General features: G+C 42.2%; 47 protein-coding genes (1 of these 47 running past the window's edge). 23 read left to right on the plus strand and 24 right to left on the minus strand.

What is annotated here, in order from left to right:
• Window positions 1-56: 56 nt before the first annotated feature.
• Both BM176_RS06765 and BM176_RS06770 read left to right on the plus strand, forming a co-directional pair.
• Window positions 57-1,010 (plus strand): helix-turn-helix transcriptional regulator, encoded by a 954-nt coding sequence (locus BM176_RS06765; protein ID WP_090100879.1) that lies wholly within the window; start codon window positions 57-59, stop codon window positions 1,008-1,010.
• Window positions 1,011-1,143: 133 nt separating this feature from the next.
• A complete protein-coding gene (locus tag BM176_RS06770; RefSeq protein ID WP_090101718.1) occupies window positions 1,144-1,515 on the plus strand; it encodes a VOC family protein in 372 nt (123 codons plus the stop codon).
• A 174-nt stretch (window positions 1,516-1,689) separates the two neighbouring features.
• On the opposite strand, the gene rnc is transcribed toward BM176_RS06770, so the two are convergent.
• From rnc to BM176_RS06785, 3 genes are read right to left on the minus strand one after another with little or no spacing between them, the layout of a single operon-like run.
• The gene (gene rnc, locus BM176_RS06775) at window positions 1,690-2,412 is read right to left on the minus strand and encodes a ribonuclease III (RefSeq protein WP_255373453.1); all 723 of its coding nucleotides are present in this window, start codon (window positions 2,410-2,412) and stop codon (window positions 1,690-1,692) included.
• A 4-nt stretch (window positions 2,413-2,416) separates the two neighbouring features.
• Window positions 2,417-3,670, minus strand: a complete 1,254-nt coding sequence (gene fabF, locus BM176_RS06780) for a beta-ketoacyl-ACP synthase II (protein ID WP_090101722.1) — start codon at window positions 3,668-3,670, stop codon at window positions 2,417-2,419.
• Window positions 3,671-3,697: 27 nt separating this feature from the next.
• Window positions 3,698-3,934, minus strand: a complete 237-nt coding sequence (locus tag BM176_RS06785) for an acyl carrier protein (RefSeq protein ID WP_012788038.1) — start codon at window positions 3,932-3,934, stop codon at window positions 3,698-3,700.
• Window positions 3,935-4,281: 347 nt separating this feature from the next.
• On the opposite strand from BM176_RS06785, the gene BM176_RS06790 reads away from it, so the two are divergent.
• From BM176_RS06790 to BM176_RS06800, 3 genes are read left to right on the plus strand one after another with little or no spacing between them, the layout of a single operon-like run.
• A complete protein-coding gene (locus BM176_RS06790; RefSeq protein ID WP_090100883.1) occupies window positions 4,282-5,361 on the plus strand; it encodes an efflux RND transporter periplasmic adaptor subunit in 1,080 nt (359 codons plus the stop codon).
• Window positions 5,361-8,456: an efflux RND transporter permease subunit gene (locus tag BM176_RS06795; protein ID WP_090100885.1), complete on the plus strand. Its 3,096-nt coding sequence runs from the start codon at window positions 5,361-5,363 to the stop codon at window positions 8,454-8,456. Before BM176_RS06790 ends, BM176_RS06795 begins: the two co-directional genes overlap by 1 nt.
• 13 nt (window positions 8,457-8,469) lie before the next feature.
• Window positions 8,470-9,783: a TolC family protein gene (locus tag BM176_RS06800; RefSeq protein WP_177230317.1), complete on the plus strand. Its 1,314-nt coding sequence runs from the start codon at window positions 8,470-8,472 to the stop codon at window positions 9,781-9,783.
• Window positions 9,784-9,925: 142 nt separating this feature from the next.
• Here the strand turns inward: BM176_RS06800 and BM176_RS06805 are convergent, their stop codons facing one another.
• On the minus strand, window positions 9,926-10,681 hold the full coding sequence (locus BM176_RS06805; protein WP_090100889.1) for a carboxypeptidase-like regulatory domain-containing protein: 756 nt from the start codon (window positions 10,679-10,681) through the stop codon (window positions 9,926-9,928).
• 148 nt (window positions 10,682-10,829) lie between these two features.
• On the opposite strand from BM176_RS06805, the gene prs reads away from it, so the two are divergent.
• From prs to BM176_RS06830, 5 genes are all read left to right on the plus strand, one after another.
• On the plus strand, window positions 10,830-11,747 hold the full coding sequence (prs, locus tag BM176_RS06810) for a ribose-phosphate diphosphokinase (protein ID WP_090100891.1): 918 nt from the start codon (window positions 10,830-10,832) through the stop codon (window positions 11,745-11,747).
• Between the two features lie 113 nt (window positions 11,748-11,860).
• Complete coding sequence (locus BM176_RS06815) at window positions 11,861-12,292, plus strand: GNAT family N-acetyltransferase (protein WP_090100895.1); 432 nt, start codon at window positions 11,861-11,863, stop codon at window positions 12,290-12,292.
• A gap of 141 nt (window positions 12,293-12,433) precedes the next feature.
• Window positions 12,434-16,036, plus strand: a complete 3,603-nt coding sequence (locus BM176_RS06820; protein ID WP_090100896.1) for a SusC/RagA family TonB-linked outer membrane protein — start codon at window positions 12,434-12,436, stop codon at window positions 16,034-16,036.
• An 11-nt stretch (window positions 16,037-16,047) separates the two neighbouring features.
• A complete protein-coding gene (locus tag BM176_RS06825) occupies window positions 16,048-17,514 on the plus strand; it encodes a SusD/RagB family nutrient-binding outer membrane lipoprotein (protein ID WP_090100898.1) in 1,467 nt (488 codons plus the stop codon).
• A gap of 122 nt (window positions 17,515-17,636) precedes the next feature.
• A complete protein-coding gene (locus BM176_RS06830; RefSeq protein WP_090100900.1) occupies window positions 17,637-18,359 on the plus strand; it encodes a DUF2490 domain-containing protein in 723 nt (240 codons plus the stop codon).
• Window positions 18,360-18,375: 16 nt separating this feature from the next.
• Here BM176_RS06830 and BM176_RS06835 read toward each other — a convergent pair whose 3' ends face one another.
• Both BM176_RS06835 and BM176_RS06840 read right to left on the minus strand, forming a co-directional pair.
• Entirely contained in the window at window positions 18,376-18,858 is a 483-nt protein-coding gene (locus tag BM176_RS06835; protein ID WP_090100902.1) for a YcxB family protein, read from the minus strand.
• A 19-nt stretch (window positions 18,859-18,877) separates the two neighbouring features.
• Window positions 18,878-19,444: a hypothetical protein gene (locus BM176_RS06840; RefSeq protein WP_090100904.1), complete on the minus strand. Its 567-nt coding sequence runs from the start codon at window positions 19,442-19,444 to the stop codon at window positions 18,878-18,880.
• 1,052 nt (window positions 19,445-20,496) lie between these two features.
• On the opposite strand from BM176_RS06840, the gene BM176_RS06845 reads away from it, so the two are divergent.
• Window positions 20,497-21,252, plus strand: coding sequence for a phosphoglycerol geranylgeranyltransferase (locus BM176_RS06845; RefSeq protein WP_090100906.1), 756 nt, complete (start codon window positions 20,497-20,499; stop codon window positions 21,250-21,252).
• 174 nt (window positions 21,253-21,426) lie between these two features.
• Here the strand turns inward: BM176_RS06845 and BM176_RS06850 are convergent, their stop codons facing one another.
• Entirely contained in the window at window positions 21,427-22,155 is a 729-nt protein-coding gene (locus tag BM176_RS06850) for a LytR/AlgR family response regulator transcription factor (RefSeq protein WP_090100908.1), read from the minus strand.
• Window positions 22,156-22,183: 28 nt separating this feature from the next.
• Window positions 22,184-23,221 (minus strand): sensor histidine kinase, encoded by a 1,038-nt coding sequence (locus tag BM176_RS06855; RefSeq protein WP_090100910.1) that lies wholly within the window; start codon window positions 23,219-23,221, stop codon window positions 22,184-22,186.
• Window positions 23,222-23,405: 184 nt separating this feature from the next.
• On the opposite strand from BM176_RS06855, the gene dxs reads away from it, so the two are divergent.
• Complete coding sequence (gene dxs, locus BM176_RS06860; protein WP_090100912.1) at window positions 23,406-25,337, plus strand: 1-deoxy-D-xylulose-5-phosphate synthase; 1,932 nt, start codon at window positions 23,406-23,408, stop codon at window positions 25,335-25,337.
• Between the two features lie 139 nt (window positions 25,338-25,476).
• Window positions 25,477-26,526, plus strand: coding sequence for a ferredoxin--NADP reductase (locus BM176_RS06865; RefSeq protein WP_090100915.1), 1,050 nt, complete (start codon window positions 25,477-25,479; stop codon window positions 26,524-26,526).
• 8 nt (window positions 26,527-26,534) lie between these two features.
• Here BM176_RS06865 and BM176_RS06870 read toward each other — a convergent pair whose 3' ends face one another.
• The 9 genes from BM176_RS06870 to BM176_RS06910 all read right to left on the minus strand — a co-directional run bounded on the left by BM176_RS06870 (window position 26,535) and on the right by BM176_RS06910 (window position 33,146).
• Window positions 26,535-26,906: a hypothetical protein gene (locus BM176_RS06870; protein ID WP_090100917.1), complete on the minus strand. Its 372-nt coding sequence runs from the start codon at window positions 26,904-26,906 to the stop codon at window positions 26,535-26,537.
• 230 nt (window positions 26,907-27,136) lie between these two features.
• The gene (locus BM176_RS06875) at window positions 27,137-27,397 is read right to left on the minus strand and encodes a Dps family protein (RefSeq protein WP_218162156.1); all 261 of its coding nucleotides are present in this window, start codon (window positions 27,395-27,397) and stop codon (window positions 27,137-27,139) included.
• A gap of 280 nt (window positions 27,398-27,677) precedes the next feature.
• Window positions 27,678-28,088, minus strand: coding sequence for an OsmC family protein (locus BM176_RS06880; protein ID WP_090100919.1), 411 nt, complete (start codon window positions 28,086-28,088; stop codon window positions 27,678-27,680).
• 302 nt (window positions 28,089-28,390) lie between these two features.
• The gene (locus tag BM176_RS06885) at window positions 28,391-28,918 is read right to left on the minus strand and encodes a YceI family protein (RefSeq protein ID WP_090100920.1); all 528 of its coding nucleotides are present in this window, start codon (window positions 28,916-28,918) and stop codon (window positions 28,391-28,393) included.
• Window positions 28,919-29,141: 223 nt separating this feature from the next.
• On the minus strand, window positions 29,142-30,041 hold the full coding sequence (locus BM176_RS06890) for a helix-turn-helix domain-containing protein (protein WP_090100921.1): 900 nt from the start codon (window positions 30,039-30,041) through the stop codon (window positions 29,142-29,144).
• Window positions 30,038-30,820 carry a segregation and condensation protein A gene (locus BM176_RS06895; protein WP_090100923.1) on the minus strand — a complete coding sequence of 261 codons (783 nt, stop codon included), beginning with the start codon at window positions 30,818-30,820 and terminating at the stop codon, window positions 30,038-30,040. The genes BM176_RS06890 and BM176_RS06895 overlap by 4 nt, the downstream gene beginning before the upstream one ends.
• A gap of 43 nt (window positions 30,821-30,863) precedes the next feature.
• Window positions 30,864-31,814, minus strand: coding sequence for a DUF3078 domain-containing protein (locus BM176_RS06900; RefSeq protein WP_090100925.1), 951 nt, complete (start codon window positions 31,812-31,814; stop codon window positions 30,864-30,866).
• 87 nt (window positions 31,815-31,901) lie between these two features.
• The gene (gene mscL, locus BM176_RS06905; RefSeq protein ID WP_090100927.1) at window positions 31,902-32,336 is read right to left on the minus strand and encodes a large conductance mechanosensitive channel protein MscL; all 435 of its coding nucleotides are present in this window, start codon (window positions 32,334-32,336) and stop codon (window positions 31,902-31,904) included.
• A 54-nt stretch (window positions 32,337-32,390) separates the two neighbouring features.
• Entirely contained in the window at window positions 32,391-33,146 is a 756-nt protein-coding gene (locus BM176_RS06910; RefSeq protein ID WP_090100929.1) for a PPK2 family polyphosphate kinase, read from the minus strand.
• Between the two features lie 170 nt (window positions 33,147-33,316).
• Between BM176_RS06910 and BM176_RS06915 the strand changes: the two genes are divergently transcribed.
• Window positions 33,317-34,186, plus strand: coding sequence for a DMT family transporter (locus BM176_RS06915; protein ID WP_090100931.1), 870 nt, complete (start codon window positions 33,317-33,319; stop codon window positions 34,184-34,186).
• A 106-nt stretch (window positions 34,187-34,292) separates the two neighbouring features.
• Here BM176_RS06915 and frr read toward each other — a convergent pair whose 3' ends face one another.
• The gene (gene frr / locus BM176_RS06920) at window positions 34,293-34,856 is read right to left on the minus strand and encodes a ribosome recycling factor (RefSeq protein ID WP_090100933.1); all 564 of its coding nucleotides are present in this window, start codon (window positions 34,854-34,856) and stop codon (window positions 34,293-34,295) included.
• 103 nt (window positions 34,857-34,959) lie between these two features.
• Window positions 34,960-36,108, minus strand: a complete 1,149-nt coding sequence (locus BM176_RS06925) for a glycosyltransferase family 4 protein (protein ID WP_090100935.1) — start codon at window positions 36,106-36,108, stop codon at window positions 34,960-34,962.
• 177 nt (window positions 36,109-36,285) lie between these two features.
• Between BM176_RS06925 and BM176_RS06930 the strand changes: the two genes are divergently transcribed.
• Window positions 36,286-37,122, plus strand: coding sequence for a transketolase (locus tag BM176_RS06930; RefSeq protein WP_090100937.1), 837 nt, complete (start codon window positions 36,286-36,288; stop codon window positions 37,120-37,122).
• Between the two features lie 106 nt (window positions 37,123-37,228).
• Here the strand turns inward: BM176_RS06930 and BM176_RS06935 are convergent, their stop codons facing one another.
• Together BM176_RS06935 and rbfA are read right to left on the minus strand one after the other, a co-directional pair.
• A complete protein-coding gene (locus tag BM176_RS06935; protein WP_090100939.1) occupies window positions 37,229-38,455 on the minus strand; it encodes an ABC transporter permease in 1,227 nt (408 codons plus the stop codon).
• Window positions 38,456-38,491: 36 nt separating this feature from the next.
• On the minus strand, window positions 38,492-38,866 hold the full coding sequence (gene rbfA, locus BM176_RS06940; RefSeq protein WP_090101724.1) for a 30S ribosome-binding factor RbfA: 375 nt from the start codon (window positions 38,864-38,866) through the stop codon (window positions 38,492-38,494).
• Between the two features lie 151 nt (window positions 38,867-39,017).
• Here rbfA and BM176_RS06945 point away from each other — a divergent pair, with 151 nt between their 5' ends.
• The gene (locus BM176_RS06945) at window positions 39,018-40,844 is read left to right on the plus strand and encodes an ABC transporter ATP-binding protein (RefSeq protein ID WP_090100941.1); all 1,827 of its coding nucleotides are present in this window, start codon (window positions 39,018-39,020) and stop codon (window positions 40,842-40,844) included.
• A gap of 129 nt (window positions 40,845-40,973) precedes the next feature.
• Complete coding sequence (locus BM176_RS06950) at window positions 40,974-42,515, plus strand: glycosyltransferase (protein WP_090100943.1); 1,542 nt, start codon at window positions 40,974-40,976, stop codon at window positions 42,513-42,515.
• A 214-nt stretch (window positions 42,516-42,729) separates the two neighbouring features.
• Here BM176_RS06950 and BM176_RS32120 read toward each other — a convergent pair whose 3' ends face one another.
• Window positions 42,730-43,737, minus strand: coding sequence for a TraR/DksA family transcriptional regulator (locus tag BM176_RS32120; RefSeq protein ID WP_143097741.1), 1,008 nt, complete (start codon window positions 43,735-43,737; stop codon window positions 42,730-42,732).
• Window positions 43,738-43,742: 5 nt separating this feature from the next.
• Window positions 43,743-47,102: an isoleucine--tRNA ligase gene (ileS, locus tag BM176_RS06960; RefSeq protein WP_090100945.1), complete on the minus strand. Its 3,360-nt coding sequence runs from the start codon at window positions 47,100-47,102 to the stop codon at window positions 43,743-43,745.
• A gap of 252 nt (window positions 47,103-47,354) precedes the next feature.
• Between ileS and BM176_RS06965 the strand changes: the two genes are divergently transcribed.
• Window positions 47,355-47,819 carry a PepSY-like domain-containing protein gene (locus BM176_RS06965; protein ID WP_090100947.1) on the plus strand — a complete coding sequence of 155 codons (465 nt, stop codon included), beginning with the start codon at window positions 47,355-47,357 and terminating at the stop codon, window positions 47,817-47,819.
• Between the two features lie 465 nt (window positions 47,820-48,284).
• Here BM176_RS06965 and BM176_RS06970 read toward each other — a convergent pair whose 3' ends face one another.
• On the minus strand, window positions 48,285-49,211 hold the full coding sequence (locus tag BM176_RS06970; protein ID WP_177230318.1) for a helix-turn-helix domain-containing protein: 927 nt from the start codon (window positions 49,209-49,211) through the stop codon (window positions 48,285-48,287).
• A 341-nt stretch (window positions 49,212-49,552) separates the two neighbouring features.
• Between BM176_RS06970 and BM176_RS06975 the strand changes: the two genes are divergently transcribed.
• The 5 genes from BM176_RS06975 to BM176_RS06995 all read left to right on the plus strand — a co-directional run.
• Entirely contained in the window at window positions 49,553-51,232 is a 1,680-nt protein-coding gene (locus BM176_RS06975; RefSeq protein ID WP_090100958.1) for a hypothetical protein, read from the plus strand.
• A gap of 114 nt (window positions 51,233-51,346) precedes the next feature.
• Window positions 51,347-53,326: a DNA topoisomerase (ATP-hydrolyzing) subunit B gene (gene gyrB / locus BM176_RS06980; RefSeq protein WP_090100960.1), complete on the plus strand. Its 1,980-nt coding sequence runs from the start codon at window positions 51,347-51,349 to the stop codon at window positions 53,324-53,326.
• A 190-nt stretch (window positions 53,327-53,516) separates the two neighbouring features.
• A complete protein-coding gene (locus BM176_RS06985; protein WP_090100961.1) occupies window positions 53,517-53,999 on the plus strand; it encodes a hypothetical protein in 483 nt (160 codons plus the stop codon).
• A gap of 290 nt (window positions 54,000-54,289) precedes the next feature.
• Window positions 54,290-57,325, plus strand: a complete 3,036-nt coding sequence (locus BM176_RS06990; protein ID WP_090100963.1) for a SusC/RagA family TonB-linked outer membrane protein — start codon at window positions 54,290-54,292, stop codon at window positions 57,323-57,325.
• An 18-nt stretch (window positions 57,326-57,343) separates the two neighbouring features.
• On the plus strand, window positions 57,344-57,671 hold the beginning of the coding sequence (locus BM176_RS06995) for a SusD/RagB family nutrient-binding outer membrane lipoprotein (protein ID WP_090100965.1). Its footprint extends 1,064 nt past the window's final position; only the first 328 of its 1,392 coding nucleotides appear in the window; the start codon lies at window positions 57,344-57,346; its stop codon lies off the right edge, out of view.

The raw sequence follows: 57,671 nt of genomic DNA on the forward strand, positions 1-57,671 counted from the left end.
ACAGAAGTTTAATCCACATCAGAAATATTTTCATTTTTATTCTAACTTGCTGTGGTATGAACAGGATTGACCGTCTTTCAGCCATTCTCATTCAGCTTCAGGGGAAAAAGGTGGTAAGGGCTTCCGAAATAGCCGACCGCTTTAATATCAGCCTCCGCACCGTATACAGGGATGTGAAAGCCCTGCAGGAAGCTGGTGTGCCTGTGGGCGCAGAAGCCGGAACCGGTTACTACCTGGTGGAAGGATACCATTTGCCTCCTGTGATGTTTAGCAGGGAAGAAGCCGCAGCTCTTCTAACCGGAGAAAAACTGATGACGCATTTAAGTGATCATTCCAACCGTAAACAGTTCAGTAATGCCATGCAGAAAATCAAAGCAGTGCTTCGTGGCAGTGAAAAAGATTTTCTCGAATCATTGGAAGATAATATTGCCGTTGTGAGCAGGAGAGTGCCTGTTCCCGATGAATTTCCCAATCGTTTTATGAGTGATATCCAGCACAGCCTGGGTAAACAACTGGTGTTAGAACTGGACTATTTTGCCTATCATAATGATACGCTTACTCACCGTGAAGCAGAACCTATCGGCATAATTTATATGAGCGGTAACTGGCACCTGATTGCATGGTGTAAGCTGCGTAATGGATATCGTGATTTCCGGATGGATCGCATCAAAAATCTTTCCCTTACCAATACCGCATTCGATAAATCCAAACATCTTTCGCTGAAAGAATATATGGATAAGTATTCCGAACCAGATACCCCATCCCATCTGATTAAATTAAGAGTTCCACTTGCTATCGGACGCAGAATAGGGGAGAATAAGTTTTATTATGGGTTTGTGGAAGAACTGGTAAATGGAGAACATATGGAGTTCACATTCCTCTCTCCCTGCCTAAATTGGTTTGGACGCTGGTTGTTAATGTGGGGACGGCATGTAGAAATCATCTGTCCCAAGGAATTGACCGCAGAAATGAAACTCCTTACTACAGAGTTAAAAGAACACTATATGTAAATTCCTTTTTACTGCTGACATACTGTTGTCACTACCCCGGTTTTTCTTTGTACCTATGAATAAGTATACCCGGTTATTTTATTTATTATTACTTCTGATAATCATCCATCAACTATCAATAAAACCCAGGGCTATGCAAAAGATCACCGCCATAGACAACTACTTCCTACCTGCTGCTGATCTTAATGAAAGCAGGAATTTTTACAGGGAAATACTGGGACTGGAAGTGAAATTTGATTTTACAGACAAGGGCATGCTGGCATTTAAAGTAGGTAATGATGAACCAGCTATTATCCTGAAAGACACAAAACATTTTCCGGATACAAAGCCTTCTCTGCTGCTGAAAGTAGAAAATGTAAAAGAAACTTATAAGCAATTGCGGGAACAGGGTGTGATATTCACCAAAGTACCCTATCAGATTAAAACCGGCTGGGCAGCAGAGTTAAAGGATCCTGCAGGAAACATTATTGGTATTACTGATTATAACACGGGCCAACATGAATAATACTGCATACTGATCCGTACACCACGGAGCCTGCCATGTTGCAATTAATCGACAATCTGATGAAATCTGAGGGGCTACAAAGAAATGGGAGGTATTGTGAGATTTACCTGTCCGATCCGGGGAAAACAGTGCCTGAAAAGGTGAGAACAATTCTAAGGCAACCGGTGAGGTGAGTTATTTTTCTCCCAGGCCAAGTAATTCTATAGCCTGTTGGGCTGCTATCTGGCTGGCATCTTTCTTATTGAAAGCTTTACCACTGCAGATCAGTTCCCCATCTACCACAGCACCTACAGTAAAGATGCGGCGGCCATTATCCATTTGCTCTTCCAGCAGGTCAAACTCGAGGTTTTTACCATTTTTATTTGCCCACCCATACAGCTTGTTCTTGTGGTTCATTTCCACACTTTCAAGCAGTTCCAGATCTATGTAGGGAACGAGCAAACGCTGATGAACAAACTGTTTTGTGCGATTGTATCCTTTATCCAGGTATACGGCTCCCACCAGTGCTTCAAGCGTATTGCCGAAGATCTGGCTAATTTTCAGGAAGCTGTTGTATTTATCATAAATGGTCAGCTTGCGCAGACCCATTTTGATAGCAATGTCATTCAGTTGCTGGCGGTTCACTATTTTGGAACGCATCTCTGTCAGGTATCCTTCTGTTTTGTAAGGATACTTTTTAAAGAGGTAGTCGCCAATAATGGCCCCCAGGATGGCATCACCCAAATATTCCAGGCGTTCGTTGCTTTCCAGGAATTTTTCTTTGCTTGAACGATGGCTTAGCGCCACTTCATACAATGAGAAATTGCCCGGAGCAAAGCCCAGTAAATTGTAAAGATCCTTGTAAAGGGTCTTTTTCTTGTAAACGAATCGATATAAGAATCCTGGAAGTAATTTCACACAATCAAGCAACAAATTTTTTGAAAATAACAGAGGCATTATGGCCACCAAATCCGAAGGTGTTACTTAATGCAGCGTTGATTTCTCTATGTTGTGCGACGTTAAAGGTAAAATTTAATTTGGGATCCAGCTGAGGATCGTCTGTAAAATGATTTATGGTAGGAGGAACGATACCATGGATAATAGACATAATAGCCGCAATGGATTCAATTGCTCCAGCTGCGCCTAAGAGGTGTCCGGTCATTGATTTGGTGGAACTGATGTTCATTTTATAGGCATCTTCTCCAAAAACCTGCTGTATAGCTTTTACTTCCGCAATATCTCCGAGGGGAGTGGAAGTACCGTGCACATTAATATAGTCTATTTCATGGGGTTGCAATCCGGCATCTGACAGGGCCAGCCGCATTACATTCATAGCGCCTAATCCTTCCGGATGAGGGGCTGTAATGTGATGGGCATCTGCAGTTGCACCGCCTCCGGCCAATTCAGCATAAATTTTCGCACCTCTTGCCATCGCATGTTCATAGGATTCCAATACCAGCCCACCTGCTCCTTCTCCCATTACAAAGCCATCTCTGTTAAGGTCAAAAGGACGGGAGGCTGTACGCGGGTCATCATTTCTTTCGGAGAGGGCTTTCATAGCGTTAAAACCACCTACGCAGGCATCGTTGATAACATTCTCCGAGCCGCCGGTGATCATTACATCTGCCCTGCCGTACCTGATGTAGTGCATGGCTTCTATAATGGCATTTGTAGCAGAAGCACAGGCAGACACCACTGAAAAGTTGGGTCCCCTGAAGCCATGGCGTATAGAAATATGCCCTGCAGCAATGTCCAGTATTAGCCTGGTGATCAGAAATGGACTGAAACGGGGTGTTCCGTCACTCTGACCAAATTCTTTAATCTCCTGACAAAAGTTGATCATCCCACCAATGCCGGAACCCCAGATCACCCCCACTCTGTCTACATCGACAGAATTACGGTTAATTCCAGCGTCCTGCACTGCCTGGTCAGCGGCAATAATTGCCGTCTGCGTAAAAGGGTCCATTTTACGGGCCTCTTTTTTGTCCAGAAAGTGAGTTGCATCAAAGTTCTTCAGTTCGCAAGCAAAACGTGTCTTGAACTTGGCAGCATCAAACTGTGTAATAGGTCCGGCGCCAGATACACCGCCAGCCAAACCCTTCCAGAAATCTGAAACGGAATTGCCAAGCGGTGTAAGTGCGCCTAAACCTGTAACGACTACGCGTCTCGGTTGCAGCATTAAAACAAATCTGATTAAGTAAGATTATTTTACATGTTCTTCCAGGTAGGCAACTGCCTGGCCAACAGTAGTAATAGTTTCAGCTTGTTCGTCAGGAATGGAGATGTTGAATTCTTTTTCGAATTCCATGATCAGTTCTACCGTATCCAAAGAGTCAGCGCCCAGGTCGTTGGTAAAGCTGGCTTCAGGAGTTACCTCTGCTTCGTCAACGCCCAATTTGTCAATAATGATCTTTTTAACTCTTGATGCAATGTCTGACATAATTTTAAGTGTTTTTGGTTTAAAACTTGAGTGCAAAAATATAATTTTTATTGAATTGACAAGAACGCACATGAATTTTACATCATATACTTTAGTTGTATATCACGTAAACCCATAACCACAAAGGGTTTCCATTATTATTAATAAAAGATATAGAATGTAAAAAGCGCTCGAAAACCCCATTTACAGACAATTCTTAGGCGATATTGCCATTCAACATTCAATGGAACCATCTATATACCATAAAAACACGATTAACTTTAATTAACACTTGGGCCTCCCTTCCAGCACTCTCATTTATTAAATTTGCCCGGGTTTATCTCTACAATTTAAACAAAAGCAATCATATGGCGGGCAATAAGAAGATCTTAAAAACCATTATATATCTGGCAGTAGCAGCAGCCGTCGGAATTTTTATCTATACAAGAGCTACAAAATCAAATGACACGCCTATTGCCGGGAAGTCCCAAAGCCGTAATGGTAACGGAAAAAACCTGCTGGTAGATGCCTATATTGTAAAACCCAGTTCCCTTAACGAGACTATTGAAGCCAGTGGTACCCTCCAAAGCAATGAAGAAGTACAGGTACAGCCAGAAATCACCGGCAGGGTGGTAGGCCTCTACTTTAAAGAAGGAACCAACGTTTCCAAAGGAACACTCCTTGTAAAACTATATGATGAAGACCTGAAAGCCCAGTTACAAAAACTGGAATTGCAGCAGCAATTGTCTAAAACAACCCTGGAACGCCAGGAGAACCTACTGAAGATCAACGGTATAAGCCGGCAGGATGTAGATGTAACCCGCAATCAGGTAAGCGCATACGGGGCAGATATGGACTATACACGCACTCAGCTACAGAAAACAGAACTTCGTGCCCCCTTCAGCGGCAGATTAGGATTACGTAACATAAGTCTGGGTGCCATCGTATCTTCTATAACTATTATTACTACACTACAGCAGATTGATCCGCTTAAGATAGACTTCTCCGTTCCTGAAAAATACCGTACTGCCATCAAACAGGGCGATGTGGTGGATTTTAAAGTGGCTGGAGACCTGCATACCTATAAAGGGAATATATATGCACTTGATCCTAAGATAGACCTGACGACCCGCACAATCAAGATAAGGGCTATTGTTCCAAATGCCGGACAACTTCTTCCCGGTGCTTTCGCTAAAGTGCTCATCTCTCTGAAAAATATGCCCGATGCTATTATGGTCCCAACACAGGCCGTCATACCAGGCACCCGCGATAAAAGAGTAGCCATTGCTGACAGCGGTAAAGCAAAGTTCATAGTAGTGGAAACAGGTATCCGGAATGCAGACAATGTACAAATCACCAGCGGGCTTCGTGTAGGTGATACTGTAATTACAAGTGGCATAATGCAACTGAAACCGGGCGTAACATTAAAATATAATAAGGTACAATAATGAGCTTACCCTCTCTATCACTCAAACGCCCCGTATTCGCCATCGTTATGAATATCATCATCGTGATATTCGGCGTAGTGGGATTCAACTTCCTGGGGGTAAGGGATTTTCCCGCCATAGACCCACCTATAATAAATGTACGTACCTCCTATGCCGGTGCTAACTCCGATATCATCGAAACACAGATCACGGAACCACTGGAAAAATCTATTAACGGTATTGCAGGTATTAAAAATATTTCTTCCAGCAGCAGCCAGGGATCCAGCAATATTACTGTTGAGTTTGAACTGGGCATCGACCTGGAAGCGGCTGCAAATGATGTTCGCGATAAAGTTTCCCAGGCACTGCGCAGCTTGCCGCCAGACATAGATGCCGCTCCTGTGGTCTCTAAAGAAGATGCTAATTCTGATTACATTCTCTCTATGACCGTACAGAGCAACGTACGCAACCAGCTGGAAATAACAGAATATGCTAATAATGTGCTGCTGGAAAGACTGCAAACCATCCCCGGCGTTAGTTCCATCCGCATCCTGGGAGAGAAAAAATATGCTATGCGACTCTGGATGGACCCGGCAAGGCTCTCTGCCTATAGCCTCACTCCTACAGATGTACAAACGGCACTGAGCAAGGAAAACGTGGAATTACCCTCAGGTAAAATTGCAGGAAATGCAACTGAACTGACAGTACGTACTTTTGGTCGCTTAAATACAGAAGAGGATTTTGATAACCTTATTATTAAGAATGTAAATGGTAATATAATCCACTTCCGGGATGTGGGTCAAGCCATACTGGGACCAGAAAATGAAGAAACCATCCTGAAAGAATCCGGGGTTCCCATGGTGGCACTTGCCCTCTCACCTCAGCCAGGCTCTAACTATGTGGCTATTGCGGATGAGTTCTATAAACGCTATGAACTACTCAAAAAAGATCTGCCTAAAGATCTGACCACAAATATCGCAATCGATAATACCAGGTTCATACGGAAATCAATTGAAGAAGTAGAAGAGACTCTTGTAGTAGCACTGGTACTGGTAATTCTGATTATCTATCTGTTCTTCCGCGACTGGCTCATGGCCTTCCGTCCACTGGTAGATATTCCCGTATCCCTGATCGCAGCCTTCTTTATTATGTATGTTTGCGGATTTACCATTAATATCCTGACCCTATTGGCTATAGTATTGGCCACGGGACTGGTAGTTGATGATGGTATTGTGGTAACTGAGAATATCTATAAAAAAATTGAGGCTGGAATGCCAAGGATGCAGGCTGCCAAAGAAGGCTCCGAAGAGATCTTCTTTGCTGTGATCGCGACTTCCATTACACTGGCTTTCGTATTTCTTCCCATTGTATTCCTCCAGGGATTTGTGGGGCGGCTGTTCCGGGAATTCGGGATCGTAGTGGCTGGTGCCGTACTCATCTCTGCTTTTGTGTCCTTAACCTTAACGCCTGTCCTGAATGTGAAGCTGGGTCGTAAAACACACAAGCATTCCTGGTTCTACGAAAAAACAGAACCCTTCTTTACCGGTATGGAATCCGGATATCAGCGGGCTCTGGAATCATTTATGAAGATTCGCTGGATGGCAAAGCTTATTATAGCCAGCTGTCTTGCTCTCATATACCTCGTATTCAATACTCTGCAGTCAGAACTGGCTCCGATAGAAGACCGCAGCCAGTTCCGCCTCTCTATCAGCGCGCCGGAAGGAACGTCCTATGATTATATGGAACGTTATATGGATGGGCTGACACAGTTCATGATAGATTCCATTCCTGAAAAGAAGATCCTGATCACCGTAACTGCTCCCGGCTTCGGCAGCACGGCAGTAAACAGCGGATTTGCCAATGTGGTACTTACAGAACCACATGACCGTGCCCGATCCCAGAAAGAAATAGTGAACCTGGTGAACCGGAATATGTTCCGCTTTCCGGAAGGTAAAGTATTTGCTATAGAGCAACAGACTGTGCAGGTAGGCCGCCGTAGCGGACTGCCAGTATCATTTGTACTACAACATATCAATTTCGATAGCCTTTCAGCGGTACTTCCTCAATTCCTTGATGAAGCCAACAGTGATCCTACTTTTGCAGGAGTCGATGTAGATCTGAAATTCAATAAACCTGAATTACGCCTCCAGATCAATCGCGCCAAGGCCAGTGAACTTGGAGTATCCGTTGATGATATTTCGCAAACCCTCCAGCTGGCACTCAGTAATCTCCGGTATGGTTACTTTATAAGAAATGGTAAACAGTACCAGGTAATGGGACAAGTATTCCGGGGTAACCGTGATGCTCCAGCAGACCTGCAGAATATTTATGTACGTAACAGTCGTGGTGAAGCCATCCAACTGGATAACGTGGTAACGATAGAAGAAGAAACCAGTCCTCCTATCATTTACCACTTTAACCGGTATAAATCGGCGACGATCTCTGCCAGCCTTGCTCCGGGAAAAACAATTGGAGACGGTATCAGCGCGATGTATCGCATTTATGATAAACTTCAGAAGAAAGGCGTACTCAATGATTCATATGTTGCAGCACTATCCGGCTCTTCCCGCGATTATGCGGAGAGCGGCTCCAATACAATGTTTGCACTGGTGCTCGCACTTGTACTCATTTATCTTGTACTGGCGGCTCAGTTTGAAAGCTGGGTGGATCCATTCATCATTATGCTCACAGTACCACTGGCCTTCGCAGGTGCATTGTTCTCCCTCTGGCTATTTAACCAGACCTGGAACATTTTTTCACAGATAGGAGTAATCATGTTGATAGGACTGGTAACAAAGAATGGGATCCTGATTGTAGAATTCGCCAATCATAAACGTGATGAGGGTGCAAACAAAGCTACTGCCGCGATACAGGCATCAGCCATGCGTTTGCGTCCTATCCTGATGACCAGTCTGGCTATGGCCCTGGGTGCATTGCCCATTGCCTTATCGCTTGGAGCAGCAGCAACGAGCCGTATTCCATTAGGGATTGTAATTGTGGGAGGAATTGTATTCTCTCTTATCCTTACCTTATTTGTAATACCGGCTATGTATACTTACCTGTCGAGAAGAAAACAGGGTGGACAACAGAAATCTGAAGAAGAAGTACATGCATAATTTCAGTAACTACATGAAACGTACACTCATATATTTCTTTTTACTGTGTTGCTGTACAACACAGGCACAAAAAATACTCACGCTGGAACAGGCGATAGATCTGGCGTTGAAGAATAATTATGATATCCGCCTGGCACAGAATGATGCTGCTATTACGGCTAACGACTACGCTTACGCGAACTTTGCGTTTGTGCCGCGCGTGAATGGTACAGCCTCTAACACCTGGAACCGCACACAAACAAAACAGGAATTTCTCAACGGTTCCCAACGAGATACCAGCGGTATCAAAAGCCGTAACTTCACCGCTAACGTGAACCTTGCCTGGACACTGTTTGATGGGCTTAAAATGTTTGCTACCAAACAAAAACTGGAAGCGATGCGCAACCTGGGTGAGCTGGCAGTAAAAGATCAACTGGTAAATACCGTAGCTAATATCATAGCTGGCTATTATAACATTGTACAGCAAAAGCAACAGCTACGCAATGTTTCAGAGCAGATGTCCATTTCGGAAGAAAGAGTGAAACTCTCTGATGCCAAATTCCAAACAGGGCTGGGGCCTAAAACAGACTGGCTGCAATCCAAAGTAGATCTAAATGCACAAAAGGCAACCTACCTGCGCCAACAAACATTAATAGAGCAAAGCAAATCTATACTAAATCAATTAATGTCTGTGGAAGCGGGTAACACCGGCTATGATGTACAGGATACGATTCCGCTGAATATGGAGCTGGCTTATGGTAAGCTGCGGCAGGAAATTATGCAGAAAAATACCGGCCTCCTGGTAGCACAGCAGAACCTGACCGTATCGCAGTTACAACTGAAAGAAAGCAAGGGCGATTATTTCCCGGTTATCAATTTTAATTCTGCTTACAATTACTCCCGTGTTAATTCCAACGCAGCAACGAATTCCTTTAGTCCCGTTTATAACCAGAATGGAGTGCTTAGTTATGGTTTCTCTGCTACCGTTCCCATTTTTAACGGACTAAATGTAAGGCGGCAGGTAAAAGATGCACGGCTGAACGTAGATTATCAACAGCTGATGCTGGATAATACGCGAACTAAAGTAGACTTATCATTGAGCACCGCCTTTAAAGATTATGAGTATTATAAAACGGCTGTAACACTGGAAGAAGAAAATATGGTGCTGGCCCGTGAAAATGTGATGGTGGCATTGGAGCGGTTCAAACAGGGTGTATCTACTTCTATTGAACTGAGAGAGGCACAGCAAAGTCTGGAAGATGGGTTTAACCGGCTGATCAATGCCAGGTATAATATCAAACTGGCCGAAACACAGTTGTTACGATTAAATGGAATGCTCATCAATTAAAAAGAAATAGAATAAATGAAGGGTCTGAGAGTTGTTTAAACGACTGCATATCTTCATCAGTAGTAGCCAAATAAAAAAGCCTGTATTGTACTTACAGGCTTTTTTATTATCCAATTAAATAGTCTTTCGGACTATCCATATGTTAGTTTTCTTCTTCTTTCTTCGCAGGCATTGTCTTTTCCAGTTTGTATTGTTCAAAGCTTTGTTTGATATATAACATGAGGTCGTATTCCGTCGCATCCATTATAAACTGGTATCCGGGACGATAACGATGCATAAATGTATCAAGGTCGTTCCCGTTTAATTTGGTCATACGTTCCACCAGTTCAGGATTATAGCGATGATCGATGAATTTTTCCTTTTCCCAATATACCAGTTGCTCCTGGAAATGCTCTTTGCGCTTACGTGCCTTGCTGGGTACGAGATAAGTCAATGCTGTAATAGGATTGGATGGAAGCGTTTTCAGCACATCCAATGCCCCCGGTTTGTGATAATTAAAATACTTCCTGTATTCATCACGTACGGACATGGAATCCTGATGATAATCTTTTGCCCGTATATTCACCTGCTGTAAACCAAATACTCTTCTGGACAAGTATACGTTAATGAACATGGAAGTTGCAGGCACTGGTAAAATCTTCCCGTAATAGCTAAGCATGGAAAATTCAAGGGAATCTCCAGGCATCGCATCTATAGAAAAACGACCACTTTCATTTGTTATCGTACCGCTTCGCGTACTTTTATTGATAATTGTTACTCCCGGAAGGCCTGTTCTATTATCCCCATCTGCCACCATACCAGATACTTTCACCTGCGCATGTACATGCTGCAGACAGAAAAACAGGTAAAAACATAATGCTCCGATGCTTCCGGAAAGTCTTTTGATTCGTCTAGGCATCGCCCAAATTTAGTTTTCCCAGCGCAAATAAAACGTTAAAAATTGTCCACAATCAATATCCCGTATACTATACAGCTCCTATATACACTTTGAAAAAGGCTATAGGCGTTGGACTATATTCCTATCTTTAACACTTATTTCAAACACTATGCCTCATAAGATCATTTTTGCAACCCAGCGTTATCAGTACCTGAAAAACAAGGTATTAGCTCTGGCTCCACAATGGGAAAAAGGAATAATAGATATACGGGACTTCCCGGATGGAGAGCATTATCATTGCATACAAAGTAATGTTGCCGATAAAGAAGTAATATTAATAGGAGGCACCATCGACGATAAAGAAACCCTGGAACTCTTTGATATAGCACATGGTTGTATCCAGCAGGGAGCCATATCCCTTAGCATCGTAATTCCTTTTTTCGGGTATTCCACTATGGAGCGGGCTGTAAAAGAAGGAGAGATCGTTAAGGCCAAAACAAGGGCATTGCTGTTCTCTGCACTTCCCAAAACGGATTCAGGCAATAGAATCATGTTGATAGACCTGCATGTGGATGGTATCACTTATTATTTTGAAGGCGGAATCCGGCCGGTACACCTTTATGCTAAGGATCTGGTAAAGGAAGCTGCACTTGAGCTGGCCAATGGCCGTTCTTTTGTTCTGGCCAGTACAGATGCCGGCCGTGCTAAATGGGTAGAATCGCTGGCTAATGATCTGCATGTACCCGCTGCATTTGTATTCAAAAGACGAATTTCCGGAGATGAAACCCATATTACAGCCATCAGCGCCGATGTCAAAGACAAACCCGTAATTATTTACGACGATATGATTCGTACAGGTGGTTCACTTATTCATGCTGCCCAAGCCTACATTGATGCCGGGGCAAGTGAGATCTCTGTTATCACTACTCATGGCATTTTTGCAGGTAACGGTTTCAACAAAATAAAGAACTGCGGCATCATTAAGAAAGTGATTTGTACAGATACTCATCCTAATGCACTTGCCATTAATGATAGTTTGTTGGAGGTAAAGTCAGTAGATAAGATTATCGTTAACTGTTTCTCCTAATTACTTAATAGACATTGTATTATTAATATTACCTGAGGTTCCCTTGGCAAGATGTTTGATATACAGCGCCAAAGGAACATTAGAGTGTCAGGTACTACGTCAACTGAAAATTAATGTTAAAATTTCGTGTCATTGAACATGGAAGCAATGCTTACCATGAAATGGTATCCCTGCGGGATATTGTATTAAGAAAGCCACTGGGACTAAGTTTCACGGCGGACTATCTGCAAAAGGAGATCAATGATCAGCTCATTGGATGTTATAAAGAAGAATCATTAGTGGCCTGTTGTATCCTTACGCGACTGGATGATAGTACTGTACAATTACGGCAAATGGCTGTGGATAATACTCAACAGGGACAAGGTATTGGCCGCCAACTTATACTCTTTGCTGAGCAACAGTCAAAAAATAAGGGATATACACGATTAATGATGCATGCCAGAAAAGTAGCAAAAGGCTTTTATGAGAAATTGGGATACAGCGCACAAGGACCTGAATTTGAAGAAGTTGGAATCCCCCATAATGAAATGAGTAAAGAATTATAAGGAAGGATAAATAAAAAATTGCCCTCCTTTCTCATTGTACAGGCCATTTCGATTGTATTATAAATAGACCTAGATATCATACGATAAGACGGACACGGAAACCCGTCTAAAAAAATTTGTAACCAAATCTTCCAACAAAAAATGAGAAGCCATGTACTTAACTGGTTGTGGCTGTGCTGTGCCTTTTTCTATAGTATTAGCCCATTAAAGGCCAGCGCAAGCGTTAACCAGCCCCTGTTCAATGTAATTGTTGATGGAACAGCATGTCACTTTACATACTTTCAGCAGAAAGATACTACTGTAAAGCCAACAGCATCTCCTGTTGTGATTACACCTTCATCAGGTAAGCAAACAAAAGATACTACTAAACCTGGTACAACAGCTCCCGTAGTGATCACTCCCTCTGGGAATAAGGACACTACAGGTAAAAACAAACCAGACTCTGCAACCCGCCAGGATAGTACAAAACCCGCTACAGCAGGGAAAGATACTACTACAAAACCGGCTAATGATACTGCACTCATTGTACCTGCCGATGCTAATACTATTAAGAAAGAGATCGGGCAGTTCACTGTAAAAGGAATCGTGAAAGAGGCTGCCGGAACACCCATTCCGGGAGCAAAAATAATGAACACCAGTACCAAAGAAGCAGTAGCAGCCAATGTGGATGGTACATTCATGTTGAAAGCATCCTCAAAAGATACGATCAAAATATCCGCTCCTTCTTTTGGAGAACAGTCAATTCCCATCACATCACGGGACTCTCTGAAAATTACACTCACTGCCGCATCTGCAGGTAAAAAACAACTGCAGGAAGTAGTAGTAACTGCATTGGGTATCCAGAAGAATCCGCGTTCCGTTGGATATGCAGTAGAAGAAGTGGGTGGCAATGCTGTGCAGGAAGCCAAAGAAGTAAACTTCGTCAATGCGCTTTCAGGTAAAGTACCAGGCCTGCAGATAAATACCAATACAGGTTCTATGGGTGGCTCTACCAAGATAAGTATCCGTGGACCCAAATCTATATTAGGCGATAACAATGCCTTTATAGTGGTAGATGGTACTCCTATTGTAAATAATAATACCAATGCTGCCGGTCAACAGAATGGTGGCGGTGGTTATGATTATGGTTCCTCTCTGCAGGATATTAACGCTGAAGATATTGAAAACATTTCCGTATTGAAAGGCGCTGCTGCTACTGCCTTATATGGTAGTCGCGGTGCAAATGGTGTACTGCTGATCACTACTAAAAAACGTCCGGATGCTCCTGGTGGTATAGGCGTTACTTATAGTATCAATGCGCAGGTAGACCAGGTGTCTGTATTACCTAAATATCAGAACGAATATGGCGGGGGTACCGGTGGAAAATTCGATACACTCTATTATAATCAGCACCCTGAAGGTTTCATCGACGAAGCACATGCTACTTACGACGACAACAACGGTAAGGGCCGCTACGATCTCCTGGTAAAATATTCAGATGATGCTTCCTGGGGACCAAAATTATCAGGACAACTGGTACGGCCCTACTGGTCATGGGATAAAGATAAAGGCAATCCTTACTTCGGACAAACAGATCCATGGGTGGCGCATCCCAATAATGTGAAAGATTTCTACAGATCGGGGTTCACACTCACCAACAATATTGCAATAGCAGGAAATGATGATAAAGGGTCCTTCCGTTTGTCTTACGGAAATATGAATCAGAAATTCATACTGCCAGGCGCTCACCTGACACGTAATAATATTGCCTTCAGTGGTAACTACGAAGTAGCAAAAGGATTAACAGGAACAGCATCCATAAATTATAGTATGCTGGACGCAAAAGGCAGGCCGGGAACCGGTTTCACAGGACCGAACCCAACGCTGCAGTTCACCATGTATGGTCAGCGGCAACTGGATAATGAAATGGAAAAACGTTATCAGTATGCAGACGGATCACAGATCTCATGGAACAGAAAATCATGGAGTGATCCCACACCAGCGTCCAGCAATGGGCCATATTGGAACCGCTACAAGGATTATGAATCAGATAGCCGTAACCGGTTGTACGGAAATGCAGGGCTGGACTATGAAGCAACCAAATGGTTAAGTTTCAGCGGCAGGGTATTTATGGATGATTATAATACACTGGAAGAAGAAAGAACAGCTAAAGATTACTTTGTAGGTTCTTATACCAAACGTGTTCGTACTTCCCGGGAAATGAACTACCAGTTAACGGCTAATATAAAAGCAGATATTTCCAGTGACCTGAAATTTAATGCAGTAGTGGGTGGTAATGTCATGCACCGTAAATGGACTACCACAGGAGGCAGTACTGTAGGAGGACTGATCATACCAGGTGTATATAATCTGAACAACTCTGTAACAACAGCATTACCAATAGATGAATTTTTCGAGAAGCAAATCAATTCAACTTTTGCTACTGCTTCATTCGGATATAAAAACCTATTGTTCCTGGATCTGACCGGGCGTGCTGATTGGAGTTCCAGCCTAATAAGTACAAACAATCCTTACATATACCCATCAGCATCTTCAGCCTTTGTATTTTCAGACTTGTTGAAAAACTGGAAATGGCTCAGCTTTGGTAAGGTACGTGCAAGTGTATCTATGGTGGGTAATGATACAGATCCTTACCAGATCTATGATACTTATGATTTTATACCTCCTTTTGGCAGTAATCCTGTAACACAATTATCTTCTACTAAATACAATAAAACACTCAAGCCTGAACGTAGCCGGGAATATGAAACCGGGATACAGGTTAAATTTCTTGACAATCGTATTGGTGTAGATTTTACATACTATGATCGTGTCACAAAAGATCAGATCATTCCTCTACCCGTTTCTTCAGCTACTGGTTTTATAAATACAATCGTAAATGGGGGTAGTGTACAAAACCATGGTATAGAAGTAGGTGTTGACCTGAATCCTATCCGCCTGAAAAATAGCTTCCGCTGGGATATCAGGGCTAACATTGCACGTAACAGGAACAAACTGCTGAACCTTGATATTGATCAGTATAATACATCTCTTCCTGTATTATTGATCGGAACAGACCGCCGTACACAAAAAGTATCTGTTGCAGCCTATGTAGGCAAGCCTTTAGGTACTTTGCTCGGAACGGATTATGTGTATAATGCTAAAGGAGAAAGAATTGTAGGGGATGATGGCATTTATAAGATCACGTCAACTCCAATACCTATCGGTAATGCCTATCCTGATTATACCGGAGGAGTAACGAACACCTTTACATTCAAAGGTATTTATCTGGCAGCATTAGTAGATTTTCAGCATGGTGGTGATTTCTTTTCATACACTAATATGTATGGTAAAGGTTCTGGCTTGCTGGATATTACCGCTGCCAATGGTGTACGTGAAACAGGAATTATTGCCAAGGGTGTTAAGGAAGATGGTACACCCAACCAAACAGTATTGGATGCAGCTACCTATTTTCAGAATAATGAAGGTAAACTGTTAAGCAGGGCTAACCTGTATGATGCCAGTTATGTATATCTGCGGGAAGTGAAACTCGGTTATAACTTGCCTGAAGCATGGTATAAAAAAGTACATGCACAGAATGCCCGTCTTTCTTTATACGGACGTAATCTGTGGCTCATCAAATCAAATGCACCCAATGTGGATCCATCCAATATTCTTAATTCTGCTTCGAATGTACAGGGTATAGAGGGTGGAGCATTACCATCAGTAAGGTCATATGGTGTTAACCTGAACATTTCATTTTAAAATTTACGAAGATGCTTAATCGAATGCTAAAATATAGTTGTCTCATTTTATTATCCGGTCTCATTTTAGCTGCCTGTAATAAACTGGATGATATCAATCACAACCCGACAAAACCAACAACATCAGATCCTACTTTCCTGCTTACTGGTGCAGAAAAAAGTGCGATGGATATTTTATACAGCACATTGCAGAATGGTTATATCGCGATGCATTATGCACAGTACTGGTCTGGTAATTCAAGAGTGGCCGACAGTCAGTATGCAATAGACGAAGGGAATAACAGTGCTTTCTGGACCGCCTTGTATAAATCATTATATAATCTGAATCAGATCATTCAGCTGAATAATGAAAAAGGGACCAACCCTGCTGCTGTTAATCAGAACGCCATTGCAACAATCCTTAAAGCATGGTTATTTCAGGTGCTGACAGATACTTATGTGAATGTGCCTTATACAGATGCATTTAAATTAAGTACGAATATTACCCCGAAATATGATGATGCAAAAAGCATTTACAGTTCACTGGCAGATACACTGCAGGCACAGATAAATGTACTGGATGAATCACAACCAACTTTTGATGAAGGAGATATTATTTATGGTGGAGATGTGGCTTCATGGAAAACACTGGCACATTCATTACTACTACGTTTAGCCATCCGTATGGCGGATGCTGATCCTGCAAAAGCAAAAAGCCTAATAGAGGCAAATTACCAGGCTGCAATGACCAGCAATACTAATAATGCGCAGTTTATATATCCAGGTGTTGCTCCTAACTTGTTCCCTATGGATGAAAGTGAAAGGTCTATCATTGACTTCTTTGTAAGCAGCACACTCGTAGATTATATGAAAAGCGTGAATGATCCCCGGTTACCGATATATGCACGCCCTACAAAGAATAATCCTGCAAATTTTGTGGGCTTGCGTTATGGAACTACCGCAAATGATCCATCCAGAACGTCATTAACAGCGGACGATCTTTCTTTTCCTGGTACTAAGATTTATTCTTCCGCAATGCCTGCTATCTTAATGACTTATCCTGAAGTAGAATTCATCCTGGCAGAAGCAGCTGCCCGTGGCTATGCTGTAGGTGATGCTGCTACTCATTATACAAATGGTATCAAAGCATCTATGGATTACTGGAAAATTACTACAGGTGTTGATGCGTACATTGCTACCGTTCCATACAACACTGCTGACTGGAAAAATGTAATCGGTACACAGAAATGGCTGGCATTATATCCTCAGGGATTCCAGGCATGGTTTGAACGTATCAGGCTCGATTTCAAAAAACCAGGTGGTGATTCATTATTCCTGGCTCCTTACAATGGCTCACTGGATGCAAATGTATCTTTTGTACCTTATCGCCTTACTTACCCTACAGGGGAACAAACGCAGAATAAGGCCAGCTATGATGCTGCGGCAGCGGCAATCGGCGGAGATACCAAAGGCACTAAAAACTGGTGGTTGAAATTCTGATTTTTCTCCATATCCATATACAATGGTCAACAATCAATCGTACATCCCGGATCAAGGTCCGGGATTTTTTTGTCCTGCAACTATCCAGACATTTTCTATTTTTACCGCTCAATTGGAATTACATGAGAAAGAAAATCAGCTTGTTGGCGATCTGCCTGCTTTGGAGTATAACACAATTATCTGCACAAAAATTAAATCAAGCCTATCAACATTGGTACACCTATTTCGGTACTGCGCAACTAAATAAACACTGGTCTGTCCCATTTGATTTCCAGGCAAGAATCCGGAATGGTATAAGTGATAAAGGACAGATTCTTAGCCGGGCAGGGCTGCAATATATGCCTGGTCAGAAAGCAGGATATCTGTTAGGTTATGCATACGTTACTACTTATAGCGATGGAGCTGCTGCATGGTTTCCCGAACACCGTATTTACGAACAGTTCATTTATAAACATACTGCACCAAAATTCTCTATGACTCATCGCATAAGATTTGAACAACGGTGGGTAGGACAAAAAACAGCGGTGCACACTGATGTTCAGAGCTGGAAATATGGTCATCGTCTGCGTTATTTTAATCGCACACAGTTTCCTATCTATAAGGAACAAAAGGCCACACCCTTTTACCTGGCATTACAGAACGAGTTGTTCATGAATATGTGGAACAATAAGATCAATGATAAATTTATAGACCAGAACCGTTTCCTGGTAACGCCGGGTTATGCAATACAACCCAATCTCAAAGTGGAAGCCGGTTATATGAATCAGTTTATACAACCTGCTACAGGTGATAAAACCATGAATCATATTTTACATCTGGCAGTGATCCAGAATTTCTCTTTGTAGGAGGATTTTAGCAGGGTTATGTCAAAATTTTATTCTTTGCTAACCTGCTGAATTCCTTTTGTGCAGCTTCTGATTCGAAGGCACTTGTGGGTATCAGGAAGAAATTCTTTTTGCCACGATAGAGGAAGAAGAAGTTTTTAGTTTCTATTATCTGGGTGAAGGTACTCCAGGATAGTTCACGTTGAAATTCGCTTGTACGGGTGGAGATAACAATCCCATCTTCAGAATAGCGAAGATGAATATTATCTTTAAAGGTAGCGGCTTTATTATAAATGGAAACGGGAAGCAGGTACCAGAAGACGAGAGAGATAAGTATGATCATGGCAGCTATGCCCACCAGTGCTCCAATAGTAACTATGCGGAAGGCATATCCCCCTAGTGTAACTGCCAGTAAAATGAACAAGGTATTGCGGAAAACTTTTATTTCTCCACGCTGCATGAAATGATAGCGCAATGCATTCAATACATCCTCCTTATTATAACTAAACTCCAAATGCATTATGGCAAGACAACTGATTTTATTTATTAACGGGAAGAGTCATCTGACTTTCCATATCATCCCTGGTGCTTACAGGGGCATATTTTTTACGGTTGGCAACAGGTTGTTTTTTAGGAGTACTACTGTTAATGCCATCAGTGAGATCATCCTCACTTAATCCTGGAAAATTATTCTTTACGAACTGGAAATACTGTTGTAAGGTTTTAGCATCCACTTTAAAAGGAAAAGCAAGTTCTTTTCCAGTTGTTTTCAATGTTTCGCTGTTATTAACGCGGGATTCATTCTGCAGGTACCATTTGTACAGATCTAAAACCCCTTTTTTTAATTCTTCTTCGTACATCTTGTCGCCGTCCTGATCTTTGGGCAACATCCACACATATTCCTCTACCCGACTGGGGCGTACACTTTTATTTGCAACCTTATCAGAACTATCGCAGTTTGCGGTTTTGCAGCTATTAGGTTTCTCTCCTTCTTTTTCCTTTAGCTTATCTTTTCCTTCCTCTTTATTCAACTTTCCGCTGGCGGCGCTTGCTGATGCGGCTGTGGCAATAACTACCAACAACAGAAACAACAGCTTTTTAATCATATGTTAAATTTGTAAGTCTAAAAATACAAAATCAAAATTATAATACCCAATCTAAATTGTTTTAAAGAATAGCCTCTAAATGGTATTAAAACAGCAGCGGGAAGCCTAAAAGAACAAAAGCAATGGTTTACCCATTGCTTTCGAGAGTCATTTTACATTGCATGATGATTCACGCCTGTAGGAAATATTTGGTTTTTCATAGGACAGTAACCATAATAAAATTAATACAATAACAAATATAATAAAAATTTATAGTAATATAGATGTTAACATATATGTCAGGAATACTTCAATTTATTAGATCAAATGATAAAAAGATACAATAAACTGATAGTATTTTGAATGTTGCAACATGTAATAAGAGAGGAATCATGGAATTTATCAGCCAACTAATGCCAGTAATAAATAACAATGCGTACATTATGCTAAAACAAATGAATTCTGAAATAAGAAGGGGGAAATATTAAAAATGATGTTGGGAAATGGATTGAGGGGAAAAAAGTAAGGGCACCTGGAAAGGCGCCCTCAATTTGTTACTATCCTATGAAAACCCTATTTGAATACAAATGTAAGGGCAGGTTATTTTTCTTTGAAATTTTAAGGGCTCAATAACAAATCATTAACAAAGAGCTCGTTAGAAGAACGGGTCAAACGCAGTACTGTAGCGGATCTACGAAGACGGCTCAATTTTGCTAAATTTGTTAATTTAGCGGAAATCCGTGCTGTTACGGCAGTTCACGCGTTATTTAACAAACTTGTAACAAGGTTTTAGATGGCAATAACTGCTATCGGCGGCCTCATCCCTTAATATTTTCTATTGTTTAGCTGAACAAAAAAATATATTTTTATTGCATATGAACCCGAGTAACCTTTCACCAACTTATCCGTTAAGCTATGGAGAATGGTCCAATGCTTGCAATTTATAACCATAAGATCCTTGCTGGGTGGGCTTTTTTTTCGAATAAAAAATGTATCACATACATATTTATCTAACAGTGTGACTTATTACCGAAAAATTTATACATTTGCGACAACCGGAACAATGCTATTTAATGCTCAATAAAATCTATAATTCCTTCATCGAAAAGAAAGCAAAAGGTGTTAAATCTTTCGCAGTTCTAATTGATCCGGACAAGGTAACACCTGCTGGAATAGCTGATCTTGCCGCAAAATGCACCGCAGCAAAGGTTGACTACATCTTCCTTGGCGGTAGTCTTGTGATCACCCACCATTTGGACGAATGTGTACAGCAACTTAAAAGTCACTGTAACATTCCCATAGTGTTGTTTCCCGGAAGTCCCTCCCAGGTTTCCAGATATGCAGATGCTTTGTTATACCTGTCCGTAATATCTGGTCGTAATCCTGAATTGCTTATTGGTCAGCACGTATTATCGGCTCCTGCAGTTAAGAAAAGCGGACTGGAAGTGATTTCTACCGGTTATATGGTCATTGATGGCGGTGCTCCTACTACCGTGTCTTATATCAGTAACACCACACCTATTCCTGCAGATAAGGACGATATTGCCATGTGTACAGCCATAGCTGGTGAAATGCTGGGCATGAAAATAGTCTATATGGATGCCGGAAGCGGCGCCCGTAAAGCAATTACTGAAAGCATGATTGCCCGTGTGGCCAGCCAGGTGAGCGCTCCCATTATCGTTGGTGGAGGTATCCGGGATGCAGAAAAGGCTTATCTGAACTGTAAAGCAGGTGCTGATATCATCGTGGTAGGTAATGCTATCGAGAAAGATGCTTCCCTTATTAAAGAAATTGCTGATGCCGTGCATTCTGCACCGGTATTTAAATAATCAGGCACTGGCTTTATAAGGCCAGATCCCCTAAAAAGTAAAAAGATGGCTTGCTCTCGCAGGCCATCTTTTTTTATAATGATAACTTTTAGTACTGTTAACAGATCATTTACCCTGTAGTTTTCCTATAGCTGCCCGGCTTTAACCGTTACTTTATTCGCTTTCCGGATACTATTAAAGGCTCATCATTTCTTTAAACTTCACTGCCTGCCGGCGGCTCACCTCAATTTTCTCTCCGCCACGCATTTCCAGTAACAGCCCCCCGTTAAAATAAGTATCAATCTTCTCTATCATCCGGAGGTTTACTATATGTTTACGGTTAGCTCTGAAAAAGGTCCGCTCATCCAAACGCTCTTCCAGTGCATTTAAAGATTTCAGAATCAATGGCTTATTCCCTTCAAAATATACCCTTGCATAGTTGCCTACACTTTCAAATAACCGGATTTCCTGCAATTTCACAAACCAGCAGCGATCCCCATCCTTCACAAATACCTGGTCATTTTCAGACAGGATAGTACGGATGGCTCCAGCCTCAGCTTGCCTTTCCTTTTCTTCCAGTTGATGTAATTTATGGATCGCATCAGCAAGCCGTTTAGGCTCAATTGGTTTTAACAGGTAATCCAGTGCATTATATTCAAATGCTTTTAAGGCATGTTCATCGTAAGCAGTGGTAAAGATCACCTGGGGTGCCTTTTCCAATTCTGCCAGCAGGTCAAACCCTGTTTTGTCAGGCATCTGTATATCAAGGAAAAGCAGGTCAGGATGCAACGTTTCTATCTTATCCAGTCCATCTTTGGCATTTACGGCCTCTCCTACCACCACTATTTCCGGGTGATCTGCCAGTAATTTCTTCAATTCACTTCTGGCCAGGCGTTCATCATCAATGATTAAAGCTTTTTTCATGAGCAACTATTGTGGTTGATGACCTTATTTAAAATAACGGCATGAGAACTTTCGCTTCTACCGTTTCATCGTTTTTGTTATGAATATCGAAGGAGGCCCGGTTTCCATATAGCAGACTTAACCTTTGTCTGGTACTTTGCAGACCAAAACCGTGCCCGGCCCCATCCTCTCTTATTTGTCCCGTATTTTCAACTGTAATTTCATGCTGCATATTGTTTACATGCGATCTTATGATGACTGTTCCTCCTGTTATCACCCGTGAAATCCCATGTTTAATGGCATTTTCTACCAATGTCTGCAACATCATTGGGGGAATTGGCAATACCAGCGTTTCCTGGTCAATATCATATCTTACCTGTAATCTTTCCTCAAAGCGGATAGTTTCTAATGCAAGGTAATCCTTTACTATATTCAACTCATTTTCCAGGTTCACAGTTTCTGCTTTGTCAACCTGCATAGAGCTGCGCAGAATATTGGAAAGCTCTGTGATAGCCGTTCTTGCTCTTTTAGGGTTCTCATCCACCAATGCCCTGATACTGTTCAGGGCATTAAAAATGAAATGAGGATTCAGCTGTGCCTTAATCGTTTTCAGTTCCAGCTCTTTTACAGTACTCTCCAGCTTTAATCTGTCTACCTGTGCATTCCCGTTCCGCTCTATATAATGCCATACAAAGTAAATCAACCACCAGATTCCTGTGATAATGAACATAGAAAGCAGTTCACTCAATGTTTTTGTTTCAGTAAACCCTCTCTGCTGCCATGAATGACGAAAAAAGTTCCCTATAATGATATATTCAACATATAGAACCACTCCAGAACTGATCGTTAATGCAAAACAAAGCAACATCTGGGCTTCAAAGCTGTACAGGAACCAGTTAATGCGGACAAGAAAACTCCGGGCTACATGCGTAGCCAGCAACCCGCAACCAATAATCAGCAGCAGATTTATCACGTAAGAGGTTTCTACATCACCCGCAAAAGAATAGGCAAAGAAGATATTAACTACGAAATAAGCCAACCATCCCAGCAACTGACACCACCAATATTTTGATATTCGTTTAAACATCTAATCTGAAATTAGTAAAACTATGCCTACATTTCAAAAATACCACTGTGGCCTCCCCACCTGAACCCAATTGTTATGAGTGGGTGTGCAGATATGCAGATGTGAGAATGTGCAGATGAATGGATTCTGGACATGTGCACATTAATCTGTATTTTTGCTTATTAAAATCCTGCATCCAGAAAGTATGAATATAACGCCGGGCCCTCTGTTGGGCAAGATCGAAACCCCTACTGACTTGCGGAAGTTGAGCAAAGAGCAATTACATGAAGTGAGCGAAGAACTCCGCCAGTTCATTATTGACGTGGTAAGCGTGCACGGTGGCCACTTTGCCGCCAGCTTGGGTGTGATTGAACTTACCGTAGCGTTGCATTATGTATTCAATACGCCATACGACCAGCTGGTATGGGACGTAGGACATCAGGCCTACGGCCATAAAATACTGACCGGCCGCCGGGATGTATTTCATACCAACCGGAAATATAATGGTATCAGCGGCTTCCCTAAAAGGGATGAAAGCCCCTATGACACTTTTGGTGTAGGACACTCTTCAACCTCCATTTCAGCAGCACTGGGTATGGCTATCGCTTCCAAATACAAGGGAGAGGCTGACCGTCAGCATATTGCTGTAATAGGAGATGGGGCCATGACAGCAGGTATGGCCTTTGAAGCCCTCAACCACGCAGGTGTTGCCAATGCCAATGTTCTGATTATACTGAACGATAACTGCATGTCCATAGATCCAAATGTGGGCGCGTTGAAAGAATATTTAACAGACATTACAACCTCTCCTACCTATAATAAACTCCGGGATGATGTATGGCACCTGCTGGGCAAACTGCCTGTGGGTAAACGCTTTACCCGTGATATGGCCTCCAAACTGGAAGCCAGCCTGAAAGGAGTGGTGTCCAGCTCCAGTAACCTGTTTGAGGCACTCAAACTACGTTACTTCGGCCCCATAGACGGACATAATATTATCAAACTGGTAGATACCCTCCAGGACCTGAAGGATATTCCCGGTCCCAAACTGCTACATATCGTAACCACCAAGGGTAAGGGATATGCATTGGCAGAAAAAGATCAGACTACCTGGCATGCTCCGGGCCTTTTTGATAAAATCACCGGTGAAATCTTTAAGAAACAGGTTGATAAACCTCAACCTCCCAAATATCAGGACGTTTTCGGCCATACACTGATCGAACTGGCAGAACAGAACAATACCATTATGGGTATTACCCCTGCTATGCCTTCCGGCTCTTCCCTCAAATTCATGATGGAAAAGATGCCGGACCGCGCTTTTGATGTGGGCATCTGCGAACAACATGCGGTGACGCTTTCTGCCGGATTAGCCACACAGGGTATGCGGGTGTTCTGTAATATCTACTCTTCCTTTTTTCAAAGAGCCTATGATCAGGCACTGCATGACGTTGCCATTCAGAAATTACCAGTCGTATTCTGCCTGGACCGTGCCGGTGTGGTAGGAGAAGACGGCCCAACCCATCATGGTGCTTATGACATTGCTTACATGCGTTGCGTGCCAAATGTTATTATAAGTTCTCCAATGAATGAGGAGGAAATGCGTAACCTGATGTATACGGCTCAGCTGCCTTCTATGCGGCAACCTTTTGTGATCCGTTATCCAAGAGGCCAGGGTGTAATGCCAGACTGGCGTCAGCCTTTCAAAGAGATAAAGATTGGTACGGGCCGTAAGATCCGTAGTGGAAAAGATATTGCAATTCTCTCTCTGGGTCACCCGGGTAATTTCGTAACGGAAGCCTGTAAGGAACTGCTGGCAGATGGTTTGCAACCTGCCCATTATGATATGCGCTTTGTAAAACCACTTGATGAAGCCTTACTGCATGAAATATTCAGCGAATTCGACCAGGTGATCACCGTAGAAGATGCGGCTGTTACCGGCGGTTTTGGTAGTGCTATTCTCGAGTTCATGGCGCAGCATGGCTATAAAGCCAGCGTCCGGATCCTGGGTATTCCGGACCGCATTGTTGAACATGGAAAGCCGGAAGACCTGCACCGTGAATGTGGATATGATGCTGCTGGCATTGCTACCGTGGCCAGAGAAATGCTGAAAGACAAGATTACTGTGACGACTGCCTTATAAGGTTAGTATATTATATATTTAGAGCCTGTATTGTAAAATACAGGCTTTTTTTATTCAGATCACTTCAAGCAATTTCATGCATATAATTTTGACTCATTTTGGTGCCTGGAAACCGCCAGTGTTTATTTAATTTAGTTGAATGAACGAACTGTATTTACGCCTTCATATTGTGGAAGTCATTCACGAAACTGCTGATGCTTTTACTTACCGTTTGGAAGATTCAACGGGAAAACCATTGAATTATCAGGCAGGGCAGTTCCTCACATTGCTCATCACGCTGCATGGCACGGAATACCGCCGCTCTTACTCCTTCAGCACAACACCCGGTGTTGATCCCTTACCTGCCATTACCATACGCGAAAAAGAGAATGGAGAGATATCTCGCTATATCCTCCGCAACTGGAAAGCAGGAGACATAGTGACGGCAATTCAGCCTTCCGGCCGGTTTACATTGGGAACTACGATTGACCGCCCCCGGGATATTTTTTTATTCGGCGCAGGTAGTGGTATCACGCCACTTTTCTCTTTGTTGAAACAAATACTCTACTACGAACCAGAAACACATGTAAAGCTGGTATACAGCAACACCTCCCAGGAGCGTACTATCTTTCACAGGCAACTGCAAACGCTGGAAGCACAATTCGGCGAGCGGCTACATATCATGTATTTTTTCAGCAATGAGAATATATCTCCATACCGCCGCCTCAGCAACATCCTGCTGGAACCGCTGGTAAAAGAACAGATGCGTTTTAATAAAACAGATGCACAATTCTTTGTATGCGGTCCGCCGGATTATATGCGAATGATCATACTCACGCTTACGTTTATGGGGTTTGCAGAAGATCAGTTGCATAAAGAGAACTTCGTAGTAAATACCTCCCCGCAATTAGCCAGGATGGGGACTCCGGAAGATAAGACAGTGAAGGAGGTATTATTGAAAACAAACAAGGGAGAATATCAATTATTAGTTCCTGGTAACATGACCATCCTCAATGCAGCATTGGCAAAAGGCATCCCGCTTCCTTACAGTTGCAGGGGAGGCGTATGTGGTTCCTGCACCGCCCATTGTTCCGAAGGGAAAGTATGGATGGCATGGAACGAAGTACTCACGGATAAAGAGATCGCACAGGGACTTGTACTCACCTGTACAAGTTATCCGGTAAGTGCATCTCTACGAATTGAAATATGACAAGATTATCAGAAGGCTATAAAAGCATCAAACTCTTTCTGCAATTCATTATATAACTTTCTGAATGTAAGCATACGGTCATTCAGCGTATCAAGATCTTCTACGGGTCTGTCATCATGTAATACTGTCAACTGACCATTATTCGAAATCTTTTTTGCGGATTGTCTGAGATCGTGGTGCATTTCATCGGCAACTTCCATTTGCCGGATAAACTGATTCTGAAAATGCTCTATTTGGGCACGGAATTCATCATCTTTTTTAGTAAATGCTGCTTGTTCAAGTTGGCTGCGCATGGACCGGAGGGCATCTCTTGCAGCATCGATTGCTGCCTTCCAGTCGTTGATCTGTTCGAGATCTGAGGTTTGAGAGGAAACTTCCATATGTATTGATTTTAGCGTGAATCGAAAGGAACCTGATTCCTTTATTTATCCCTGTCTTAAATACAATAGCCTGTTAGTTATACATTTCTAAGTTACAAACCTTTTTACAATTACGGATGGACTACAGGAACAAAAAGTGTATTAACGCAGATATGCATTATACATCCAAACTACCTTTTCCTGTTCGCGGATATAAGTAGTGATCAGGTCATTTGTACCATCATCTCCTACTAATCAGAAAACGCATGTGCGGGAGTGAAACCAAGTGTTAAAATACGTTCGGCCATCTCATCTATTTTAACGAGTGCATCAGTATATAGCTCTTCGAATTTAACATGCAGCGTAAAGAATTTATCGCCACGGATATTCCAGTGAAAACCGCGCACATTCATATAAAAAACCTGGTATGCGGCAAGGAGCACATTCAACTTTTCTGCCAGTTCTTTCGATGTCTTTTTCTCTAATCCGATATTAGTTGTTGCAGTACTCATATATAGATCTTTTAAAGTAAAACTGATTAGTGCATTGATACATCAAGCAACAAAAACTCTGCCGCTTTAAACCTTGTCGAAATCAGTTAAGCCAATAGCATTGCGGCGTTGCAACGCTTATCTGCTTATTCGAAAAGTTCCGGAACGTTGCCCTGTGAATGATCTGATATATTGTGATGAAGAGAATGAATGGGGTGAAAAAAAGAAAGGAAAATCTGATAGGGGAGGGAATAAAAAAAGGCTGTATCAACATAGAATACAGCCTCCTTTAATAATTATTTTACACCAGTGTGGCGTCCATTGTAATTTCAGTATTCAACAGTTTGGAGATAGGGCAATTTGCCTTAGCCTCTGCTGCCAGTTCTGCAAACTTTTCCTGCTCCAGTCCTGGTGCACTCACTTTTACTTCAAGGTGACTGCTGGTAATAGCACCATTATCTAAAGTAATTGTTGCTTTTGTATCAATGTTGTCTGGAGTAAAGCCTGCGCCAGAAAGCAGAAAACTCAGCTTCATGGTAAAGCAGCCGGCATGTGCAGCTCCTACCAGCTCTTCAGGGTTAGTACCTATTCCTTCTTCAAAACGGCTTTTGTAAGAATAAGCAGTATTGCTTAATACACCTGACTGAGTGCTTACTGTGCCTTTACCATCCTTGCCGGTACCTTGCCAGTTAGCAGTTGCTGTTCTCTTCATGATTAAATTTTTTTTGTGGATTAAAGATATTATAAGATTGATGAAAGCAATGTTATTTCCTGAAAATTACTACTTTCTTTTCGTTTCAGGGGCAGACACGTTGCGTAGATTTTTTTCTACAACACAAAGCCGGATGAATCACTTCATCCGGCTACACACTATCTCTGGCAACTAATCCTTCAACTAAGTTCAACTATACACGCCATTGCTTTAGTTTTGTTCCGTTTCCCACTTATACCGTTGCTTCATATCCAGTCTATATTATCTTTTACTGCAATGGCTATTGCCAGAAAACTCCCGACTTACGCCTGTTTCACCAACTGCACACTTGCCTGCAATTTCACTTCTTCACCCAGCATCAATCCGCCATTGTCTGTTATTGCATTGAATGAAACACCGAAATCCTTCCTGTTTACCTTTCCTTTTACTTCAAAGCCTGCCTTAGTCTGACCATATGGGTCTTTAACAATGCCGCTATATTCTACATCCAGATCTACTGGTTTGGTAACACCACGCATAGTCAGGTTACCTCCTATTTTATAAGTTTCGTTGTCAATTTTCTTTACAGAAGTAGATACGAAAGTGAGTTTAGGGTATTGTGCTGCATGGAAGAAATCTTCTGCCTGCAGGTGCTGATCGCGCTGCTCATTCTTCGTGGTGATGCTTGCTACATCTGCTTCAAAAGTAATTTTAGCATCAGTAAAATCATCACTGTTTGATTCAACAGTAGCATCATACTTATTGAAATAACCGGTAACGTTAGTGATCATCAGATGTTTGATCTTAAATTCTACATCGCTGTGAGTTGAATCAATTTTCCAGGTTGCCATAACTTGTAAGTTTAGTGTTTTAGATTTTTAATTTTATTGAAGGATGTAATGTTTGATATGTTTTCCAAATTTCCGGTTGGGGTAAATCTCCCATAACCATACCAATCCGCCTCTTATCATTACTCACATCCGAAATACAACACAAAATTAACTGTTGCAACAAATATTGTAAATGGATAAAAAGACTTAAGTGGTGGACTATTTTTTATTCTGATAAGGAACATTACACACCAGCCCGGGACCCTTCCTTAAATTCTGAAGGCGTTTGGCTGGTATACTTCTTAAAAAAGCGGCTAAAATAATGGGGGTCTTCAAAGCCCAGTTTATAGGCTATTTCTTTTGCGGAGAGGTCGGTATTATACAAATAACGTTGTGCTTCAAGGATTACACGGTTCCGGATATGCTCTCCTGCAGTGATTCCGGACAATTGTTTACTGATCTCATTCAGCAGGACAGGCTTCACATGCAGTAAGGCTGCATAGTCGGATACATTCTTTAACAGGGTATATTTTTCTTCTATCAGATTCTTGAACTGCAGGAACAAAGAACTGTTATGTGTGGCATGCTGCTCTGGCATAGCCATTACATTACTCCCTTTTATACGGGATGCCAGTACCAGGAAATAGCGCAGCAATCCGTGTAAAGCAGTTTCATATTCAGCAGCCTGTGCTGTCAGTTCCTTCATCATCATATGCACCAGCATATCAAAATCTTTCTCCTGCTCCGGAGTAAGGGTGATAACACTGCTGAACTGATTATTGAAGAACAGGGATGAATTGATCCCCATCATGGTGGCGGCCTGATCTTTCAGACACATAAAAGCATCCTGAAAGGCAATCATATATCCTTCTACCTTTTCACTGAGCTCCATTTTATGTACCTGGCCCGGGGCCAGGAAGAAAAGAGTATTCTTTTTTACCGGATGAGTAACTGTATCAATAGTATGTAGTAACTCTCCTTTTTTGATCCAGTAAATGGTATAGAAATCGTGCCTGTGAGGAATACCATTATTAGCAAAAAAGCCATTCCCTAGTTCGCACAGCCCCGACACCACAAACTTAGGGTCTGTTTGTGCGTATTCCGGTAAGGAAACAACCTCTATATGGCTTCTTTTTTCGCTCATTCGAAAGCACCGGCCACTTCAAGTTCCCGGTTTTCTGGCTCTATATAATCTATGATAAAATTATTCCGTCCTTCTCCGATCATAATACCCAGGTACTTCATCTGCACCAGTTCCAGCATACCCAGGAACAGGAAGATAGCATGTACCCTGTCCTGACAATGATCAAACATCTTTTCAAAAGACATTGTTTTCTCTCTGCTGGCCAGCTCTATCATATATTCACGGGAGCCTTCCATGGTATAGTCATACTTATATACTACGTGTTGTGGCTTATTATCCCGCTGCTTCACACGTTGCATTACCTTTTCGAAGGTTTTGGTCAGTTTGAAGAGGGTAAGCGTCTGTACTTCAGTACCTTCGCTGGTTAATTCGCCAATGGCAGCCAGTTCTTTTGCAATATTTCCACGTTTCACCTGCAGCATACGGTCGGCCTCTCTTTCTGCCAGTTCTGCTGCGGCCTGTTTGAAACGTTTGTATTCCATGATCTTATCGATCAGTTCCTGCCGTGGATCTATTTCAATTCCCTGCTCATCCAGTTCCTTGCGGGGAATCAGCATTTTTGCCTTGATTCTCATCAGGGTGGATACAAACAGGATAAACTCACTGGCCTGCTCTATATTAAGCGTTTCAAGGTGATGTATATAGGCCAGAAAGTCCTGTGTAATTGTATTAATAGGAATATTATAGATATCCAGCTCATCTCTTTCGATAAAGAAAAGCAGGAGATCAAAAGGCCCCTCAAACTGGGGAAGCTTTATTTTGTAACTATGGTCATTCATATTATCATACAAAGGTTACCAAAAGTAGGCAAAATCCCGCTCATCAGAACTTTGCCGTAAATCCGACCCCGATTACCTCCTTTACTTGCAGCCGTGGCCCAAGTGTACCGGTTTTAGGGTTGGCGAACACTTTTACATCATCATCGTAAATCATATCCAGGGAGATATTTGCGGAGATGTGCTTATTCACCTGCAAGTTCAGTGAATTAGTCCAGAATACGTCTACATTCTGTGGATTATGCTTATAATCAGAGAACAGGTCTAACCTGGTTTTATAAACAATATTTTTTGCTATCTGATTTACCCAGTTAAAGGAAAAGTAAGATCCAAACTCAGCTTTCACATGGTGGCCGGTATCAACGCCAAAAGCGGCCTGCGCTGCCAGCCGGTCATCCATTACTATTACATAACGTGCTGTGATTGGAGAAAAGAATACTGACAGCTGATCATTGGGTTTAAAATCAAGACCCGGAGAGAGCAGTACATATGCCGGTGCAAAGAACCGCGATACAAGTTGTGGTTTTACCGTATCGGAGCTAGGGTAGAGATAACCATCCGTAAACTGTGTACGTAAATCTACCAACGCACTCAGATACAAGCTCTTAGCAATTTCATAACCATATTTGGTAGTAATCCCTATCCGGTCATCGCTTTTACGACTTCCAAGACTGGTAGTATTTACATACCCGTAAGCAAGATCCAGTACATTATCCCAGTTATGTTTCCCATTACGATAATAAGCAAATGCGCTTAATGTGGATGCAACAGAAAAAGAGAATTTATCCCCCCCTGCTGCCCAGTTGTTCAGCGTTCCCTGGTTGATGTTCAGATTGAAGATAGCGCCTCTCTTCCAGGGCAGCTTCGTGGTATCTGCAGCATCCTTCTTTATTTTACTGCTGGCTTCTTCTCTGGAAGTCTTCATCCAGTCGCTCTGCGCATGCAGCATACCCAAACATAATAAAATGCAAATAGTTGTTAAAATGGATTTCCTCATTCTTATTTAAATTGGCCAGGTCGCAAAAGTAGAAAACTAACTTATAAATTTTCTCCTTACGGGATAAATGGCGGGAAAGGTTTTCAGTTATGCTTTATTCTTCAGGGCATCACGGATTTCCATGAGCAGTTTTTCCTGAGTAGTTGGTACCGGAGGAACTGCTGGGGCCTCTTCTTTTTTACGGCTGAGGCGGTTCATGAATTTCACCAGCAGAAAAATACAAAATGCGATTATGATAAAGTCAAATATACTCTGAATAAAAGCACCATAGGCAAATACAGGTGCTCCTGCTTCTTTTGCCTTTGCCAGCGACTCAAAACTTGCGCCCTTGCTGTCATTCAGTAAAAAGAACTTGTCTGTAAAATTTACGCCCCCCGTTACTAACCCCAGCATCGGCATCAGGATATTCTCTACCAGGGAAGTGACAATTTTCCCGAAGGCGCCGCCAATAATCACCCCCACCGCCAGATCCATCACATTTCCTTTTGTTGCAAACTCTTTGAACTCTTTGATAAATGACATAACAATGTTTTTTTAAGGTGAACTAAACGATGCGCTAAAATAACTAATTCATTATTAACTTGTTACTTCTTCCAGTTTGGGATATTTCATTTTAAAAGAACGCAGTGTATCCCGTAATGTTTTCGCCACAACATATTCCTTATACCAGTTATGGTCTGATGGTACTATGATCCAGGGAACTTCATTACAGTTGTTAAAAGCATCTTCATATGCATGCATATATTTCTTCCATAATTTCGCTTCCATCTGATCGTTCTTGTTATACTTCCACATTTTCCGTGGATTGTTAAACCGTTCTCTAAGTCTTTCCTGCTGCTCTTCCGGGGATATATGCAGATAAAATTTCAGGATGCAGGTGTTATTATGCACTGTTAACAGGCGTTCAAAGTCATTGATAGCATCCATGCGTTTGTAGGCTATTTTATCATCGATCCATTTATGCACACGTTGTACCAGGATATCTTCATAATGAGAGCGGTTAAATACCTGGATCATTCCTTTTGCAGGTGTATGCTGATGTATACGCCACAAAAAGTCATGGTCTGCTTCTTCCGGGGTTGGGGCTTTATATGGCTTCACATTCACTCCCGACGGATTCATACGGCTCATTACATGATTTACCAGTCCGTCTTTACCGCTGGCATCCATTCCCTGAATTATTATCAGGACAGACCACTTATGCTCTGCATATAAGAGGTTCTGTAACTCATCCAACTCTAACAAGATTTCCTGCGTTTCTGATTGGATCTTCTCCTTATTTATCTTTTTAGGGCCTTCTGTACTTATATCAGACAAACTGATCTTGCTCATGATAAATGTTTCCTACTTCTAACAAAATCCAAACCATACTGTTGATTTTCAGCTAAAATCCTTCCCTGATATTCATTTACCACATATCTCTTGTTTCCTAGCTAAAAACCTTCTCCGTTGTAATAAAAATTTATGCAGAACTTTGCGCTCTTAAAATAAAATTATCAACCTTGAACCAACGCACAATCCACTGGCTTATTTTCTTATTGCTCTCGTTAACCTGGGGGAGTTCCTTTATCCTGATGAAAATAGGTATGGTAGGGCTTACGCCATACCAGGTAGCCAGTTTACGTCTCTTTTCTGCCGGACTTACACTACTGCCTTTTTTTATAAACGCTATCAAACAAATTCCCAGAAAAAAGATTCCTATTATTATTCTTTCAGGTATCCTGGGAAATCTGATCCCTGCTTTTCTCTTTTGTATTGCGGAAACCCGTGTAGATAGCTCACTGGCAGGCATGTTAAATGCACTTGTTCCTTTAATGGCGCTACTGGCAGGCTTCTTCATCTTTAAGGTGCAAATCGTAAAACAACAGTTAATTGGCATCTGTATAGGATTGCTGGGTGTAATTCTGCTCTTTGCCGCACAGGGAATAAATGCCGGTTATTGGTATTATGGCTTATGGATCGTGCTGGCCACTATCTGTTATGGCCTTAATATCAGCATGGTACACAATCATTTAAAAGGATTCAGTTCTGTTCAACTGAGTGCTGTTGCACTTTTCTTTTGTGCCATGTTTTCATTACCAGTGCTGATATTCACTGGTTTCTTCTCCATACTTGCCGGTCCAGACATTCCCTGGACGTCTATAGCAGCCAGTGCAACCCTGGGAGTTATGGGCAGTGGTATTGCTACTGTATTATTTTACATCCTGATTAATAAAGCAGGAGCCGTGTTTGCATCTATGGTAACGTATGCTTTACCGGTTGTGGCTATCGGCTGGGGATTATTTGCCGGTGAGCATATTTCCTTATTCCAGGTAGGATGTATGGTAATCATCCTGATAGGAGTATATCTGGTAAACAGGAAAAAAGCGTAGGAAAAAGCAGACCATTGCATAAAATACTAACTCCGTTAGGAGTCTCCCGTTTATAACAGGGATTTCTAACGGAGTCAGATAGTGAAGTATCGTTTCTAGCTGAAGGTTAAACAGTCATGATTTCCTTCTCTTTCTGTACACAATGTTTATCTACCAGGTCAATAAATTTGTTCGTAAGTTCCTGAATATCAGCTTCAGCATCTTTGGCAGTATCTTCACTTAAGCCATCCTTCTGCAATTTCTTGATTCCTTCAATCCCATCCCGGCGAATGTTCCTGATAGCTATTTTAGCCTGTTCACCTTCATTACCAGCACGTTTCACAAATTCTTTTCTTCTTTCTTCTGTAAGTGGGGGCAGAAAGAGGCGGATGATCTGTCCGTCATTCTGTGGGTTAATTCCAATATTGGAAGCTATAATAGCCCTTTCAATTGGTTGCAGCATATTCCTTTCCCAGGGCTGTACGGTAAGGGTACGGGCATCGGCCACGTTCACGTTAGCTACTTGCGCGAGCGGAGTAGGCGCACCATAATAGTCTACTGTAATTCCATCCAGTATCTGAGGATTTGCTTTACCGGCCCTGATCTTGGTGAGTTCCAGTTCCAGGTGTCCTATAGCTTTTTGCATGGAATCGGCAGCATCATCCATAATTAACGTTAGATCGTCTTGCATAGCAAAAAATAATTGAGTGCGTGCAAACCTACACGATTTATCTGAAATTCTAAAGTCAGAACGATGTGAAGATCACCATTAGGGGCTAAAGTATAATTGCGGACTATTTATCCTGCAGGATGCCTTTGGTATTTACCCTTAATACTTTAGGCTGGGTAACAGACGTGCCTTCAGCAACATCGTGTATAGGAGAAACAATAACTGCATGTAGTAAAGCTTCTTTCCTTTTCTTCATCCAGTACAAGCCGCCGGTGAGCAATAAAGCAGTACCAAAAACAAGGAAAGAAAGATAGGTAGTACCCAGATCCCGCAACATAAAGGCAACGGCAATAAATGCAGCATTGACAGTAACAGATACCAGGGTGGTCTGTTTGTGGTTCAGTCCTAATTCAAGAAAATAATGGTGAATATGATTCCGGTCTGCAGCAAAAGGAGATCTGCCATGAGACATACGGATCGCAAATACCCTTAAAGTATCAAACAATGGCAGAACCAGTATCGCAAAAGCTACTGCCGGTGCAGACTCCACTGGTAATTTGCTGACAGGATTTCCTGCCTGCTCAATGAATTTTACAATCAGAATAGCATTTACCAGCCCTACCATCAGAGAGCCTGTATCCCCCATAAATATACGGGCGGGAGAAATATTGAAGATCAGGAAAGCAGCCAGGCCACCTGCCATGGAAAATCCCATTACAGCGAATAACAAATCGCCGGTATACAGGAAATAAGTTCCTAATACGCCGGATACCAGCATACCAATGCTACCAGCCAAACCATCTACACCATCTATAAGATTGAATGCATTGATAATCACAAGAAAAGTAAAATATGTAAGCATCAGGCTGAAGTGAGGAGCCAGGTTCCCAATACCCAGAAATCCGTACATGCCTGTTATTTGTAAATTGCCAAGATATATTACTGCAAAAGAAGCTACCAGCTGACCAATCAGTTTTTTCAACGGAGAAAGCCCTACCACATCATCCTTCATCCCTACCATGAAAATTATCAGGAAAGCAGCAATCATATACTGGAATGGAGAATCTGCCAAAGCAGGTACACATACCGCAGAAGCAATGATAAATCCGGAAAAGAATGCAATACCCCCTAAAGTGGGGATACGTGATTTGTGCGACTTACGCTCATCAGGTTCGTCATAGAGATGTTTCAATTCGGCAACTCTAATCAGGACTGGAATTGCAAAATAGGTCACGACAAAACTAAGGACTGTAGCAATTAAAACATTCTCCATCGGAGGGGTCTTGGTTATTGCAAAGATATTAATTTCAATCAAATGTGTATCATGAAAATAGAAAAACTGAAAAGTTTTGATACCTTGGCGTTTAAAAAAATTGAATTAGACGTGATTATGTCTAATTCTATCTAAATTCTATTAATTTTGCGTTTTTAAACACTTTATCCAACAATCATGCCTCAGTTGAAAGACATTGCTACTCAAATTAGAAGAGATATTGTTCGCATGGTACATGGCTCCCAGAGTGGCCATCCTGGCGGTTCTTTAGGTTGTGCGGATTTTTTTACCGCCCTCTATTTCAAGATTATGCAGCACAAGCCGCAACCTTTTGACATGGATGGTTTAGACCAGGATCTCTTTTTCTTGTCCAATGGACATATTTCTCCGGTATTTTATAGCGCACTGGCACATTCCGGTTACTTCCCCAAAGAAGAACTGGCTACTTTCCGTAAGCTGAATTCACGCCTGCAGGGTCACCCTACTACGCATGAACATCTTCCGGGTATCAGGGTAGCTTCGGGCTCTCTGGGTCAGGGTATGAGTGTGGCTATTGGTGCTGCATTAAGTAAAAAACTTAATAACGATGACCGTATCGTATTTTCACTTCATGGAGACGGTGAATTGCAGGAAGGTCAAAACTGGGAAGCAATCATGTTCGCGCCACATCATAAAGTGGATAACCTGATTTGCACCATAGACTGGAACGGTCAGCAAATTGATGGTACAGTAGATGAGGTTGCCGGTTTGGGTGATCTGGAGCCTAAATTTGCTTCTTTCGGTTGGAAAGTGCTGCATATGAACGGTAATGACATGGATGAAGTAGTTGCTACACTCGAAAAAGCAGTAAGCCTTACCGGTCAGGGCAAGCCTATCGTAATCCTGATGAAAACCGTTATGGGTCAGGGAGTGGATTTTATGGAAGGACATCACGAATGGCATGGTATTGCTCCTAATGATGAACAACTGGCTAAAGCATTGGCACAGTTGCCAGAAACACTGGGAGATTACTAATAAACATTCTGTTTATATTACTAAAAACTCCGGAGAAATCAGATTACCTGATTCTTCCGGAGTTTTTATATTTTGAGAGCTCTTTCCGGGCTCAACTAAAAAAGTTTTATGTTGCTTTTAATTCCACTCCCTCCCGGCCGGCCCTTCTTGCCGGATACCAACTGGCAGCTACTCCTATCACGATAATCGTAACACTTACCAGCAGGAAGTCTGCCATATGCATACTTACCGGATAAGCACTCACCAGGAAAGAAGTTCCCTCCAGTTTTATCAATCCGAAACGCTGCTGAGCCAGGCAGAACAGAATGCTGATTCCAAACCCGATCATTGTTCCAATCCCGGCAATGATCAGTCCTTCTGCGAGGAAGATCCCGGTAATCAATTTGGAACGGGCGCCCATTGCTTTCAGGATGGTAATATCCTTTTGTTTCTCCATCACCAGCATGTACAATGAACCTATCATATTAAATGCTGCAATCACCAGTATAAAACTCATGATTACATATACTGCCCACTTCTCTGTTTGCATAATGGCATATAAAGCCAGATTCTGCTCATATCTTGTTTCCACTTTATAACCGGCTCCAAGCGTCTTTATAATAATGCCTTTCAAAACATTATCATCCACACCAGGTTTTCCCCGGATTTCCAGGGCAGACATTTCATTGCGATCCATTTCCAGCAGTTGCCGCATGAATGCAATATTTGTAATCACATATTTGCTATTGAACTCCTGCTGAATAGCAAAAGATCCGGCAGGATATAAGATCCCGCTGCTCAGTGCATCTTCAGGTAAGACCGTACTACTCACATTGTGGCGGGGAAGGTACACTGTGATGGGAATGAGACTCCGTTCCACATCTACCCCCAAAGCCATTTCCAGTTCTATTCCAAATACGGCACGGTAAGCCATCTCATCGCCGGTATCGAAACGCCCGCGTGCAATGCTTTTATCTACTTCGGCAACCTTATTGTAATTGCTGTCTACTCCTTTCAGAATAGCAATGGTCTGATCTCCTTCTCCATAGCGGAGTACAGCTTTTTCCTCCACAACCTGGGTTATTTGCGAAACACTTCCCAGGCCGGCAATCTGTTTCAGTTGCTGATCTGTTAAGTGAATAGTTTTACCGCTTATAGCATTTACTTTTACGGAAGGATAAAAAGAGGAATATAATGATTTCACCAGTCCTTCAAAACCATTGAAAACGCTGAGTATAATGATCAGTGCTCCTGCGCCTACCGCAATAGCCGTCACACTCACCCATGAAATGATATTTATGGCGTTGGTACTTTTTTTAGCCCTGAAATAACGGAATGCAAACTGCCAGATCATGATTTTACATATGCGGAATACCGCATTAAGTCCTATTTACTTGTTTTCCTTCCCTTCATCATCTTCTTTGATCTTCTTGAACAGTTCGTCCATTTTGAATACGTATTCCAGCGTATCATCCAGGAAGAAGGATAATTCCGGTACACGGCGCAGCTGTTTGCCCACCCTGTTTCCCAGATCTTTCCTGATTTCCCCCATTCTCTCCTTGATACGCAATACCATTGCTGCGGGCTCATGGATCTGGAACATGCTCAGATATACCCTTGCTTCCAGCAGATCTGGAGTAAGGCGCACAGCAGAAATGGAGATCATTCCCCCTTCCAGTATATTAAATCCCATACGTTGAAAGATATCACTCAGCTCCTTCTGTAATAGTTGCCCAATTTGTTTTTGTCTTTTACTTTCCTGCATAATCTTATAAAATTTGAGGTTTTGACGGCTGAAAATTAAATGTATATTAACTTGCACCCTCATTCAATCCTCTTTGGCAAAGATAAGGAAACAGGCATGTGCTGAAAGATAAAATCACAAGCCGTTTCCGGAAAAGACAAATAATTGTAAAATGAAGACTTTTTTCAGGCTCTTAAGTTTATCAAAACCCTATCACCATTATGTTCCTGAGTATGTAGTATATATCATTCTCTATACCATTTTTGGGCTGATGAACTTTACAATGGTGATTCCCCTGATGAATGCCCTGTTTGGAACAGGAAAGTATGATATCGTAACCCGCATGCCGGAATTTTCCATAAGCATCTCCTATTTTAAGAATGTTTTCTATTATTATCTCAACGAACAGATAGTACATCACGGGAAATTCGGGGTACTGGTATACGTATGTATCATCTTATTTATCACGATCATACTCAAAAACCTGTTTGGCTTCCTGAGTCAGAAGGTATTGACGCGTATGCGGGTAAATATGGTACGTAAAATGCGCGAAAAGCTCTTTAAACAATTCAGTACACAATCTTTACGCTTTTTTCATGATGAGCGCAAGGGTGACCTGCTGTCTACCATCAGCAGTGATGTGGTAGAAGTGGAAAACTCAGTGGTAACTTCCCTGCAAACCATCTTCCGGGAACCATTGGTGATCATTAGTACTTTCATCGCCCTGTTCTATATTTCCAAAGAACTCACCTTTTTCACGATCATATTCTTCCCGGTATCCGGTTTCCTGCTCAATTCCATTTCTCAGCGCCTTAAAAAGAAATCGAACTTAAGTCAGAACCTGCTGGGTAAAATCTTAAATATAAGTGAAGAAACACTTTCAGGAATCCGGATCATTAAAGCATTTAATGCGGAAAGTTTTATCCGCCGAAAATTCCAGAAGGACAATGATGATTTCGCTCATACTGTAAAAGCCATCCAGAATCAGCGTGAAATGGCATCTCCCGTTTCTGAAATAATGGGAGTGCTGGTAGTGATCGTCATTATGCTCTATGGAGGTCATCTGATCCTTTCCGGCTCAAACAAACTGGATGCCGGCTCTTTCATTGGTTACCTGGCACTTTATTTCCAGATTATTGCCCCGGCAAAATCTGTAGGAGCTGCCATGACTTCATTACCCAAAGGACTGTCTGCAGGTGAAAGGGTGTTACGCATCATCGATACAGAGAATCCGATCCAGGATAAACCAAATGCACTTCCGCTTACCGGTTTTGAAAAAGAGATCACTTTCGATCATGTTTCCTTCAAATACCAGGAAGCTGCTGTATTGAAAGATGTGCAGCTCACTATTCCCAAAGGCCGCATGGTAGCGCTGGTAGGTAAAAGTGGTGCGGGTAAATCTACTATGGGAGATCTGCTTCCCCGTTTCTATGATGTAACTGATGGCAGGATACTGATAGACGGAAAAGATATCAGGGGTGTAAAAATGTATGATCTCCGTGCATTAATGGGAATGGTATCCCAGGAGGCCATCCTCTTTAATGATAGCATTTTCAATAATATTGCTTTCGGTCAGATAAATGCAGATAAAGAAGAAGTGATCAAAGCGGCTAAAATTGCCAATGCACATGAATTCATTATTCAGCAGGAAAAAGGGTATGATACTGAGATCGGCGACCGTGGAATGAAACTGAGTGGCGGACAGCGTCAACGTCTCACTATTGCCAGGGCTATCTTTAAAAATCCTCCCATCCTGATCCTGGATGAAGCAACCTCTGCACTGGATACAGAATCAGAGAAATTGGTACAGGAGGCATTGGACAAACTGATGCAAAACCGCACCACTATCGTAATAGCACACCGCCTCTCTACCATCCAGCATGCCGATGAAATCGTGGTGCTTGACAAAGGCGAGATTAAAGAAAAGGGCACCCATGACCAACTTATTGCCAATGATGGCATCTACCGGAAACTGGTGGAAATGCAGGAATTTAAATAAGCGATAGCAGATAGAACAATAGAGATCCTGGTTGGTATTATTTTTGCGCCTTTACTGCGCAAAATGTTGATCTTGTCGAAAGGACGATGGATGAGCAATTCTTAATCTTCTAACCAACAAGCATCGCCTATGATTTCCATTGTTATTCCTGTATTAAATGAGGGCGCTACTATTCGTCAGGTAATTAAAACTATTAAAAAGACGTCCCGAAAAATAGAGATCATTGTAGTAGACGATAATTCCAATGATAATTCTGTAGAAGAAGCACTAAAAGAAAACGTAAGGGTGATCACAAGCAGTCAGCGGGGAAAGGGTATTTCGATGAGAGAAGGTATGATGGCTGCCAAGAACGATATCGTTATGTATGTGGACGGAGATATTCTCACTTATCCGGAAAATATTGTAGCACTTCTCACAGATTCTATCCTGGAAAATAAAGCCGACTTTGTAAAATCTTATTTTGAAAGACAGGCAGGCAGGGTAACCCAACTGGTGGCCAAGCCGCTACTGAGCATTCTGTTCCCTGAATTGGCTGAGTTTAAACAGCCACTCAGTGGTATGATTGCGGCCCGTAAATCTTTTTTGTCGAAGGTGCAGTTTGAAAATGATTATGGTGTGGACATTGGGTTACTTATAGATATGCATACACTTGGCGCCAGGATCGAAGAAGCCAATATAGGCCGGATTGAGAATGCGATGCAAACCTGGGAGCAGTTGAGTAAAATGTCGCGCGAAGTGTCCCGTACAATCTTAAAGAAAGCAGAGAACATTCCCCAGGAAAATCTGGAAACATTGGGCAATATCAATCTGATCCGGGAGCAAATGGAATATTCTATCCTGGAATCTATTGATAAGTTGCATAAAATGGTGATCTTTAACATAGATGAAGCCATCTTTACTGAGGATTACCTCCTTACAGCAGCTAACGAATTTGGGTTTTCTAATGATTTAAAGCAGATCAGAGAGCAGGGAGAAGATCAGATTACAATCCTGGAACATACCGCACAATTGTTCCGTCATCATAATGTGGCGGAGTTGCTGGAAGTTGCTGATTCGATTCCGTTGGTTCCAGACATCAAAATGGTGGTGAAAGAGTTGAAGAAGAGAGGATATTCGTGCGGGCTTATAACGGATGGTTTTGAATGTGTGGCACGTCATATCAGGAATCAGCTGGGAATGGATTTTGTATTTGCCAACAGGCTTCACTTATACGATAGTGTAGCCACCGGTGAAATAACGATTCCGGAATATTTCATTTCTAATGATGATCTTTCTGCAAATAATGCCCCTGTATATTGCAAGAGCAACATATTGAGATACATCTCGGAGAAATACCATATCATGCCGCAGAATGTGATCTATGTAGGAAGCGGCGCAGACAACTGTAATCTTTTACAAAAAGCAGCAATTGGAGTGGCATTTAATGCAGATGATGACTGCATTGAAAAAGTAGCTGATAAGATCATCCCTGGTCCCTGGATGGAGCCATTACTGGATATTGCCCAGGCCAGCCCTGAAAAATTCAGGATCAGGCTACCAGCTATCAATAAGAAACAGGCCAGGCGTATAGGTGTGGGCAGCCTGATTGGATTAGCATCTGCAGGACTTCTTTACCTGGCTGCCAGGCAAATCGGCAAAAGCAAAAAACAACGACAGGTCTCACAAAGATAATCTCCTTGAATCCCCTGTTTATTTCTACTGGCATCCCGGAAAGTTTCCGGGATGCTTTCTTACGGAGTATTTCTCTCCAGATCCTTTGTATAACCAGAAACTTTCTAAAACAAAAATCCTGATCTTAATTCCATTATTACTATACCGGAATATGCCGGTGTAAAGTGTAATAATGGAAATGCGATCAGGATCTATCCTATCTGGAAAATCTGAATTATTTGCTTTTTGCCAGCTTGGCTTCAATGCTAAGGGTAGCATGAGGCACTGCACGCAGGCGGGCTTTGTCTATCAGTTTGCCGGTTACGCGGCAGATACCGTAAGTTTTATTTTCAATACGGATCATTGCTTTTTCCAGGTGATCTATGAACTGGATCTGACGGCTGGCCATCTGGTTCAGTTGTTCTCTTTCCTGAGAACCGCTGCCATCTTCCATGCTCATGTACTTGTTTTCAGTATCATCAGTACCAGCTTCATCCTTACGGGTGATCAAACCCTGCAGATATACCAGTTCCTTTTTTGCTGCTTCCAGTTTTTTCTGGATCAGATCTTTGAATTCAAGCAGATCAACATCACTGTAACGATAAACAGGACCGGATGGAGCTTCTGGCTGATCCAATACTGATTTCGTAAATTCTGGCTGGTAAGTTACCAGCGTAGTCGCTTTAGTGCCTTTTTTATCGGCAGCACGTTCAGCAGGCTTGTCAGCTTTTACAGGTACTTTTTCAGTTTTCTGTACTTTATCAGCTGTTTTTTTGCCTGCATCCTTTGCAACAACTTTTTCTTTATCTTCTTTATTATTCTTTACTGGCATTATTTCTTCTTTTTCTACTGGCTTTGAAATTAGTTTTTCTTTATCTGCAACAGCACTTGGCGTTGCCACTTTTGTATCAGGCACTTTCTGGGAACCGGGTTTAGCAGGAACCGCTGCCTTTTTAACGGGTTGCTCTAAGGATACTTTCGTAGCTACGGGTTTATCTGGTGGGGCTACTTTCGTAACTGCGGACTTACTGGCAACAACCTTCTGGGTAACGGCAGCAGGCTTGGCCGCAGCTTTAGGCGCCGCCTTTTTAACAGCCGCCTTTTTCGGAGGCGCTGCTGCCTTTTTAGCAGTGGGTGCTACAGTCGCTTTCTTTGCGTGTGCTGCCTGCTTAGCCGCTACTTTGGTAGCTGGAGCTGCCTTCTGGTTTTTTGTTATAGCAACTTTCTTGCTTGTTGCCGCCATGGGGATTAGCTTTTTTTGTTAACTAATACATTGAATTTCAAATCATTAATTTCAATTTCAGTCCCATCCTTTAATTCCGGCACCACTTCTATTCTATCTGCCAAAATTTCCGTGCAAATATAGTCATTATAGTTAATAATCGCCGATTTCAGGCTATCTATTGCAGCCACTTTTACCTGTATACGGTCAGTCAGCTCAAAGTTGCTGTCTTTCCGGATCTTTTGTATGCGATTTACTAACTCTCGGGCGTTGCCCTCATCCTGTAGTTCAGGGGTTATAGTAATATCCAGTGCCACTGTTAATGCACCTTTATTAGCTACTGTCCAACCAGGAATATCTTCAGAAATAATCTCTACATCAGATAGCTGTATAGGTAGCTGATCATCTTCTATAAGCAGATTAAACTGTCCGTCGCGCTCAAGAGTAGCGATATCTGCTGCACTAAATGCACTGATGGCTGCGGCTACCGCTTTCATCTTTGCACCCATTTTACCTCCCAGAGATTTGTAGTTAGGCTTAATCTTCTTCTTGATGAAACCCTCTGTTTCTGTAAGATAGTCAATACCTTTAACATTAACTTCACTTTTTATCAGGTCTTCTATCCGCTCCACCTGCTGTTTCATCCGTTCATCCAATACAGGAATCAGGATCTTCTTCAACGGCTGCCGAACTCTGATATCCACCTTCTTCCGGAGTGACAATACGAGCGAAGAAATATCCTGTGCCAGGCGCATCCTTTCTTCCAGATCCGGATCTATTGCCGTAGATACTACCACAGGGAAATCCAGGTGGTGCACGGAATTTACCTTGCTACGATTGCTCACATTGTTAAGATTGCCAAATAACCAGTCCGAAAAGAATGGCGATATGGGTGCCATTAATTTGGCCAACGTTTCCAGACATTCGTATAGAGTCTGGTAAGCGGAAATCTTATCATGCTCATATTCTCCCTTCCAGAACCGGCGACGGCAAAGACGCACATACCAATTGCTCAGGTGCTCATCTACAAATGATTGAACAGCCCTGCCTGCCTGGGTAGGTTCATAATCATCAAAATAACCTGTTACGTCTTTTACCAGGGTATTCAACACGGAAATAATCCAACGGTCTATTTCCGGACGCTGCTCCAGCGGGATGTAAGCCTCTTTGAATGTAAAGCTATCCAGGTTAGCATACATCGCAAAGAAGTTATATGTATTGTAAAGGGTGGAGAACAATTTACGTTGTACCTCACGGATCCCATCAATATCAAATTTCATGCTATCCCAGGGAGAAGCATTGGTTATCAGGTACCAACGGGTTGCATCTGCCCCAAATTGTTCCAAAGTTGTAAAAGGATCAATCACATTGCCCACCCTTTTACTCATTTTGCTACCATTCTTATCCAGCACCAATCCATTTGACACTACAGTTTTGTAAGCCACACTGTCAAATAACATAACTCCAAGGGCGTGCAGTGTATAAAACCAGCCACGAGTCTGATCCACACCTTCTGCTATAAAGTCAGCCGGGAAACTTTGTTTAAATGACTCCTTGTTTTCAAATGGAAAATGCCACTGTGCATATGGCATGGCTCCACTGTCAAACCACACATCTATCAGCTCTGGCTCACGGCGCATTGGCTTACCGGAAGCGCTCACCAATATTATATTATCCACAAAAGGTTTGTGAAGGTCTGAAGTAAGATGAGTGATATATTCATCCACACTGGTGGTCCCGGCTGCTCCGGATGTATATTCCATTACGCCGGCCTTGAATGATTTATTCAACTCATTACGTAGTTCTTCCAGGCCTCCTATACAGATCTCTTCCTCTCCGTCTTCCGTACGCCATACCGGCAGTGGGGTACCCCAATAACGGCTACGGCTCAGATTCCAGTCTACCATGTTTTCCAGCCAGTTACCAAAACGGCCGGTACCTGTAGCGGCAGGTTTCCAGTTGATAGTCTTATTTAGTTCCACCATCCTGTCTTTCAGGGCTGTGGTACGGATGAACCAGGCATCCAGCGGATAGTACAGTACTGGCTTATCAGTACGCCAGCAGTGAGGATAGGTATGTTCATATTTTTCTACCCGGAAAGCGCGGTTCTCTTTCTTCAGCTTCACAGCTATATCCACATCCACATCTTTATAATCCGGATCGCTCTTATAATTCTTTACATAACGGCCACCAAACTCACCTACATTATCCAGGAATTTCCCCTGTCTGTCTACCAGTGTGAGGATTCCTATGCCGTATTTCTTTCCTACACGATTATCATCCGCACCGAAAGCAGGTGCAGTATGTACGATACCGGTACCATCTTCTGTTGTTACGAAATCTCCGATTATCACGCGGAAAGGATCTCCTTCTTCAGGCTGTACATATGGCAGCAGTTGCTCATAGCGTATGTTCTCCAGCTGACTTCCCCTGCATACCAGCAGGATCTGCCAGGGAATGAGCTTATCACCTTCGTTATAGGCGCTGAAATCAGCATCTTCTCCTTCAGGCTTGAAATATTTACCGATCAGATCTTTCGCCAGGATCACATACACCGGCAAGTGGGTATATGGATTGAAAGTACGAACCAATGCATATTCTATATTTGCTCCTACGGTAAGGCCAAGATTGGAAGGAAGCGTCCACGGAGTGGTAGTCCAGGCCATGAAGAATACTTCTGCCGCAGGGTCTGCTTTTCTTGCAGCTTCAAAAAGGAAAGCAGCTTCAGCCGATTCCTTTGCTTTGAACATCGCTACTACAGTTGTATCCTTTACATCTTTATATGTACCTGGCTGATTTAGTTCATGAGAACTTAATCCCGTTCCCGCAGCAGGTGAATATGGCTGGATACTTACACTTTTATATAGTAATCCTTTCTTATATAATTCCTGCAGGCACCACCAAAGGCTCTCTATATAATTATTTTCGAATGTAACATAAGGAGATTTGAGGTCCACCCAATACCCCATTTTACGGGTAAGATCATCCCATAAATCCTTATATTTCAATACTTCCGAGCGACAGGTTCTATTATATTCTTCTACAGAAATCTTCTTTCCGATATCCTCTTTCGTAATACCGAGCGTTTTTTCCACACCCAATTCCACAGGTAACCCATGGGTATCCCATCCTCCTTTACGCTTTACCTGGAAGCCACTCATTGTTTTGTACCGGCATACCAGGTCTTTTAGCGTACGCGAAATAACATGGTGAATACCAGGTAACCCATTTGCACTTGGGGGGCCTTCATAAAATACAAAAGGCGTTGCCCCCTCACGGAGGGTCACACTTTGCTCAAATGCCTGGTGTTGCTCCCAGCGCACCAATATATCCTTCTCTATCTGAGGTAAATTCAGCTGATTATATTCCTGATATTTGCTGGCCATAAAACAATTAGGTGCCCTTTGACGTTATTAAGTAAGTTGATTAAAATTCTGCAAAGTTACGGATTTTACACTGGCTCAGAAAGGACTTATAGGGACTAAATAAGCAATTGCTACGATCTTTTAATATTTTTCGTATTTTTACAAGGCATTTGTTCGCTTTTAGATTTTGGCATTGTTTTGGTAACTACGTCGGAAGAAAATAATAAGTTGAAAAACTCAACCCAGTCAGTAACTAAAAACCATATCTAAAACATGAAAAAGTTAATATTAATAATTTGTGTGGCATTGATATCTTCCGGCACAACTTTTGCACAAAAAAAATCAGCAAAAAAAACGAAGAAGGTAGTTGCAAAAACGGAACAGGTAGCACCAGTCGTAGTAAAGGATGCTTTTCAGCAGAACTTTTCAGGATCGGAAGCAAAGTGGTCAAAGAACTATAGTGGACATTGGGTCGCTAACTTTACAAAAGAAGAAGTGAAGACGACAGCTGAGTACGATGCAGATGGAAAGTGGGTAGCAACCCGCAGTGCATATGAAGGAAACACGCTACCGGAAACAGTAGCTACCAAAGTAAAAAGTAAATATCCGGACGCTACCATAAAAGATGGCTGGAAAATTGAGAGGTCTGATGTAGCGGCGTATTATAAAGTAAATATTCAGAACAATGGTACAGAAAAAGCGGTGTTGATCAATGAAGCTGGTACTATTGTAGAATAAGTTTTTAAATAAGTATTTCATAGGTATAGGGATAAATAGGACAGACCCTGCTCTTTTGGGCGGGGTTTTTCATTTGTAGTAAACACTCATCCACAAAATAAAAATGGTCCCGACGGATGTCGGGACCATTTTATGTAATTACGGTAGAAAGCTTACTGGCAAATTCGCACTTTTCAAATGGTCAAATTGGTGTTTGAGGATGTGCTAAAATTGAATGGCTTTACTCACTTTTTTTGCCTCATAAGCTTTTTCCCATGGTCAAATCTAATAAGGAAGCTTATATAAGGAAGATCAGGATAGATATCTGCCGATCGTGATACAAAGAAACACCAATATTCCGGGGAGTGTTTTCCAATTCGGGAAAAGAAATGATCGAAAAGGGAAAACCCGGTATTTCCGGAAATAAAAAAACTCCTGACAAAGCTAAAATGCTGTCAGGAGCTTCTGAATATTTATAGGTAGATATTATCTGAGTAAGAGTTCGCAGGGCTTTAAGCCTGTATGCTTCTTAAAAGCGGTAGAGAAGTGGGAAATACAGGAATACCCCATCAGAATAGCTACTTCAGACACTGACATGCCCTTTTCATATAACAATCCTTTTGCCTTTTCCATCCTTTCCTTCTGGAAATAATCATAAATGGTAGTACCATACATCGCCTTGAAACCCTTTTTCAGGTAACATTCATTCATCGCTACACGGCGGGCCAGATCACGAATAGTAATAGGCGCATCCAGCTGTTCCAGCAGTATCCCCTTTGCATTCTCTATCTTCTCACGGTCTTCCAGGTGAGTCAGGAACCGGCAGCCAAAACGTTCATCCGTATCATTCTGCACAAACTGGTCAGAACTGAATAATAACAGTTCCAATGCCTTGCTCTGTAAAAAGATATTTTTCAATGTTCCATCATAATTATGATGTACCATCTGCTCTAATACCTGCTTTGATTTGGTACTGGGCTGGGTAGTTTTAATGAAAGGCTTGCGCGACTGCATATCAAACAGGGTAGAATTGGTTGCACCCTTCTGCAGTGACTGAATGAAAGCCGGTTGAAAACGTACCGTGATCATATCAATAGCCGGCTGTTTCTGGTTACAACTGCTATCCTTACTGCTATGCGCACATACCTGATCTGTACAGCCCGGATTTTGACAATATTTACTCCCAGCTACACAATAACGTAATTCAACGGATGCCGACTGCCCCCTTTTGGCTGGTTGGTATACCACCATAGCCACATCATCAACTGGTAATGGCCGGTCATATGTAAAGCGCTGCAAAGTGAAATCCAGGCAGTCCGGAACTGCAACAGATTCACTTCCAACACACTGCAACTGATCGCTCATTGCAGGCTGCCGTATAGCTATTGATAATATATCCTGTAGATCTTTCACGCCCTTCATTTGTTGTTAAAACCGTCACAAAAATAGGCATTCAAAATTTAATGGGGAAGGTTTTGACAGTGAGGTTACAATAAGGGGAGGGTTTTCCCTGCTCAAATCCGGGAATTTGGGTATAAACAGGTATTGAGATAGAGCAGAGACCGGGCAGGGATAGAGCAGGGATAAGGCAGAGACTGGGTAGAGATTCGTTCATCCTTCGTTCATCCTTCGTTAAAAGACGTAGGATGAACGAAGGATGAACGAATCTCTGCCGGATCTCAATACTTTCTCATAACTTTCTCAATACTTTCTTAGAACTTTCTTGTTGGTATGAATTTCGTCAATTATTTATAATGCAACAAAAATCCATTATACAAAGACACTGGAAAAAAGTCTTACTGGCAATTGGAGTCACCTTGTTATTAATCCTTACCACTACCTGGTATCTTGGTCAGCGCTGGAACAGACAGATCCGGCTCCAGCTCCGCTCTTATGTACGGGAAATGTCTGACAGCCTTTATACTCTGCAATATGCAGACCTTAACCTGAACCTCCTTACTGGTAGTCTTTCCCTGTATAAAGTAAGCCTGGTAAGAGATTCTGCCATCTATGAAAAGTTACGGCAACAACAAAAAGCGCCGAAGTTTCTTTACAGCCTCAGTGCAGACCAGGTAGATCTGCGCTATTTTAAGGTATTACGCTATTTCCGGCATAAAGAAATAAGTGCCGGGGCACTGGAACTGCAAAACCCCAGTATCGTACTGGAATTGAATGCGCAAAATATTGATACTACTAAGCCTAGAAATGCTTACCAGAACATCTCCAAGAAAATTCAGTCACTATTCCTGAGTTCCCTGCTGTTAGATAATATTAATCTGAAATATACTTACATAAAAAAAGACAGCAGCCTGGTTGTTACCCAGTTAAGCCAACTGCGGGTACATGTAAAGGACTTCCTGATCGATTCTGTTGCCATGCAGGACCCTACCCGGTTCCTTTATGCCCACAATTATGAATTCAATCTTAAAGAATATAGATACCGGACGCCGGACAGCCTGTACTGGATCCATGTCCGGGATATAGACTATAGTGCGGCAGAACAAATTCTCCGTGTAGGGCAGTTCAGCGTTGAGCCCAGGTATTCAAAACCACAGTTCGATGTGAAAGCACAAACCCAGCGCGACCGCTTCGATGTGCAGCTGAATAACATAGAATTATCGTCATTACAGCCACGGTTATTACTGGAGCAACAGGTATTCTGGGCTAACAAGCTGACTATCAGCAGCGGAAAGCTGGATATTTACCGAAACCGGGGCTTGCCCATGCCTCCGGGCAACAAACTGGGGCAGTTCCCCAATCAGCTGCTGCAAAAACTGGCCATACCTATATATATAGATACACTGATGGGCAAAAAAACGGAACTCTCTTACACAGAAGCAAATCCCAAATCGCACGAAACTGGCAAAATCACCTTTAATCATGTACACGGTACTTTACGAAACATAACGAATATTGATTCTATGATTGCGAAGAACGGTCATATCAGGGCAGAGATGGATGCCATTCTGATGCAGAGCGGTAAACTACGGGCCCATTTCGACTTTGCTATGAAAGATAGTACTGGTAGATTTGGTGTGTCCGGCCAAATCATGGGGATGGATGCCAGGGAGCTAAACCCTGTATTAAAACCCCTGGGAATGATCGAAGTCAAGTCTTGCCGGATCAATGAGGTAACCTTTAGTATGACAGGCAATGAAAGAAGTGCTTCCGGAGAAGTTAAATTCCTGTATAGCGATCTGAAGATCAATATTCTAAAGAAACAAGAAGGTTCCCACGATTACCAAAAGAAGGGACTGATGAGCCTTTTTGCCAATGTAGTGGTGATTAAAGACAATAATCCTGACAATGGGGAAACGCGGATAGCCCATCCTCACTTTACCCGGGATATCCAGAAATCCTTTTTCAACCTTGTCTGGAAAACCCTTTTTACAGGGATAAAGGAGACCGCACTTGGTAAAAATTCTCCCATTTAAATTGTGGATATCAGGATGCAGAAATGTGCACATTAAACATGGAAATAAGCCCCAATTTTCGTATATTTGCACAATTCACGAGAATTCAACTCTAAACACACTTTACACCCAAATATGAGCGAAGAATTAGTGCAAGCAACTTCCCCTGCCAGTAATGGTTATGACGCGGATAGTATACAGGTATTAGAAGGCCTGGAAGCGGTACGTAAGCGTCCCGCGATGTATATTGGTGACATTGGTATAAAGGGGCTGCATCACCTTGTGTATGAAGTAGTCGATAACTCTATTGACGAAGCGTTAGCAGGTTATTGCAAAAACATTGACGTTACTATCTGCGAAGATAACTCTATCCGCGTAGTAGATGACGGCCGTGGTATCCCAACCGGTATGAACACCAAAGAAGGCCGTTCAGCACTGGAAGTGGTAATGACCGTATTACACGCAGGTGGTAAATTTGATAAGAACACTTATAAAGTATCCGGTGGTTTGCACGGGGTGGGCGTAAGTTGCGTAAACGCACTGAGTAGCCTGCTGCTGGCAACCGTACGCCGTGATGGTAAACTGTTTGAACAGGAATACCAGCGTGGCGCTCCTCAGTATCCGGTACGTGAAATAGGCGTTTCAGAAGAAACCGGGACCACTATTCACTTCAAACCGGACCACGAAATATTTAAAGATACCACTTACAACCGCGAAATACTGGCAGGTCGTTTACGTGAACTGTCTTACCTGAACCGTAAGATCAAAATCACCTTAACGGATGAACGTGAGAGAAATGAAGAAGGAAACTTCTTTAGTGAAACTTTCTACAGTGAAGGTGGTATTACCGAGTTTGTACAGATGCTGGATCGTAACGGCCGTCGTAATCCGTTATTGACGGAACCGATCTCTGTAGATATCCATGAGCCTAATAGCAATGTAGCGGTAGAAGTAGCAATCATGTACAATGATTCATTTGCTGAAAACATTTTCTCTTACGTAAATAATATCAATACCATAGAAGGAGGTACACACGTAGCAGGTTTCCGCCGTGCTATTACCCGTGTATTCAAAAGTTATGGTGATAAGAATAAACTGTTTGAAAAAACAAAGATCGAAGTAACCGGTGATGACTTCCGTGAAGGACTGAGCGCTGTTATCAGCGTGAAAGTACCTGAACCTCAGTTTGAAGGACAGACCAAAACCAAACTTGGTAACTCCGATGTAATGGGTATTGTAGACAGTTCTGTTGCTGCAGTACTGGACGCTTACCTGGAAGAACATCCCCGTGACGCTAAAACGATCATCAATAAAGTAGTATTGGCTGCACAGGCCCGTGAGGCTGCCCGTAAAGCCCGCCAGATGGTACAGCGTAAAAGCGTACTGAGTGGTAGCGGGTTACCGGGTAAACTGGCAGATTGCTCTGAAAGCGATCCAAAGATCTGTGAGTTGTACCTTGTCGAAGGGGATTCGGCAGGTGGTACGGCTAAACAAGGCCGTAACCGTAGTTTCCAGGCTATTCTTCCGTTAAGGGGAAAAATCCTCAACGTAGAAAAAGCTATGGAATACAAGATCTACGAGAATGAGGAAATCAAGAACATCTTTACCGCACTCGGCGTAACCATCGGTACGGAAGAAGATGATAAGGCACTGAACCTTTCCAAACTACGTTATCATAAGCTGATCATCATGACGGATGCTGATGTGGATGGTAGCCATATTGCCACATTGATCCTTACTTTCATTTTCCGTTATATGAAGGCGATGGTTGAACAGGGTTATGTATACATCGCCCAGCCACCTTTATATCTCGTAAAGAAAGGTAAAGAACAGATGTATGCATGGACAGAAGATGACCGTAAAGCAGCTATCCTTAAAATAGCAGGTGGTAAAGAAGACAGTGTAGGCATTCAGCGTTATAAAGGTTTGGGTGAGATGAACGCAGAACAACTGTGGGAAACTACCATGAATCCTGAAAATCGTACACTCAAGCAGGTTACTATCGAAAGCGCCGCAGAAGCTGACCGTGTATTCAGTATGCTGATGGGCGATGAAGTACCTCCACGCAGGGAATTCATCGAGTCTCATGCAAAATATGCGAAGATCGACGTATAAATATGTTTTAAGATTATTGAAAGACGGATTACTAAGTAATCCGTCTTTTTTTTATCTATTCATTTCCAATTACTTCGATAACACCCCACTATAAACTGTTAAAAAACTTATAAATATTTTATTTAATTCGTTCTTTTCTCATTATTTTGCACTCCTATTTATCACTATACCTAGAGAAATTACCTATCCTATGAAACTAAAATCCATCGTGGGGCTATTTTGCCTATTTGTTGCTGCTATTACAGTAACGTCCTGCGAAAAAGACAAGGCAGTGCTGGCTTCGGGGTCCTGTACCTTTACATTTGACGGCACTGCCTATTCTGCGAACACAGCTTCCGGATATCTTGAAGATACTGTGGGTATTGGCAAAAAAGCCTTAACAGTACAAGCTATGGTAGGCAACCTCAAGACCTTCCTCGCTGCTACCATCATCTTCCCAGACACACTTGTTACAGGAGAATTTACTGAAGCAAACAATGCTTTCATAATGTTCTCTCAGGACGTGAGTAATTCAAATGATACCTCCTGGACAAGTACAACTACTACAATTAAAATTACAAGCATAAATAGTAAGTACGCCGAAGGCACATTCTTCGGCAATTTAAAACGTGGTGAAACAGTAAAGCCAATAACGGACGGAAAATTTAAAGTAAACATTAGTACAGAAAACTAATTGATCATCGATTTTTTTGAAATCTTTTTCCATCATGTCCCGCCTGTCAAGGTGGGACTTTTTTATTTTACCCCATTTTACCCCATTTTTTTCTCCTCTCTTCTCCGATCTGTTAATACTGTTAATATCTGCCTATAGATAGTTAAGAATGACAAAAAGAACTTGTCCATTCTGAGTTTACTTTGAAGTAAGCGAGAATGAACTTAAGAAGCCAACATTGAATGCCATTTGTACAAATGGCGTATAGGGACAATTTTTTCACGTAAGAAACCAACATCTAATCTAGTCATATGAAAAGAAACTCATATTACCTGCTGGCATTGCTTGCCGGACTGTTATTCAGTTCGCTCTCCTTTGCACAGACCAGGATTATCGAAGGAACCGTGACCGATGAAAACAAACATCCGGTTAGTTATGCAACCATCACTATCAAAGGCACTGGCAAAGGAGCCATCACTGAAAAGGATGGAACATTTAAACTGAATGCTGCTACAGGTGCAATAATCACAGTACGTGCCGTAGGTTTCACCACAAAGGAGATCAGCCTCGGCAGTGAAAATTCACTCTCCATTACATTAGTAGAAAATCCCAGCGACCTGAACGAAGTAGTGGTAACAGCATTGGGTATGAAGAAAGAAAAACGCAACCTCACATTCAGCGCACAGGAAGTAAAAAGCGATGAGATACTACGGGCAAAAGAACCGAATGTATTAAACGCTCTCACCGGTAAGGTATCGGGTGTGCAAATCACAAGCTCATCAGGAATGCCAGGAAGCTCTTCCCGCATCGTAATCCGCGGTGTGACCTCAATTGCCGGTGAAAACCAGGCGTTGATTGTAATGGATGGCGTGCCCATCAACAATGATCAAACTGATGCAGCTGTTGACGGTGGTCCGGGTACCAACCGCCTTGCAGATATTGATCCGGGTATCATCGAAAGTATCAACGTATTAAAAGGTGCTGCGGCCACCGCATTGTACGGTTCTGCCGGTGCACGTGGTGTGGTATTGATCACAACAAAAAAGGGCACTCTAAACAGGAAACCTACCGTTTCTCTCTCAACAGGTTTATCATTTGAAAATACCATCTTCCCGGACAGACAATATAAATATGGACAGGGATTAGACGGACTTTATGAAGATGGAGAAACCGTTAAAAGCAGAACCTCCTGGGGCCCACTAATGGATACATTGGTAGTGAACGGAAAAAAAGTGCAGAGTCGTAATCCACTGAAAGATTTTTTCAGGACCGGTGTAACCACCAATAATACGGTGAGTGTAGATGGCGGTAATGGTACTTCCAACTACTTTATGTCCTACTCCTATTTCAATCAGCAGGGAACTATTCCAAATACAGATTATACTAGGCATAGCATCTTTACAAAATTCAATACGCAGATCAACAGTAAACTGAATGCAACCTTCCAGTTAACTTACAGTAATGTATTGAACCATAAAATGCCGGAAGGATACGGACTTGAGAATCCTTTATGGACAGTATTTATGGGACCTGTATCCTATAATTTCAAACCATATCTGAATCCTGATGGTACACAACGCTTATACCGTTACAGCCGCAATAATCCTTATTGGGTGCTGGACAATGTACTGAATACTTCTACAGTAAACAGGTTCCTGCCATTACTCACTTTTGTGTATGCTCCTGCAGACTGGATCTCTGTTACTGAAAGAATAGGTGCTGACATTTATATGGACCGACTGAATTATCATGTGAATACAAACGATATTACTTATACTACCGGTCTTACATACACTAACAATCAGAACTTCCGTCAATATAATCATGACTTCATCGTACAATTAAAAAAACAGATAGGCAGAACAAATGCTAACCTGATGCTGGGGAACAATATATACTCCAACTATTCAGATGTTATGACTGCTAAAGGTCTTGGACTGGCAAAGCCGGGCTATTATAATATGGCCAGTGCATCTTCAGTGACCTATACGGAGTCTATGACCAAAAACAGGAAAGTAGGCTTTTATGCACAGGCAGAAATTGATTACAACAGGATGCTGATACTCTCCCTTAGTGGCAGATATGATGGCAGTTCAGTATTAGCTACCAATCATACCTATTATCCATATGGTTCAATTGCCGGCGGTTTCATCTTCTCTGAATTATTCTCTGAAAAACTGAAAGAGATCATCAGCTTCGGGAAAGTGAGAGCTTCTTATGCAGCAGTAGGTAATGATAATGTACAACCATACATAAACAAGACTCCATATACACAGGCAATTATTGCAGGGGATGTAAGTAGTAACCTTACCTTTCCTTACAATGGACAGAATGGTTTCCTGATCAGTGACGCCCTCGGTAATCCTAATCTTAAGAATGAATTGCAGAAAGAGATTGAATTTGGACTGGAGATGAAAATGCTGCAAAACAGAATAGGATTGGAAGCTTCTTATTTCGACAGGAAAATGAGTAATGGCCTTGTTTATGGTATTTCCCTGGCCAATTCTACCGGTTATAATTCCACCACAATCAATTCTGCCCGGATGGAAACCAAAGGAATCGAGGTGCTGTTGAATCTTGTCCCTGTTAAAACAAAAAACTTCAGCTGGGATATGACCATTAACTATACCAAACTGAATTCAAAAGTACTGGAGATAGGTGCGGGTCTTGATCAGACAAGCATCGGTACTATCTATGCGGTAAAAGGTCAGGCCTGGGGTTCTATATTCGGTAACAAATATGCCCGCACGGCAGATGGTCAGTTAAAGATCAATGATGCCGGGCTGCCATATTCATCAGGCGATTATGGCATTGTAGGAAACATCACTCCCCGGTGGACAGGCGGTATCAATAACATGTTCCGTTACAAACAATTTGGATTCAGCTTTTTGATTGATACCAAACAGGGAGGCCAGATCCTGAATTCTGATGATGGTTATGGATTGTACTATGGTACTTCCAAACAAACAGAAAAGAGGGCTGACAGAGTAGTAGCAGGTATCAGCGATGCCACAGGAACAGCTAACACAATTTCAGTAACAGGGCAACAATACTTCCAGCAGATCAGTGGTATAACCGAAGCCGTTATACAGGACGATTCATATATCAAACTGCGTAATGTAACATTGTCTTACAACTTCTCTAAAAATTTATTAGGTAAGCTACCTGTTAAAGATGCGTCCATCGTACTTACAGGACGTAACCTGTGGATCCATAAAGCGGCTGATTTCACAGGTGGTGATCCGGAAGTGAACTCATGGGGTAACCAGAACAGCGGACTGGGTGTTTATACTTTCTCAGCACCAACTTCCCGCTCATTTGACTGCACATTAAGGCTCACTTTTTAACTGTAAACTATTTAGAACATGAAAAAATCACTTCTCATTATAATTGCCCTTGCTGCTACGGCATTCACAGGGTGTAAAAAATACCTGGATGTAAATGATAATCCAAATTCGCCAACCAATGTATCAGAAAGCCTGATGCTGGCACCTTTGGAGGCTAGCATATCACAATACATTACAGCAGGTAATGCCTCCTCTCTTGTTAATCAATGGATGCAGAATTGCGTTCCTAATCAGCCGCTGCCCAATACAGTAAATTACATGGTAACCAGTTCTACTTTCGATGATTTCTGGAAGTCATTCTATGTAACGGCACTGAACAATCTGCACCTCCTCAACATTCAGGCAA

Source organism: Chitinophaga sp. CF118 (genome assembly GCF_900112615.1).
In the GTDB taxonomy this organism is placed as follows: domain Bacteria; phylum Bacteroidota; class Bacteroidia; order Chitinophagales; family Chitinophagaceae; genus Chitinophaga.

Bases quoted from the DNA above. Each gene is read 5' to 3' on its own strand.
- BM176_RS06765 (WP_090100879.1), top strand. From the start codon at position 57: ATGAACAGGATTGACCGTCTTTCAGCCATTCTCATTCAGCTTCAGGGG.
- BM176_RS06770 (WP_090101718.1), top strand. From the start codon at position 1,144: ATGCAAAAGATCACCGCCATAGACAACTACTTCCTACCTGCTGCTGAT.
- BM176_RS06785 (WP_012788038.1), bottom strand. From the start codon at position 3,934: ATGTCAGACATTGCATCAAGAGTTAAAAAGATCATTATTGACAAATTG.
- BM176_RS06790 (WP_090100883.1), top strand. From the start codon at position 4,282: ATGGCGGGCAATAAGAAGATCTTAAAAACCATTATATATCTGGCAGTA.
- BM176_RS06795 (WP_090100885.1), top strand. From the start codon at position 5,361: ATGAGCTTACCCTCTCTATCACTCAAACGCCCCGTATTCGCCATCGTT.
- BM176_RS06800 (WP_177230317.1), top strand. From the start codon at position 8,470: ATGAAACGTACACTCATATATTTCTTTTTACTGTGTTGCTGTACAACA.
- BM176_RS06805 (WP_090100889.1), bottom strand. From the start codon at position 10,681: ATGCCTAGACGAATCAAAAGACTTTCCGGAAGCATCGGAGCATTATGT.
- prs (WP_090100891.1), top strand. From the start codon at position 10,830: ATGCCTCATAAGATCATTTTTGCAACCCAGCGTTATCAGTACCTGAAA.
- BM176_RS06815 (WP_090100895.1), top strand. From the start codon at position 11,861: ATGTTAAAATTTCGTGTCATTGAACATGGAAGCAATGCTTACCATGAA.
- BM176_RS06820 (WP_090100896.1), top strand. From the start codon at position 12,434: ATGAGAAGCCATGTACTTAACTGGTTGTGGCTGTGCTGTGCCTTTTTC.
- BM176_RS06825 (WP_090100898.1), top strand. From the start codon at position 16,048: ATGCTTAATCGAATGCTAAAATATAGTTGTCTCATTTTATTATCCGGT.
- BM176_RS06830 (WP_090100900.1), top strand. From the start codon at position 17,637: ATGAGAAAGAAAATCAGCTTGTTGGCGATCTGCCTGCTTTGGAGTATA.
- BM176_RS06835 (WP_090100902.1), bottom strand. From the start codon at position 18,858: ATGCATTTGGAGTTTAGTTATAATAAGGAGGATGTATTGAATGCATTG.
- BM176_RS06840 (WP_090100904.1), bottom strand. From the start codon at position 19,444: ATGATTAAAAAGCTGTTGTTTCTGTTGTTGGTAGTTATTGCCACAGCC.
- BM176_RS06845 (WP_090100906.1), top strand. From the start codon at position 20,497: ATGCTCAATAAAATCTATAATTCCTTCATCGAAAAGAAAGCAAAAGGT.
- BM176_RS06850 (WP_090100908.1), bottom strand. From the start codon at position 22,155: ATGAAAAAAGCTTTAATCATTGATGATGAACGCCTGGCCAGAAGTGAA.
- BM176_RS06855 (WP_090100910.1), bottom strand. From the start codon at position 23,221: ATGTTTAAACGAATATCAAAATATTGGTGGTGTCAGTTGCTGGGATGG.
- dxs (WP_090100912.1), top strand. From the start codon at position 23,406: ATGAATATAACGCCGGGCCCTCTGTTGGGCAAGATCGAAACCCCTACT.
- BM176_RS06865 (WP_090100915.1), top strand. From the start codon at position 25,477: ATGAACGAACTGTATTTACGCCTTCATATTGTGGAAGTCATTCACGAA.
- BM176_RS06870 (WP_090100917.1), bottom strand. From the start codon at position 26,906: ATGGAAGTTTCCTCTCAAACCTCAGATCTCGAACAGATCAACGACTGG.
- BM176_RS06875 (WP_218162156.1), bottom strand. From the start codon at position 27,397: ATGAGTACTGCAACAACTAATATCGGATTAGAGAAAAAGACATCGAAA.
- BM176_RS06880 (WP_090100919.1), bottom strand. From the start codon at position 28,088: ATGAAGAGAACAGCAACTGCTAACTGGCAAGGTACCGGCAAGGATGGT.
- BM176_RS06885 (WP_090100920.1), bottom strand. From the start codon at position 28,918: ATGGCAACCTGGAAAATTGATTCAACTCACAGCGATGTAGAATTTAAG.
- BM176_RS06890 (WP_090100921.1), bottom strand. From the start codon at position 30,041: ATGAGCGAAAAAAGAAGCCATATAGAGGTTGTTTCCTTACCGGAATAC.
- BM176_RS06895 (WP_090100923.1), bottom strand. From the start codon at position 30,820: ATGAATGACCATAGTTACAAAATAAAGCTTCCCCAGTTTGAGGGGCCT.
- BM176_RS06900 (WP_090100925.1), bottom strand. From the start codon at position 31,814: ATGAGGAAATCCATTTTAACAACTATTTGCATTTTATTATGTTTGGGT.
- mscL (WP_090100927.1), bottom strand. From the start codon at position 32,336: ATGTCATTTATCAAAGAGTTCAAAGAGTTTGCAACAAAAGGAAATGTG.
- BM176_RS06910 (WP_090100929.1), bottom strand. From the start codon at position 33,146: ATGAGCAAGATCAGTTTGTCTGATATAAGTACAGAAGGCCCTAAAAAG.
- frr (WP_090100933.1), bottom strand. From the start codon at position 34,856: ATGCAAGACGATCTAACGTTAATTATGGATGATGCTGCCGATTCCATG.
- BM176_RS06925 (WP_090100935.1), bottom strand. From the start codon at position 36,108: ATGGAGAATGTTTTAATTGCTACAGTCCTTAGTTTTGTCGTGACCTAT.
- BM176_RS06930 (WP_090100937.1), top strand. From the start codon at position 36,286: ATGCCTCAGTTGAAAGACATTGCTACTCAAATTAGAAGAGATATTGTT.
- BM176_RS06935 (WP_090100939.1), bottom strand. From the start codon at position 38,455: ATGATCTGGCAGTTTGCATTCCGTTATTTCAGGGCTAAAAAAAGTACC.
- rbfA (WP_090101724.1), bottom strand. From the start codon at position 38,866: ATGCAGGAAAGTAAAAGACAAAAACAAATTGGGCAACTATTACAGAAG.
- BM176_RS06945 (WP_090100941.1), top strand. From the start codon at position 39,018: ATGAAGACTTTTTTCAGGCTCTTAAGTTTATCAAAACCCTATCACCAT.
- BM176_RS06950 (WP_090100943.1), top strand. From the start codon at position 40,974: ATGATTTCCATTGTTATTCCTGTATTAAATGAGGGCGCTACTATTCGT.
- BM176_RS32120 (WP_143097741.1), bottom strand. From the start codon at position 43,737: ATGGCGGCAACAAGCAAGAAAGTTGCTATAACAAAAAACCAGAAGGCA.
- ileS (WP_090100945.1), bottom strand. From the start codon at position 47,102: ATGGCCAGCAAATATCAGGAATATAATCAGCTGAATTTACCTCAGATA.
- BM176_RS06965 (WP_090100947.1), top strand. From the start codon at position 47,355: ATGAAAAAGTTAATATTAATAATTTGTGTGGCATTGATATCTTCCGGC.
- BM176_RS06975 (WP_090100958.1), top strand. From the start codon at position 49,553: ATGCAACAAAAATCCATTATACAAAGACACTGGAAAAAAGTCTTACTG.
- gyrB (WP_090100960.1), top strand. From the start codon at position 51,347: ATGAGCGAAGAATTAGTGCAAGCAACTTCCCCTGCCAGTAATGGTTAT.
- BM176_RS06985 (WP_090100961.1), top strand. From the start codon at position 53,517: ATGAAACTAAAATCCATCGTGGGGCTATTTTGCCTATTTGTTGCTGCT.
- BM176_RS06990 (WP_090100963.1), top strand. From the start codon at position 54,290: ATGAAAAGAAACTCATATTACCTGCTGGCATTGCTTGCCGGACTGTTA.